Annotated in this window: 50 protein-coding genes and 2 tRNA genes (1 of these 52 running past the window's edge); 35 read left to right on the forward strand and 17 right to left on the reverse strand. The window is 40.9% G+C overall.

What is annotated here, in order from left to right; genetic code table 11:
- A protein-coding gene (yaaA, locus tag H5114_RS07115) for a peroxide stress protein YaaA (protein ID WP_124017141.1) crosses the window boundary here: on the forward strand, positions 1–550 show its 3' portion. The gene continues 227 nt to the left of window position 1, outside the view; only the last 550 of its 777 coding nucleotides appear in the window; its start codon lies off the left edge, out of view; the stop codon is at positions 548–550.
- A gap of 101 nt (positions 551–651) precedes the next feature.
- Here the strand turns inward: yaaA and H5114_RS07120 are convergent, their stop codons facing one another.
- Positions 652–2,097: a M28 family metallopeptidase gene (locus H5114_RS07120; protein WP_182722536.1), complete on the reverse strand. Its 1,446-nt coding sequence runs from the start codon at positions 2,095–2,097 to the stop codon at positions 652–654.
- A gap of 133 nt (positions 2,098–2,230) precedes the next feature.
- Here H5114_RS07120 and H5114_RS07125 point away from each other — a divergent pair, with 133 nt between their 5' ends.
- Positions 2,231–2,527, forward strand: coding sequence for a metalloregulator ArsR/SmtB family transcription factor (locus H5114_RS07125; RefSeq protein ID WP_124017143.1), 297 nt, complete (start codon positions 2,231–2,233; stop codon positions 2,525–2,527).
- A 508-nt stretch (positions 2,528–3,035) separates the two neighbouring features.
- On the opposite strand, the gene rpsT is transcribed toward H5114_RS07125, so the two are convergent.
- Positions 3,036–3,302: a 30S ribosomal protein S20 gene (rpsT, locus tag H5114_RS07130; protein ID WP_124017144.1), complete on the reverse strand. Its 267-nt coding sequence runs from the start codon at positions 3,300–3,302 to the stop codon at positions 3,036–3,038.
- Between the two features lie 258 nt (positions 3,303–3,560).
- Here rpsT and murJ point away from each other — a divergent pair, with 258 nt between their 5' ends.
- From murJ to H5114_RS07190, 12 genes are all read left to right on the forward strand, one after another.
- On the forward strand, positions 3,561–5,120 hold the full coding sequence (murJ, locus tag H5114_RS07135; RefSeq protein WP_124017145.1) for a murein biosynthesis integral membrane protein MurJ: 1,560 nt from the start codon (positions 3,561–3,563) through the stop codon (positions 5,118–5,120).
- A gap of 136 nt (positions 5,121–5,256) precedes the next feature.
- Positions 5,257–6,192, forward strand: a complete 936-nt coding sequence (ribF, locus tag H5114_RS07140; RefSeq protein ID WP_182722537.1) for a bifunctional riboflavin kinase/FAD synthetase — start codon at positions 5,257–5,259, stop codon at positions 6,190–6,192.
- A 33-nt stretch (positions 6,193–6,225) separates the two neighbouring features.
- Positions 6,226–9,048: an isoleucine--tRNA ligase gene (ileS, locus tag H5114_RS07145; protein ID WP_182722538.1), complete on the forward strand. Its 2,823-nt coding sequence runs from the start codon at positions 6,226–6,228 to the stop codon at positions 9,046–9,048.
- A 21-nt stretch (positions 9,049–9,069) separates the two neighbouring features.
- Entirely contained in the window at positions 9,070–9,573 is a 504-nt protein-coding gene (lspA, locus tag H5114_RS07150; protein ID WP_182722571.1) for a signal peptidase II, read from the forward strand.
- A gap of 2 nt (positions 9,574–9,575) precedes the next feature.
- Positions 9,576–10,019 carry an FKBP-type peptidyl-prolyl cis-trans isomerase gene (gene fkpB / locus H5114_RS07155; RefSeq protein WP_124017148.1) on the forward strand — a complete coding sequence of 148 codons (444 nt, stop codon included), beginning with the start codon at positions 9,576–9,578 and terminating at the stop codon, positions 10,017–10,019.
- Between the two features lie 41 nt (positions 10,020–10,060).
- On the forward strand, positions 10,061–10,990 hold the full coding sequence (gene ispH / locus H5114_RS07160) for a 4-hydroxy-3-methylbut-2-enyl diphosphate reductase (protein ID WP_182722572.1): 930 nt from the start codon (positions 10,061–10,063) through the stop codon (positions 10,988–10,990).
- Positions 10,991–11,273: 283 nt separating this feature from the next.
- Complete coding sequence (pilV, locus tag H5114_RS07165; protein WP_182722539.1) at positions 11,274–11,828, forward strand: type IV pilus modification protein PilV; 555 nt, start codon at positions 11,274–11,276, stop codon at positions 11,826–11,828.
- The gene (locus H5114_RS07170; protein ID WP_182722540.1) at positions 11,825–12,790 is read left to right on the forward strand and encodes a PilW family protein; all 966 of its coding nucleotides are present in this window, start codon (positions 11,825–11,827) and stop codon (positions 12,788–12,790) included. Before pilV ends, H5114_RS07170 begins: the two co-directional genes overlap by 4 nt.
- Before the next feature lie 88 nt (positions 12,791–12,878).
- Entirely contained in the window at positions 12,879–13,310 is a 432-nt protein-coding gene (locus tag H5114_RS07175; RefSeq protein ID WP_182722573.1) for a PilX N-terminal domain-containing pilus assembly protein, read from the forward strand.
- A 2-nt stretch (positions 13,311–13,312) separates the two neighbouring features.
- Positions 13,313–16,831 carry a pilus assembly protein gene (locus H5114_RS07180; RefSeq protein ID WP_182722541.1) on the forward strand — a complete coding sequence of 1,173 codons (3,519 nt, stop codon included), beginning with the start codon at positions 13,313–13,315 and terminating at the stop codon, positions 16,829–16,831.
- 2 nt (positions 16,832–16,833) lie between these two features.
- On the forward strand, positions 16,834–17,241 hold the full coding sequence (locus tag H5114_RS07185; protein ID WP_259395256.1) for a type IV pilin protein: 408 nt from the start codon (positions 16,834–16,836) through the stop codon (positions 17,239–17,241).
- Positions 17,238–17,543, forward strand: coding sequence for a TapY2 family type IVa secretion system protein (locus tag H5114_RS07190; RefSeq protein WP_182722542.1), 306 nt, complete (start codon positions 17,238–17,240; stop codon positions 17,541–17,543). The genes H5114_RS07185 and H5114_RS07190 overlap by 4 nt, the downstream gene beginning before the upstream one ends.
- 49 nt (positions 17,544–17,592) lie before the next feature.
- Here the strand turns inward: H5114_RS07190 and H5114_RS07195 are convergent, their stop codons facing one another.
- Positions 17,593–18,117, reverse strand: coding sequence for a GspH/FimT family pseudopilin (locus H5114_RS07195; protein WP_182722543.1), 525 nt, complete (start codon positions 18,115–18,117; stop codon positions 17,593–17,595).
- Positions 18,118–18,245: 128 nt separating this feature from the next.
- On the reverse strand, positions 18,246–18,767 hold the full coding sequence (locus tag H5114_RS07200; RefSeq protein WP_182722544.1) for a GspH/FimT family pseudopilin: 522 nt from the start codon (positions 18,765–18,767) through the stop codon (positions 18,246–18,248).
- Positions 18,768–19,146: 379 nt separating this feature from the next.
- On the opposite strand from H5114_RS07200, the gene glnB reads away from it, so the two are divergent.
- Complete coding sequence (gene glnB / locus H5114_RS07205; protein WP_124017158.1) at positions 19,147–19,485, forward strand: nitrogen regulatory protein P-II; 339 nt, start codon at positions 19,147–19,149, stop codon at positions 19,483–19,485.
- Between the two features lie 77 nt (positions 19,486–19,562).
- On the forward strand, positions 19,563–20,849 hold the full coding sequence (locus H5114_RS07210) for an NAD(P)/FAD-dependent oxidoreductase (protein WP_182698351.1): 1,287 nt from the start codon (positions 19,563–19,565) through the stop codon (positions 20,847–20,849).
- A gap of 55 nt (positions 20,850–20,904) precedes the next feature.
- Here the strand turns inward: H5114_RS07210 and H5114_RS07215 are convergent, their stop codons facing one another.
- Positions 20,905–21,918 (reverse strand): LacI family DNA-binding transcriptional regulator, encoded by a 1,014-nt coding sequence (locus H5114_RS07215; RefSeq protein WP_182698352.1) that lies wholly within the window; start codon positions 21,916–21,918, stop codon positions 20,905–20,907.
- A 393-nt stretch (positions 21,919–22,311) separates the two neighbouring features.
- Between H5114_RS07215 and H5114_RS07220 the strand changes: the two genes are divergently transcribed.
- The 9 genes from H5114_RS07220 to nagP all read left to right on the forward strand — a co-directional run bounded on the left by H5114_RS07220 (position 22,312) and on the right by nagP (position 37,313).
- On the forward strand, positions 22,312–24,924 hold the full coding sequence (locus H5114_RS07220) for a TonB-dependent receptor (RefSeq protein WP_124017161.1): 2,613 nt from the start codon (positions 22,312–22,314) through the stop codon (positions 24,922–24,924).
- Between the two features lie 77 nt (positions 24,925–25,001).
- A complete protein-coding gene (locus H5114_RS07225) occupies positions 25,002–26,525 on the forward strand; it encodes a tryptophan halogenase family protein (protein WP_182722545.1) in 1,524 nt (507 codons plus the stop codon).
- 194 nt (positions 26,526–26,719) lie between these two features.
- Complete coding sequence (locus tag H5114_RS07230) at positions 26,720–27,421, forward strand: SapC family protein (RefSeq protein ID WP_182722546.1); 702 nt, start codon at positions 26,720–26,722, stop codon at positions 27,419–27,421.
- Between the two features lie 1,105 nt (positions 27,422–28,526).
- A complete protein-coding gene (locus tag H5114_RS07235) occupies positions 28,527–31,217 on the forward strand; it encodes a family 20 glycosylhydrolase (RefSeq protein ID WP_182722547.1) in 2,691 nt (896 codons plus the stop codon).
- A 256-nt stretch (positions 31,218–31,473) separates the two neighbouring features.
- A complete protein-coding gene (gene nagK / locus H5114_RS07240; RefSeq protein WP_182722548.1) occupies positions 31,474–32,394 on the forward strand; it encodes an N-acetylglucosamine kinase in 921 nt (306 codons plus the stop codon).
- Between the two features lie 82 nt (positions 32,395–32,476).
- Positions 32,477–33,478, forward strand: a complete 1,002-nt coding sequence (nagB-II, locus tag H5114_RS07245) for a glucosamine-6-phosphate deaminase NagB-II (protein ID WP_182722549.1) — start codon at positions 32,477–32,479, stop codon at positions 33,476–33,478.
- A gap of 36 nt (positions 33,479–33,514) precedes the next feature.
- Positions 33,515–34,666, forward strand: a complete 1,152-nt coding sequence (gene nagA / locus H5114_RS07250; protein ID WP_182698356.1) for an N-acetylglucosamine-6-phosphate deacetylase — start codon at positions 33,515–33,517, stop codon at positions 34,664–34,666.
- A gap of 39 nt (positions 34,667–34,705) precedes the next feature.
- The gene (gene nagX, locus H5114_RS07255; protein WP_182722550.1) at positions 34,706–35,866 is read left to right on the forward strand and encodes a transmembrane glucosamine N-acetyltransferase NagX; all 1,161 of its coding nucleotides are present in this window, start codon (positions 34,706–34,708) and stop codon (positions 35,864–35,866) included.
- Between the two features lie 142 nt (positions 35,867–36,008).
- A complete protein-coding gene (gene nagP / locus H5114_RS07260) occupies positions 36,009–37,313 on the forward strand; it encodes an N-acetylglucosamine MFS transporter NagP (protein WP_404948343.1) in 1,305 nt (434 codons plus the stop codon).
- Between the two features lie 309 nt (positions 37,314–37,622).
- Here nagP and H5114_RS07265 read toward each other — a convergent pair.
- Both H5114_RS07265 and H5114_RS07270 read right to left on the reverse strand, forming a co-directional pair.
- Positions 37,623–37,698, reverse strand: a tRNA-Thr gene (locus H5114_RS07265).
- A gap of 6 nt (positions 37,699–37,704) precedes the next feature.
- Positions 37,705–37,780 (reverse strand) — tRNA-Phe (locus H5114_RS07270).
- Positions 37,781–38,711: 931 nt separating this feature from the next.
- On the opposite strand from H5114_RS07270, the gene H5114_RS07275 reads away from it, so the two are divergent.
- Entirely contained in the window at positions 38,712–39,269 is a 558-nt protein-coding gene (locus tag H5114_RS07275) for a cytochrome b (protein ID WP_182722552.1), read from the forward strand.
- 95 nt (positions 39,270–39,364) lie between these two features.
- Complete coding sequence (locus H5114_RS07280; protein ID WP_124017171.1) at positions 39,365–39,940, forward strand: YceI family protein; 576 nt, start codon at positions 39,365–39,367, stop codon at positions 39,938–39,940.
- 84 nt (positions 39,941–40,024) lie between these two features.
- On the opposite strand, the gene H5114_RS07285 is transcribed toward H5114_RS07280, so the two are convergent.
- The gene (locus tag H5114_RS07285; RefSeq protein ID WP_101086395.1) at positions 40,025–40,303 is read right to left on the reverse strand and encodes an oxidative damage protection protein; all 279 of its coding nucleotides are present in this window, start codon (positions 40,301–40,303) and stop codon (positions 40,025–40,027) included.
- 37 nt (positions 40,304–40,340) lie between these two features.
- A complete protein-coding gene (mutY, locus tag H5114_RS07290) occupies positions 40,341–41,414 on the reverse strand; it encodes an A/G-specific adenine glycosylase (RefSeq protein ID WP_182698361.1) in 1,074 nt (357 codons plus the stop codon).
- A 238-nt stretch (positions 41,415–41,652) separates the two neighbouring features.
- Between mutY and trmB the strand changes: the two genes are divergently transcribed.
- From trmB to H5114_RS07315, 5 genes are all read left to right on the forward strand, one after another.
- The gene (trmB, locus tag H5114_RS07295; RefSeq protein WP_182698362.1) at positions 41,653–42,369 is read left to right on the forward strand and encodes a tRNA (guanosine(46)-N7)-methyltransferase TrmB; all 717 of its coding nucleotides are present in this window, start codon (positions 41,653–41,655) and stop codon (positions 42,367–42,369) included.
- 35 nt (positions 42,370–42,404) lie between these two features.
- Positions 42,405–42,731, forward strand: a complete 327-nt coding sequence (locus tag H5114_RS07300) for a YggL family protein (protein ID WP_182698363.1) — start codon at positions 42,405–42,407, stop codon at positions 42,729–42,731.
- 6 nt (positions 42,732–42,737) lie between these two features.
- A complete protein-coding gene (gene glsB, locus H5114_RS07305) occupies positions 42,738–43,652 on the forward strand; it encodes a glutaminase B (protein ID WP_182698364.1) in 915 nt (304 codons plus the stop codon).
- A gap of 227 nt (positions 43,653–43,879) precedes the next feature.
- Positions 43,880–44,692 carry a YggN family protein gene (locus tag H5114_RS07310; protein ID WP_124017176.1) on the forward strand — a complete coding sequence of 271 codons (813 nt, stop codon included), beginning with the start codon at positions 43,880–43,882 and terminating at the stop codon, positions 44,690–44,692.
- Positions 44,693–45,098: 406 nt separating this feature from the next.
- Entirely contained in the window at positions 45,099–46,040 is a 942-nt protein-coding gene (locus H5114_RS07315; RefSeq protein WP_124017177.1) for a LysR family transcriptional regulator, read from the forward strand.
- Between the two features lie 647 nt (positions 46,041–46,687).
- Here the strand turns inward: H5114_RS07315 and H5114_RS07320 are convergent.
- From H5114_RS07320 to H5114_RS07355, 8 genes are all read right to left on the reverse strand, one after another.
- On the reverse strand, positions 46,688–48,544 hold the full coding sequence (locus H5114_RS07320) for a DUF885 family protein (protein WP_182722553.1): 1,857 nt from the start codon (positions 48,542–48,544) through the stop codon (positions 46,688–46,690).
- 176 nt (positions 48,545–48,720) lie between these two features.
- Positions 48,721–49,860 (reverse strand): radical SAM family heme chaperone HemW, encoded by a 1,140-nt coding sequence (gene hemW, locus H5114_RS07325; RefSeq protein WP_182722554.1) that lies wholly within the window; start codon positions 49,858–49,860, stop codon positions 48,721–48,723.
- On the reverse strand, positions 49,861–50,532 hold the full coding sequence (gene rdgB / locus H5114_RS07330; RefSeq protein WP_124017180.1) for an RdgB/HAM1 family non-canonical purine NTP pyrophosphatase: 672 nt from the start codon (positions 50,530–50,532) through the stop codon (positions 49,861–49,863).
- A gap of 265 nt (positions 50,533–50,797) precedes the next feature.
- Positions 50,798–51,196, reverse strand: a complete 399-nt coding sequence (locus H5114_RS07335) for a DUF4426 domain-containing protein (RefSeq protein ID WP_371697567.1) — start codon at positions 51,194–51,196, stop codon at positions 50,798–50,800.
- A 91-nt stretch (positions 51,197–51,287) separates the two neighbouring features.
- The gene (gene yggU / locus H5114_RS07340) at positions 51,288–51,602 is read right to left on the reverse strand and encodes a DUF167 family protein YggU (protein ID WP_124017181.1); all 315 of its coding nucleotides are present in this window, start codon (positions 51,600–51,602) and stop codon (positions 51,288–51,290) included.
- A 20-nt stretch (positions 51,603–51,622) separates the two neighbouring features.
- On the reverse strand, positions 51,623–52,171 hold the full coding sequence (locus H5114_RS07345; RefSeq protein WP_124017182.1) for a YggT family protein: 549 nt from the start codon (positions 52,169–52,171) through the stop codon (positions 51,623–51,625).
- Between the two features lie 235 nt (positions 52,172–52,406).
- Positions 52,407–53,225: a pyrroline-5-carboxylate reductase gene (proC, locus tag H5114_RS07350; protein ID WP_182722556.1), complete on the reverse strand. Its 819-nt coding sequence runs from the start codon at positions 53,223–53,225 to the stop codon at positions 52,407–52,409.
- Between the two features lie 188 nt (positions 53,226–53,413).
- Complete coding sequence (locus tag H5114_RS07355) at positions 53,414–54,100, reverse strand: YggS family pyridoxal phosphate-dependent enzyme (RefSeq protein ID WP_182722557.1); 687 nt, start codon at positions 54,098–54,100, stop codon at positions 53,414–53,416.
- A 27-nt stretch (positions 54,101–54,127) separates the two neighbouring features.
- Between H5114_RS07355 and H5114_RS07360 the strand changes: the two genes are divergently transcribed.
- The 3 genes from H5114_RS07360 (at position 54,128) to H5114_RS07370 (ending at position 57,654) form a co-directional block, all read left to right on the forward strand.
- Positions 54,128–55,165 carry a type IV pilus twitching motility protein PilT gene (locus H5114_RS07360; protein ID WP_011638307.1) on the forward strand — a complete coding sequence of 346 codons (1,038 nt, stop codon included), beginning with the start codon at positions 54,128–54,130 and terminating at the stop codon, positions 55,163–55,165.
- A gap of 12 nt (positions 55,166–55,177) precedes the next feature.
- Complete coding sequence (locus H5114_RS07365) at positions 55,178–56,290, forward strand: PilT/PilU family type 4a pilus ATPase (protein WP_124017185.1); 1,113 nt, start codon at positions 55,178–55,180, stop codon at positions 56,288–56,290.
- 260 nt (positions 56,291–56,550) lie between these two features.
- A complete protein-coding gene (locus H5114_RS07370) occupies positions 56,551–57,654 on the forward strand; it encodes a hypothetical protein (RefSeq protein WP_124017186.1) in 1,104 nt (367 codons plus the stop codon).
- The last annotated feature ends 17 nt before the right edge of the window (positions 57,655–57,671 follow it).

Genomic DNA, 57,671 nt, shown 5'->3' on the forward strand with positions numbered 1-57,671 from the left:
TAAGCAGGCCATTTTTGCCTTTAGAGGTGATGTGTATACAGGCTTTGATGCAGATAATTTATCTGAGTCACAAATGGCTTCTAGTCAAAAACATTTACGTATTTTATCTGGTTTGTATGGCTTACTTAAACCACTAGATTTAATCCAACCGTATCGCTTAGAAATGGGCACTAAGCTGGCAAACCCTGAAGGTAATAACTTGTATGCTTTCTGGGGAGAGACGATTACAGAAGCTGTTAATCAAGCATTGAAAGAGCAGGGCGATGATATCATTGTTAACTTAGCCTCTAATGAGTACTTTAAGTCTGTTAAAGTAAAACAACTTCAAGGTCAGCTAATTACCCCTGTGTTTAAAGACTGCAAAAAGGGCCAATTTAAAGTGATTAGTTTTTATGCAAAAAAAGCTCGTGGTTTGATGGCGCGCTATATTATTGATACTAATCCCACTTCTGTTAAGCAATTAACTGAGTTTGATCTTGAAGGCTATTACTACAGTGAAGCGCAGTCGACTGCCACAGAGCCTGTATTTTTACGCGCCGAACAAAAGTAAAACTTTAAGTCCATAGCCTTAGCCAATAAAAAAGCCCTTAAACAAGGGCTTTTTAGTCATCAAATTCTGAGTTCAATTGAACTTAATAGCGCTACAACTCGCTAGTGTTGGTCTTTTTGCTCGGTAACAGGTCTTAAATCAATTTCCGATTGTGCCATCATGTAGGCAAATTGGACATAAGCTGCTGCACTTTGTGCCAGTTTCTTAGGATCAATTTTATCTAATGTATCATTCGGCGTGTGGTGATAATCAAAGTAGTCTGTGCCATCTTGGTTCAATGAAGCAACCGGTACACCTAATGCGGGTAGCATCGACACATCTGGCCCGCCTGAAGCGTTATTATTGCCAAGCTCAACCCCATTGAGTGTTATGGCAGAGTGTTGTTGTTTCACTTGCTCGAATGTAGCGGGGTTAACATTAAAATCAATTTTATAAATAGGTCCTGCACCAAAATCAGATTCCGCCGCAATATAATGCTTGCCTAACTCATCAGCATGTTGCGCTGCATAGGCTTTACCACCAACTAAACCCACTTCTTCTGCTGCGTATAATACCACTCGAATAGTACGTGCAGGTTTTTGCGGTAAGTCTTGAATGAGTTTAGCTGCGGTGGTAACAATCGCCACACCTGCACCATCATCAATTGCACCTGTGCCTTCATCCCACGAATCAAGATGAGCACCGATAAGAACGATTTCATCTGGTTTACTGCTTCCAGTGACTTCGGCTATAACATTATAAGATGTCGCAATACCTAAATTTTCTGAGGTCATATTCAATGATAGAGTGATGTTAGGATTACGCTTTAACATGGCATTAATCAAATCTGCATCAGGGTTAGACATCGCTGCGGCAGGAATTTTAGGGGTTCCTTCTTCGTAACGCATCATTCCTGTGTGTGCCATTCTGTCATGATCTGTGCCAATGGAACGAATAACAATTGCTAAGGCTCCTTTTTGAGCCGCAACAATGGCTCCTCGAGAGCGGCCACCAACAGCGTCTCCATAACCTTTACCAGTAATGTGGCGTTCAGTTTTACGGTCAATAAACACTATTTTGCCTTCAATGCGCCCCGGTGATGCATTGGATAACTCTTCTAAACTGTCAAAGCGTACAATCTGTGCTTGAATTCCGTTAACTGGGGTTGCAACACTGCCACCTAAAGCTGTCACGACCAAAGGTTGCTCATAAGGCGCTACGATACTCGCGTGTGCGCTGCCTCTAGACCAAGCAGGAACTTGAACCGACTCTTTATATACTTTATCAAATCCGAGCGACCACAGTTTTTCCATCGCCCAATCAACGGCCATGATGTCTTTGTCTGTACCCGCTAATCGTGGACCAACTTCTACGGTAAGCGATTCAACAATGTCATAACTTAAACGTGATGATAAAGCTTGCTTAGCCAATTGTTGACTGATTTTGGCATCATCTGAATTATTGATAACTAAACTGGCATCACTCATTTTAGCGGGTACGGGGGTTTGACACCCGAGTAGAGTGGTACATATGGCTCCAACGAGTGTTGCTCTTTGATAGTTTTTCATGAGTTTCCTTTGATTATTTTAGCTAAGTCTCATTTTTTACAACAATCTACCAAAAAGTGTGCTTTATGTCCCGACTCTATTTGTAAGGGAACGCTATATTAGTGCGGGGTTAGATGAAGGAGAAGAGCGCGTGATGGATATAGATAAAATGCAACAGCAAGCAGATCATGCGGTCGTATTGCTAAAAGCATTAGCAAATGAACGTAGACTGTTTATTTTGTGTCATCTTCTTAATGAAGGTGAAATGTGTGTTGGTGAAATGAATAAGAAGTTGGGGTTAAGTCAATCAGCTTTATCTCAACATTTGGCATGGCTTCGTAAAGACAAATTAGTCTGTACTAGGAAAGAGGCGCAAACCGTTTTTTATTCGTTAAAAAGTGACGAGGTAAAAGAGTTAATTCAAGTATTAAATAATATGTATTGTTATTAAACTGACTCCGCAAACGTCTTAACGGGCACATCTTATTTATTGATGTCTTAGTTAAGACGTTTAGTTTTTGCTACTAATATGATGCTTTACTCTTTAACATCAATCGAATACTGCCTTTTCTTACAAGCCTTATATTCTATAGCATGATGATTACTACCATTGATTATCGTTATCAATGAGAGCAAATCAATTATCTCGTACTCCAATAATTCAATATCTTTGCAGTATTTAGCGTTGCTATTTACCATCTGTTATCCGTTCAATGAGCCTGTATATCATTCTTTTGAGAGCGCTTAGGTCTAGAACTGTTAGAAATGAGTAAATCAATTTACCGCTAAACAATGAGTGGTTATTTTTAGATAAGTGTTAAAGAGGCTGCATGATACTCATGGTGAGCGATTGTATTAATTGAGGAGTGTTAAATTATCATAAGGAAAAACAAGCGGGTAAAATGTAGATATAAAAAAACCGGCCTAAGCCGGTTTTTGGAAACTTAAACTACAAAAAACTAAGCTGCAATAGCTTTGATCTTTGCGTTTAAGCGTGCCTTCTGACGAGCGGCTTTATTCTTGTGAATAAGACCTTTAGTCGCCATACGGTCAACAATTGGTTGTGCAGTAGCGAATGCTTCTGTAGCCGCTTTATGGTCACCACTTTTGATAGCAGCGATGACTTTTTTAACGTATGTACGTAACATAGAGCGACGGCTAGCGTTATGCTGGCGACGCTTTTCAGACTGAAGCGCGCGCTTCTTTGCAGACTTGCTATTAGCCAAGGTGCAACTCCTAAAAACTGGATTTGATACTTTTAAGGCCGAGGAATATGCCTGCTTTTTGTCGCTTTGTCAACGACTACAGCTGAATAATCATCATAAAGATAAATTAATCCAACCTAGCATGCCAAACTTCAACCCAACTCGTGTAATATGTGGCGCAATTCTACCAGCTCTTTGGTCTGTGTGACAGGGTTAGAATAGAATATTTGTTATAAATCCCATTAATTTCTTAGAAGTAACCACGTTTCAGGGGGCTGTTTGAGCAAAAAATTATTTAAATCAGGTCTAATAGTTAGTGTTATGACATTGATTTCTCGAGTATTAGGCTTGGTCCGTGATGTGGTTATTGCGAATCTTATGGGAGCCGGTAGTAGTGCTGATGTGTTCTTTTTTGCTAATAAAATCCCTAATTTTTTAAGACGTTTATTTGCTGAAGGTGCTTTTGCACAGGCGTTCGTGCCGGTACTGACTGAGTATCAGGAAAAAATGACTCCAGAAGATACTCGTGAGTTGTTAAGTAAGGTTGCAGGTACATTAGGGGTACTGGTTACGATTGTAACCTTAGTTGGCGTAGTGTGTTCACCAGTGCTTGCAGCACTTTTTGGCGGTGGCTGGTTTGTCGATTGGCTAAATGATGGCCCCAATGCTGAAAAATTTGAACTTGCTTCAGTGATGTTAAAAATTACCTTTCCGTATTTATGGTTTATTACCTTCACTGCATTAGCCGGCTCAATTCTCAATACTCGCGGGCGCTTTGCAGTGTCAGCGTTTACGCCGGTTTTCTTAAATGTGGCCATCATTACCGTGGCTTTATGGTATGCACATACGTTAGAAAATCCTGAGATTGGCTTAGCTTGGGGGGTATTTTTTGGCGGCCTTATTCAATTTTTGTTCCAAATCCCATTTTTGATCCGCGAGAAAGCGCTCGTTAAACCTTCATGGGGATGGAATCATCCTGGCGTAGTGAAAATCAGAACTTTGATGATCCCTGCATTATTCGGGGTGTCGGTATCACAAATTAATTTATTGTTTGACACTTTTATTGCCAGTTTTTTGATGACAGGGTCGATAAGTTGGCTCTACTACGCCGATCGACTATTGGAGTTTCCTTTAGGCTTATTTGGCATTGCGATCGCGACTGTTATTCTCCCTGCACTGTCACAAAAACATGTGAATGCCGAAGGCAGTGGCTTTAATCACACTATGGATTGGGGGGTTAAAGCCATTTTGCTACTGGGGACTCCGGCTATGTTAGGATTAATCGTTCTGGCTAAACCCATGTTAATGGTGCTGTTTATGCGAGGTGCATTTAGCGTTAATGACGTTGAAATGGCATCGTACAGCTTGGTTGCATACGGTTGTGGTTTATTAAGTTTTATGATGATTAAAGTGTTAGCGCCGGGATACTATTCGCGCCAAGATACTAAAACACCGGTTAAATATGGCATCATTGCCATGGTGAGTAATATGGCCTTTAACCTTATTTTTGCGATTCCATTTGGTTATGTGGGGTTAGCTATTGCGACATCAATGTCTGCGTTATTGAATGCTGGCTTGTTATACAGAGGTTTGCATAAGGCGGGCGTTTATCAAATGAGCCGACAAACCTTGTTTTTTTCATTTAAAGTGATCATCTCTACAGCATTGATGACTATTGCACTTGTGTATTTTATGCCACAACAAAGCATATGGCTTGAATGGCACACTTTTGAGCGGATGTTTATGTTAATTGAGCTTATTGTTGGCGGCGCAGTTATTTATCTGTTGAGTTTGCTTGTGTTGGGTGTTCGACCTTGGAAAATTAAACGTCAGAGATAAATTATCCTATTCGAATGGCAGGGCGAGTATCGGCAGAATATCCTAAATCGGCTGTAATAATCTCAGGTTGAAACTCGCATCTGACATTGGTTTGGGTATATAATCTGCCGATTTGCAATAGGCAGTATTGAGCGTAATGGAATTAATCCGCGGTATACACAATATTTTACCTTCTCATCATGGTTGTGTTTTGACCATTGGGAATTTTGATGGTGTCCATCGTGGCCATGCGCAAGTGATCAGTAGCTTGGTGAGTAAAGCGCATCACTTTCAATTACCCGCAACGTTAATGACGTTTGAGCCTCAACCGCAAGAACGCTTCCGAGGTGCTGATGCGCCTGCTCGACTTAGCCTCCTTCGCGATAAAATGAGGTTACTAGACGAGCTGAAGATTGATCGACTACTTTGTATCAATTTTACTGAAGCTTTTGCTAATCAACCTGCTGAAGCCTTTATTGAAGAGTTATTAGTCAATAAGCTTGGCGTTAAATATTTAGTTGTTGGTGATGATTTTTGCTTTGGTAAAGGTCGCTTAGGTAATTTCGAAATGCTTGTTGCAGCGGGTAAGAAGTTTGGCTTTACCGTTGTCAGTACCCAAAGTTTTGTTGTTGGCTCGTCGCGAGTAAGCTCTACTGCGGTAAGAGAGCAACTGGCATTAGGGAACTTGGAGCAAGCAAGGCGTTTACTTGGCCATCCTTTCATTTTAAGTGGTAAGGTTGCTCACGGACAAAAATTAGGCCGTACGATCGGTTTTCCAACCGCTAACATCGCGTTAAAGCGACATGTGGTACCGATTCGAGGCGTCTTTGCCGTTCGTTTGTACTGGGATGGCAGTGATATATATGATGGAGTGGCTAATGTGGGGTTTAGACCCACTGTCAATGGTCAAACCTGCAGATTAGAAGTCCACTTGTTTGATTTTACCGGTGATTTATACGGTAAACGAGTGGAAGTAGAATTAGTAGCAAAGATCCGTGATGAACAACCTTTTGAGTCATTGGACGCGCTAAAAAAACAGATTTTAAATGATGCAAATGAAGCTCGCGCTTTATTTAGCAACGATGCTAGCTGAAATGAATCAGCTTTAAATAATGGTATGGGATCAATGAGCGACTATAAATTTACTTTGAATTTGCCGGAAACAGAGTTTCCGATGCGCGGTAATTTGGCAAATCGCGAGCCAGAAATGTTAAATAGCTGGACGCAAGATGGACTGTATCAACAGATCCGTGAAAGCCGTATCGGCCGTAAACCTTTCATTCTGCACGATGGCCCTCCATACGCCAATGGCAGCATTCATATTGGTCACTCTGTAAACAAAATTCTTAAAGACATCATTATTAAGTCAAAAACCATGTCTGGTTTTGACGCGCCTTATATTCCTGGGTGGGATTGTCATGGACTACCTATTGAGCTAAAAGTTGAGCAAAAAGTCGGTAAGCCTGGCGTCAAAATTTCTGCGGCAGAGTTTCGTGAAGAATGTCGTAAATATGCCGCTATTCAAGTTGAAGGTCAGCGTGATGACTTCATTCGTTTAGGTGTATTAGGTGATTGGCAAAACCCATATCTCACAATGGATTTTTCAACTGAAGCAAATATCGTTCGTTCATTGGCAAAAGTAATTGATAGCGGTCATTTGCACAAAGGTGTCAAACCTGTGCATTGGTGTACCGATTGTGGTTCAGCGCTAGCTGAAGCAGAAGTTGAATACGAAGATAAAACATCGCCAGCCATCGACGTGGCTTTTGTGGCTGTTGATAGCCAAGCAGTTGCAGCTAAATTTGGCGTTGAAAAGTATGCTAAACCAGTGGCAATGGCTATTTGGACTACAACTCCTTGGACGATTCCTGCTAACCGTGCGTTAGCATTAAGCCCTGAGCTAGATTATAGCTTGGTGGAATTTGTTAAAGACGGCAAAACCACCACATTGATTTTGGCCCAAGTTTTAGTCGAGTCTTGCCTTGAGCGTTACGCTGCAGAGTCACACATCATTTTAGGTGAAGTAAAGGGCGCAGTGCTTGAATTAATGCGTTTTAACCACCCATTTTATGCGTTCGATGTGCCAGCCATTTTAGGCGATCACGTTACGACTGACGCGGGTACCGGTATTGTCCATACCGCACCAGGGCATGGTCAGGACGATTTTATTGTTGGTCAAAAATACGGTTTAGAAGTGGCAAACCCCGTTGGCGATAATGGGGTTTATAAAGCTGATACTGAATTTTTTGCCGGTCAGCATGTCTTTAAAGCCAACGCCAATGTGGTTGCGCTGTTAGAAGAAAAAGACGCGTTATTGCTGCATGTTGCTTATCGTCATAGTTATCCACATTGCTGGCGCCACAAAACACCGATTATTTTCCGTGCTACGCCACAGTGGTTTATCTCTATGGATAACCATGGTTTACGCTCGCAAGCATTAAAAGAAATTGAGCAAACCAAGTGGATCCCTGATTGGGGTCAAAGCCGTATCGAAAAAATGGTTGAAAATCGTCCCGACTGGTGTATCTCTCGTCAGCGTACTTGGGGCGTACCGATCACCTTATTTGTTCACCGTGAAACCGATGAATTACATCCAGACAGTGTTTCACTAATGGAACGTGTCGCGCATCGCATTGAACAACAGGGTATTCAAGCTTGGTGGGATTTAGATGCCAGTGAGTTACTCGGGGATGAAGCAGATCAGTATCGTAAAGTAACTGACACATTAGATGTATGGTTTGACTCAGGTTCATCATTCTCATCTGTTGTTGCTGCACGCCCAGAGTTTCATGGTCATGGCGTTGATTTGTATTTAGAAGGGAGCGATCAGCATCGCGGTTGGTTTATGTCATCATTGATGATTTCAACGGCGATGAATGGTACTGCACCTTATAAGCAAGTGTTGACTCATGGTTTTACCGTTGATGGTAAAGGCCGTAAGATGTCAAAATCTGTTGGTAACGTGATAGCGCCACTACAAGTGATCAATAAGCTTGGGGCTGACATTTTACGCTTATGGGTTGCCGCGACTGATTACAGTGGCGAAATGACCGTATCTGATGAAATTTTAAATCGTAGTGCTGACGCATATCGTCGTATTCGTAATACTGCTCGTTTCTTGTTAGCGAATCTAAATGGTTTTAACCCAGAAACAGACATGATTGCCTCAGAAGATATGGTCGCATTAGATCGTTGGGTTGTTCGCCGTGCAGCGGTACTGCAACAAGAAATTATCGAAGCGTATGATCAATACAACTTCCACCAAGTGACCCAAAAATTGATGCAGTTCTGCTCTGTTGAGCTAGGCAGTTTTTATCTTGATATTATTAAAGATCGCCAGTACACCGCGAAGCAAGAAGGTCATGCTCGTCGTAGTTGTCAATCTGCGCTTTATCATATTGCCGAAGCTATGGTTCGTTGGATTACGCCAATCTTAAGCTTTACCGCCGACGAAGTTTGGCAGCAGCTACCAGGTAAGCGTGAAAAGTATGTGTTTACTCAAGAATGGTATCAAGGCCTAGAAGCGGTAACGCTTGACAGTGATTTAAGTGATGATTACTGGGAAAAACTATTAACTGTCCGTAACGAAGTCAACAAAGTGCTTGAACAAGCGCGTCGTGACAAGCGTATTGGTGGTTCATTAGAAGCTGAAGTTACATTGTTTGCTGATGCTGATTTAGCGGCTGAACTCGCCAAGGTGGGTGATGAGTTGCGTTTTATCCTTATTACTTCAAAAGCGGCCGTGGCGGATATGTCACAAGCCGGTGATGACGCCATCGAAACAGAATTAAGCTCACTTAAGCTAGTGGTAGCCAAAAGTTCGGCAGAGAAGTGCGAGCGTTGCTGGCACTATCGTGAAGAAGTTGGCACCATTGAATCTCACCCAACATTGTGTCAACGCTGTGTGACCAATATTGAAGGTGAAGGCGAACAACGCAATTTTGCTTAAGGAAGTAACACAATGAGTACTGTGCCATTAACATGGAAAGACAGTGGCTTGCGTTGGTATTGGGTAGCTGCATTGGTGTTTTTAGCCGATCAGCTATCTAAACAATGGGTTTTGGCCAATTTTGAATTGTATGAGTCTATCAAACTGCTGCCATTTTTTAATTTCACTTATGTGCGAAACTATGGCGCTGCGTTCAGTTTTTTAAGTGATGCTGGTGGCTGGCAACGTTGGTTCTTTACTATTATAGCTCTCGGCTTTAGTACTTTACTCACCGTATGGCTTCGTAAACAGTCACACACGATATGGCGGAGTAATTTAGCCTTTACCTTAGTTATTGGTGGCGCACTGGGCAATTTAGTTGATCGTTTAATGCATGGCTTTGTCGTTGATTTTATCGATTTCTACTGGCAAACCAGCCATTATCCAGCGTTTAACATTGCCGATTCAGGTATATTTGTGGGTGCAGTACTGATCATCTGGGAATCATTTAGACCAGATGCAAAGTCACCAAAGGAGCAAGATTAACTGTGACAGATTTAACTAAACAAGATGGTCGCTCATTGGTGTGCCATATGAATATTGTATTAGAAGACGGATCGACCGCTGACAGTACTAAAGCATCGGGCAAACCGGCGCGTTTTAATATTGGTGACGGTAGCTTAAGTCCGGCTTTTGAAGATGAACTTAAAGACTTGAGTGAAGGTGATAAGCACAAGTTTACCTTAGCGGCAAAAGATGCTTTTGGTGAGTCAAATCCAGATGCAATCCATTATATGGACAGAAGCCGTTTTCCAGCTGATATGAAGCTTGAAGACGGTGTCATCGTCAGTTTTGCAGGCCCAGGTGGTAGTGAAATACCGGGTATCGTTCGTGATACTGCTGGTGACTCAATTACTGTCGATTTAAACCATCCACTTGCTGGACGCACGCTTACGTTTGAGCTTGAAGTGGTCAGTGTTATAACTGATTAAAAAGGTATCACATGTTAAAAGTTGATCCGACGTCTCCTGAACTGAGTATTTTGTTGGCTAATCCTCGCGGTTTTTGTGCTGGGGTTGATCGTGCAATCAGTATTGTTGAGCGTGCTTTAGAATTATTTGAACCACCAATTTATGTTCGCCATGAAGTGGTACATAATCGCTATGTGGTTGAAAATCTAAAACAGCGTGGTGCGCTTTTTATCGATGAACTTGATCAGGTTCCAGATAACAGCATTGTTATTTTTAGTGCCCATGGTGTATCTCAGGCAGTAAGAAAAGAAGCCAAAGATCGCGGTTTAAAAGTATTTGATGCTACCTGTCCTTTAGTGACAAAGGTGCATTTGCAAGTCACTCGTGCAAGTCGTAAAGGTATCGAGTGCATTTTGATTGGCCATCAAGGGCACCCAGAAGTTGAAGGCACAATGGGACAATACGATAACCCTAAAGGTGGTGTTTATCTTATTGAATCACCTGAAGATGTTAATAATCTTCAGGTTAATAATCCTCAGAACTTATGTTTTGTTACTCAAACCACACTGTCTGTTGATGACACTTTAGATATCATCAGTGCATTACAGCAACGTTTTCCTTCAATTGAAGGGCCCCGTAAAGATGACATATGCTACGCAACTCAAAATCGTCAAGATGCAGTACGTAGTATGTCTGCAGAAGTGGACTTACTGATTGTTGTTGGTTCTAAAAACAGTTCTAATTCAAATCGTTTGCGTGAACTGGCTGAAAAAAACGGTACTCAATCTTATTTAGTTGATACCGCTGCTGATGTAGAAGCTGCATGGTTTAACGGCGTAAAGAAAGTCGCTGTCACAGCCGGTGCTTCAGCGCCTGAAGTGTTAGTTCAACAAGTTGTTAACGCGATAGCGACATTAGCACCGAGTGTGATAACTGAAGTTGAAGGCCGTAAAGAAGATACCGTTTTCGCCGTACCTGCAGAATTGCGTTAATTGTTACGTTCACAATAACGTTAGTTATTTGTTTAATTTCAATACGATAAAAATATTAACCCGCAACTTAATTTAGGTTGCGGGTTTTTTGTACTTAAAAAATGAACCGAGTATAATACCAATAAAATATTTCGAGCTATTAATCATGCTTAATATACAAAATTGATACTATCTGATTACATTTAACTCAGCTATCATCTATATATTAAGTAATACTAGCTTGGCGCAACAAAATTTAAGGTCGTATTCTCTAATATTGATCTTTGCAGGAGGTTTGACGCTTATGTCACCTAAAAGGAATGGATTTTCCTTGATTGAAGTTATGGTCTCACTGGTTATTCTGGTGATAGGCCTTATTGGCATTTTTAATCTTCATATTATTTCTAAACAAGGCAGTTTTGAGTCTTTCCAGCAAACTCAAGCTTCGTATTATGCCAATGATATTATTAATCGAATGCGCATCAATAGCAGTCAATTAGCCACTTACAATGGTACCTATACTGGCAGTACGATAGTATCGGCAAAATCTTGTGATGTTGCGGTTGGAGCAAACGTTATTTGCACTAATATTGAAACTAGAAATTGGGACTTATTTCAATGGGAGCGTGCATTTTTAGGCACAAGTGAAAAGTCGTCAGACAATACAAATGTCGGTGGCTTAGATTCACCAACAGCATGCATTAGTGTCAATGCTCCTAATGTTACCGTTGTTATTACATGGAAGGGGGTACGTACTTCATCTGATGGCGCTGAAGGCCAAGCCAATGTGGTTAAAGACTGTGGCAGCAGCAGTGATCGACGACGTACCTTGGCTATCAATACGGCGATAATAACATGATAAGAGTATTTAAATGTCAACAAGGCATGTCGCTTGTTGAATTAATGGTTGCGATGCTGATTAGTCTATTTTTAACGGCTGGTCTTTTTACCATGTTTAGTATGTCTTCTAGTAACGTCACAACCACAAGCCAATTTAATCAGCTACAAGAAAACGGTCGAATTGCTTTAGCTATTATGGAGCGAGATCTCAGTCAGCTAGGTTTTATGGGCGATATTACAGGCACTGACTTTATCATCGGCAGTAATACTACTATCTCATCTACCGCGGTAGCAGCAGATTGCGTGGGTGCGGGTCTTAATAATGCCAGCTTTCCTAATGCACAACCGTCACATTTCCGTCGGTTATGGGGTTATGAGCAGGGAGTGAGTGCAGAAACCTTAGCTTGTATTACGCCGAATAGTAACACTGATGTTATTCAAATTAAGCGTCTAATCGGGCCGCCTGCTACAGTATTAACTGCAACTCGCTATTATGCTGCGTCAACTTCTAATGAAATTGTTTTTTTTAACGGTAGTGCAGCGGCTCCTGGACTTGCGAATAGTCGGTTATGGGAATACCAACACCATGTCTACTTTATTCGAGATGATGGTAATATCCCAGTATTAAGACGCCGTACTTTATCTATCAATAATGGCATGAATAACGAAGAGCAGCTCGTTGAAGGCGTAGAAAATATGCGGATACTGTATGGCTTTGATAGTGATGGTGACGGTACTGCTGATAGCTATATGCCTGCACAAAATGTAACAACGTTAATGTGGGATAACGAATTATTTCAACGTTTAGTTTCTTTAAGGGTATTTTTACTGGTTCGCTCAAGCGAAGAGGACAGAAGCTATAAAAATAGTAATAAATATAAGCTTGGTGACAAGACGATTGGGCCACTTAATGATAGTTACCGCCGTAAGGTTGTTTCAAGTACGATTATTTTAGAAAATCCTATATTAATAAATACTTAGGTAATAGTTTTTATATTAGTCAACTTACAATCTTGGTTGTTAAGCCGACTATCAAATTAGTGTCAAGGTGAAGGCAATGATCAAATCTATAAAAAGGCAGCAAGGTATTGTGTTGTTTTTTTCATTAATCATATTAGTGTTAATGACCTTGATTGGTGTTGCATTAGCGGTCAATTCAACTCAGTCATTAAGAATGGCGGGGGCAGGCTCTGAACGCGTAGAAGCTATGGCATCAGCCAAAGGGGCACAAGATAAGGCCATCTTGGCTAATTCGGGTAGTACCATGGCCACAATGTCAGCTGTCTCTACAACAGTTGATAATGCTTTAGGTGTATCAAATACACTTACACCAATGACTGTTGGCGATGTGGGTTGCCAAAGAAGCACAAAAGCTAGTTCAGGTAATTTAGTTAGTTGTCGTCGTATTGAAATCTCCAGTGCAGCAACATTTGGCCGAAGTGATATGGGTCTAGTTACTGTCGTGGCAGGCATAGAACAAGAAGTGTTAACGGGGAGTTAGTCATGTTTTTTAAACAATTATTATCTACATTGCTATTTGCTATCTTGGCTTTCTCATCCATCAGTTTCGCCGATGATACTGAGTTGTATGTGCTTGAGTCTACCGCTCGTACTGGTTCTAAGCCGCAAGTACTGATTATTTTTGATACATCAGGCAGTATGAGTACTAGTTTTAAAACAGATGAGCCTTATGAACGAGGTAAAGAAAACACCTCAAATGGTTCATTAAAGGGCGATACTAAACTGTATTTTACTCGCAGTAGTTCTAGTATTCCTGCGGTAAGCAGCAACCAGTTTTTTTTACATAGTGTTAATGGCTGCGATGTGGGTGAAAAATACCTTGAGGATTATGGTATGTTCACTGGATATCTTCGCGAGCATAAGTATGTTGGTGAGAACGGCGTATGGTCTGAATTACCGTTAACGGATGGCCGCTCAATTAAGCAAGTAGATTGCTATGAAGATGTTGCTGAGCGTAACTATTATAATAATGGTACTAACTTTTATGGTTTTCCTGTTGATGGTTTAGGAACCAGCGCGGATCCTATTCGTTATGTGGCAGCAAATAATTCATCATCCACAGCTGAAATAGATGCCGCAATAGAAAAGTCTAAGTTGACCAATTTTGGTATAGGGCAACCAGTCACGTTATATACTGAAAAATATGTAAGCTGGTATCACAGCACTAAAAATCAAAAAAAATATTCAAGATTAGAGGTGGCACAACGTGTAATTGAAGACACTATTGTCACAACACCAGGTGTAGATTTTGGGTTATCTGTTTTTAACCGAAATTATGCAGATGGCTCAAAAAGTGGTGGCCGTATTGTGTATGGTATCACTACAAATAACGAATCGAATAAGTCGAACTTATTGACCACAATTGGCAAGTTTAAAGCTGATGGTTACACGCCATTATGTGAAAATTTATACGAAGCTTATCGTTACTTTGCTGGTTTAGGGGTTTTCTACGGTGATGACGATGATAGCCAAGATCCAGAACGAGATAAAACGATAGAAAAGGATAATAGCTATATTTCTCCATTTTTTGGCAAGCAATGTCAAGATAAAGCCTATGTTATTTATGTGACAGATGGTGAGCCAACCCGTGATAATAATGCTGATACTGAGATTAGAAAACTTTCTGGTATTACAAACGCTAACAAATATTCAGGGAACTTTTTGCCCGCCCTTGCTGGTTGGTTAAATAGCAATGACGTCAATACCACTATTGATGGTACTCAGACTGTATCGACTTACACTATCGGTTTTGGTTCTGATGCAAGTTCAGTAGCGGCTATTCTGAAAGAAACTGCTACTCGTGGTGGTGGTGCAACCTACACAGCTGCTGATGCTCAAAAATTACAAGAAGCATTACAGTCCATTTTCTCTAATATTTTAGAAACTAATTCCAGTTTTACCTCTCCATCTATTGCGAGTAATAACTTTGATAGAACCCAAACATTAGACTCAGTTTACTACGCGATGTTTTTACCTAATGAAGGTCCTCGGTGGGTCGGCAACTTAAAAAAGTTTAAGGTTACTGGATCGGGAGACATAGTTGATAAAAATGGTGATGATGCCATTGGTGATGATGGAAACTTAGCCTCATCTGCATGTTCTTACTGGACTGATAATTCCGTCTGTACTGCCACAAGTGGTGGCGGTGATGGTAATAACGTTGAAATTGGTGGTGCATTAACCAAGCTTCAATCAACCCCTACTCGAACGTTATATGGTAATTTTGGTGCTGGTGGCGCTATTAAGGCCTTTACCAAATCAAACGCTGCAACCAGTCCTGGTATTAGTAGCGAAGCGGCTTTAGCTTCCTTTATGGGGGTCGATAAAACTGAACTTACCAAATTATTTGATTGGGCTAAAGGTGTCGACGTTGATGATGAAGACAAAGATGGTTCAACAACTGATAAGCGTTCAGATATTATGGGCGACCCACTGCACTCTAAACCGTTAGCCATTAACTATGGTACTGCCGGATCCCCAGATATACGTATTTTACTTGGCACCAATGCTGGCTTTTTACACATGTTTAAAGACAGTGGTTCGAGTGTTGAAGAGTCATGGGCATTTATGCCCCAGGAATTATTACCTAACCTTCGTGAGTTAAGGGCAAACGTACCAACAGGCGTTCATTCTGTTTACGGTATGGATAGCCCGCCTGTTGCATATGTAAAAAGAAATGCATCAGGTGCAATTGATAAAGCTTGGTTATTTGTGGGTATGCGTCGCGGGGGGAAATCTTATTATGCCCTTAACATTACAAATCCTGATTCACCACAATTTATGTGGAAAGTTGACCCTAGCTCCACTGGGATGAGTGATATGGGCGAGTCTTGGGCTGAACCAGTGGTCACGTTCATCCCTGGCGTACCTGCAGGCAATACCTCTGCGGATACAGCCTCTCCAGTGGTTATTATTGGCGGTGGATATAACCCTTCAACAAAAGATAGTGCTGGAGTTGGTACTGATGACACTACCGGCCGCAGTGTTTATATTTTAAACGCTGAAACTGGAGCCCTAGTTTATCGATTTGGTACAGGTTCTAGTGGAACACAATTACCTGGTATTGTTGACAGCATTCCAAATAGCATCGCAATATTAGACAGTAACAGTGATAAATTAACTGACAGATTATATGCAACTGATACAGGGGCTAATATTTGGCGTATGGATTTACCTAGTGCTTCACCGACTAGCTCTACCAGTCCGTGGACTGCGTTTAAGTTTGCGAGTTTAGGAGGTTCCACACAAGCTACTGATAGACGATTTTTTGCAGAGCCTGCAGTGGCGCAAACGGTATTTACTAATATCTCTGAAGTATCAGTCACTGACTCGTCTAATAATACAACCACGAACCTGACGTATCAAAATATCCCTTATGATGCTGTGACCGTTGGCAGTGGCCACAGACCGCATCCTTTAGATACAACGCGCTCAGATAAGTTTTTTGTTTTACAAGACCGTAATGTTGTTACTAAATCGTTTACTGGTGCGGCAGGTAAAGAGATACCTGCTCCGTTGGAGTTAGCAAATCTTTATAATGTATCTTCTACGCCTCCGAAAACTGAACAGCAAAATATTGAGTTTGGTGCAAAACGAGGTTGGTATTATAACTTCGCCGCTAAAGGAGAAAAAAGTTTATCGGCCTCTACAATCATCCAAGGAAAAGTGTTCTTTACCTCTTATGTTCCTGGGGATAATACATCTGCAAACCAATGTTTAGCCATTGGTCAAGGTCGATTATACGGTTTTGATTTACACAAAGGTACTCGTTCATATACTCAAGAGTATTTAGAAATGGGCGCTCGAGTTCCTGATACTCCTCAGTTAGTTATACCGCCTAATGGAACATCAGATAGTTATATGTATTTAATTGGTATTGGTTCTGCTGGTGATGACATGGATAAAGTGGATGATGAGGGGGATGGGTGTGCTGCTGGTGATGATAAATGTATCGGTGGTGGTTTAGGTATTAATAAAATTTATTATCATATTGATGAGTAGGAATGAGTAAAAAAATGAAGCAGCTACAGTTCGGATTTACATTAATTGAAGTGATGATCACTGTCGTGATAGTGGGCATTTTAGCTTCAATAGCATATCCTAATTATACTCAGTTTGTTGCTAAAGGTGCTCGTGGTGACGGTTTGGCTGGGGTGATGCATGTCGCCAATTTACAAGAACAGTATTATTTAGATCATCGAAGCTTTGCAACTGATATGACTAAACTTGGGTTGAATGCAGATCCTTGGATTGTTGAAAATACCTATTATAAGGTTGATACAACGCTGAGTGGTGATGATTATACCGTGACAGCTACTGCTGTAGGAGTACAAGCGACTCGTGATACGGCTTGTGCAACGATATCTTTAACCTCAACGGGCGCTAAGTCACCTTCGGAGTGTTGGAAATGAGAACAAACATAATATTCACAGCAATTTTATATTTCTTGAGTACTTCCTCTGCTTTTGCTGAAGATAAAACTGATTATATTCCGTATAAATGTCATATAGAAACACCCAACGGTCCAAATATTGCCGTTTTTGTATGGGAAAAAAAATCAGTTGTACAAGAGCAAAGTGCTCTACTCGCGGAATACGTGCCAACAATATCTAACGAACGTTTATTGGTTAAACGAGTTGTTGAATGCATTGCAGAAGATAAAAAATTTAAAGATGCACACTTGCGAGAATTAGATGAACAAAGAACTTATTAATTCATTTCATCACTAACATAAAGAAGGCTTACCTAGGTAAGCCTTTTTACTAACTGCAAGCAATGGTGGTACTAACTTTAGACATTCTGCCTGACGAATTAATATTTACGGCCTCAGATGAACTACTGTCCGCGCTGCCTGGGCAATAACGCAAAGTGCCGCTGTTGCCATTCGCCACCATACCATCAGGGTTAAAACTGTATCGTGATAAATCTGATTTAATAATATCGTTACTGTTAAATGCATCTACCTTGCGTAATACTACATCAGCAATACCATTGGTTGTATCCATAGTGCCAATAGTGCCATTATCAATGAATATGCTAAAACCCTTGGTCCAGTCACTGCCACATGATGTCGATGCCATTGGGCAGACTGAGACTCTACTGCCATAACTAACTGCTTGGCTACGCGCAAATACAAATGATGATTCAATTGTACTGATAGCGCTTCTTGCTCGAATACCTTCATAAAGGCTGGTCAGCGAAGGCACTCCAATTGCTAACAGTATTGCAGCAACTGCAACAGTGACCATCAATTCTACTAGGGTAAATCCAGATTGTATTTTTTTCATGCAAGAGTCCTCCGCCATATAAGCAAGAGTATAACCAAGCACAACCTGAATAACAGTGTTTTATTGACTATTTGCGGACATCTGTCGCAATCAATTTCTTACGTGTAAATTTGTCATTTTACGATTCGCTAAAGTTTGCATGTTATATTTTTCTTCTTTGATATCCTTACCCTCCCAGCTTGATTAACAATAACCGCTTTTGCATATTCACTATCAACCTTTCCAGGGCAATAAGTTAATGTGCCATTAGTGCCAGAGGCAAGTCCATCAGGTTGAAAGCGGATCGCCGGGCGGTTATATCTAATATAATCATTTTCATTAAACGGTGATGTCTGTTGGAGTAGTTGGTCATTCGCATCAAGTTGATTTTTTTCACCTTGGTCAATAAAAACACTTAGCCCAAGACTCCAATCCTCAGAACACACGTTTTCAACTAAAGGGCAAACCGTTACCCTTGCACCGTAACTTATGGCCATATTTCGGCCTAATTGAATAGTTTGTTGAATAACTTGAATATTACTTCTGGCTCTGATTTGTTCAATCACGTCATTTAATGGGGGGATAGCTATCAATGACATAATTGAAGCGACTAGCGTGGTGATAATAACTTCAATCAAACTGAAGCCATTTTCTTGAATAGAAAATCTCATCGTTGTTCATCCTTAAACGTTGTCAGCTGCGTCCTGCAGCAAGATTAGGTTAGTATAGAAAATGAACAGTGGATTTGCTGCGAAATATCTTTTCATAAATACGTAAAATAGCCGCGACAATTGGCAGCGCTTTCAAGTAAGATATTTGAATGACGTTAGCAAGCATATAAACTGTAATTAGGACATATGCTTAATCATCCTCTGCAAAGGATAACAATAATTTTCAAACAGTCTTTGCCATGTATTAGCGTGCAAATACCTGTTGTAACACAAATGGTGAGTTTTATATTGCAGACGTGAAGCGATCTTTATATCGATTTATCTCATCTCTTATACCGAGTAGGGTTAATCAACAAATTAGCGATGACAGGAGTATTTAATGAAAAAAGTCGAAGCGATTATTAAACCGTTTAAACTTGATGATGTGCGTGAGTCACTTGCTGAAATTGGCATTACGGGTATGACAGTATCTGAAGTTAAAGGTTTTGGCCGTCAAAAAGGTCATACAGAGCTCTATCGTGGTGCAGAATACATGGTGGATTTTTTACCTAAAGTAAAAATCGAGCTCGTTATTCAAGATGAGCTTTTAGAGCGTGCAATCGATGTCATCGTTGATACTGCTAGAACCGGAAAGATTGGTGATGGTAAAATTTTTGTAACCGATGTAGAGCGTGTTATTCGTATTCGTACCGGCGAAGAAAATGAAGAAGCAGTTTAAGGCCCATAAGGGCCTTTTTTTATACGTGTATATTTTTGTAGTTAAGTTGTTGGAATAAGGTATCTCTGAGGTAATGTATGGTTCAGCGAATTGTTATCGTAGGTGGTGGGGCTGCAGGGTTAGCGTTGGCTTCAAAATTGGGACGAAAATTTGGTAAAAACCCGTTAGTTGATATTAGTTTAATAGATAAAAATACCGTTCACATTTGGAAGCCCAAATTGCACGAAGTGGCAGTTGGTGTCATTGATCAATCAATTGAAGGGCTACAGTATCGAGATCACGGTTTAAAGAACGGTTACCGATATATTCGTGGCGCTATTGATCAATGTGATCCGAATACCAAACAAATCCAGCTGGCTCCAGTGTACAACGATGAAGGTGAGATCATTATTGCTGCGCGCAATATTGAATATGATACGCTTGTTTTAGCATTGGGAGGCGTTTCAAATAGCTTTAATACACCAGGCGCTGAAAAACATTGTATTTTCTTAGACAGCTTAGATAGTGCTAATCTGTTTCATCATAAGCTCATGGATGCACTATTACAGCTTAATGAAACCCAAGACCAGTTAGGTATAGGTATTGTAGGAGCTGGCGCCACAGGCGTTGAGCTTGCAGCTGAACTTCATCATGTTATTGAATCAGTAAGAGAGTATGGCTACCAAAATATTTCTAAAGATCATTTAGACATAAACTTAATTGAAGCATCAAGCAAAATCCTCCCGCAATTACCAGAGCAAGTCAGTACAAGAGCACAAACTGTACTGTCAAAGTTAGGCGTTAAATTGCATTTAGGTGTGCAGGTTAAAGAAGTCACTAAAGAAGGTTTCGTTACAGCGACTGGCGAGACTATCAAAGCCAACATTAAAGTATGGGCAGCAGGCGTAAAAGGTCCGAAAGTTTTTGAACACTTTACTCAACTTCCGATCACTCCCCGTAATCAAATTGATGTAGATGATTGTATGCATGTTAAAGGCATTGATGATATTTACGCCTTAGGTGACTGTGCGCAACTTATTTTACCATCAGGTAAACCTGTGCCACCAAGAGCCCAGGCGGCAGCCCAAATGGCCGATTGCCTTTATGCCAATATTTGCTTGAAGATGAAACAACAACCAGAAAAGCCTTTCGTGTATAAGGACTATGGCTCATTGGTTTCACTTAGTCGTTTTTCAGCAGTGGGTAATTTAATGGGCAGTCTACGTTCAGGAGACTTTTTTGTTGAAGGTCATATCGCGCGTTTGATGTATATTTCGCTTTATCAGCGTCATTTAGCCAGTTTATATGGCTGGTTCTCGGCCTCAGTATATCGTATTGCGCAAAAACTACTGCGCTGGCAACGTCCTAAACTTAAGTTGCATTAAACGAGTTTATGTTGATAAACATCAGAAAGCCTCTATTGATAGAGGCTTTCTGGTGTTATGTAGGCGAGGTTGTTGAGTTACGAATAACCGGTGTTGGAGTAAAGCATCTGAACGTTTCAGTTGTTTGATTTTTGCGTTTATCAATTAACAGTTGCGTCGCAATTTGAGCAATTTCGATATTGGGTTGATGGACTGTGGTTAATTTAGGCCATGTTTGACGAGAGAATGGGCTATCTTCAAAACCGACAATAGATAGTTCTGTTGGAATATCGAGTCCAGCTAAGCGCGCTGCAAATAATGCTCCAGCGGCGATCTCATCGTTACAGGCAACAATGGCAGTCGGCCGTTTAGCCATAGCAATGAGTTTATTTGCACCAGCTAAACCGGACTCGAATGAGTATTCCCCTTCAAGCACCCAATCAGTATTTAGAATTAGAGAGTTGTTTTTTAACGCTTTCTTAAATCCAAGTAATCGCTCTTTTGTTGATTCATGTTGTAAATCACCACTAAGAAATGCAATGTGTTTATGGCCCAAATCAATAAGATGTTGAGTAATTTCAACCGCACCTCTTTGGTCATTAACCAATACCGTCAATCCGTTACTATTGATGATCTTTTCACCAGCAATAATTTTAACGTAATTAGCACCTATTTGGTCTAAGGCTGCCAAAATATTAGGGTCTTCGGACATCGGTGGTGTAAGTACCAACCCTGCCAATCTAGCATGCTTAACCATAGTGGTCAGCTCATCACAAATGGTCTCGGATTTTGCATTACATGGATGAATAAGTAATTCAAATCCTCTGTCTTTACAGGCAGATAAAATACCGTTTTGCATATCAATGACATAATACGCATTGGGGTTATCGTAAATAAAACCAATAACATACGAGCTAGTGCTCGCTAAATTTCTTGCTGCTAAATTAGGTTGGTAATTTAATGCTGTTATCGCTTGGTTTACTTTATCAATGGTGGCTTGTTTTACTGAGGGTTCTTTATTTGTCACCCGTGAAACAGTTTTTATCGATACGCCGGCATATTTTGCGACGTCGTTAATCGTTACTTTCATGTCAGAAATGACTCTTCATTCAGGCGAAACACCACTCAACAAGGCAAATTGCCGCAACATTAAATGGGTTATTTGTCTGCTAATAGTGCGAGTTTTTGTATAAATTGGCAATCCTCAATTTCATTTCTACTCATATTACGCCATTTATTACAATTAAAAATACATACTGTCTAAAATCATTTTCCTATCTATATAAATGTTTTTTAATGATTTGTTATTTTTTTTAGGTTGTTTATCAAGCAAAAAAATTAATGAATTAGCAGGATCGGTTATTTTTTTGTGGCGTCATTGTTAATTTTTGTGTAATGTTTGCTCCAGACATGACAGCGTTGTCATTCCTAAGGAATGGTTATGAACTCAAAAACGATAATAAAGTTATGGAAGGGGAAAAAGATGCGACCATCTATCTTTAAAAAAAATGTACTTGCTACTCAAATTGCGATTCTGTTTGGCAGTATAGTGTCAGTGGGTGCTATTGCAGCAGAAGAAATTACTGTTGATGATAACATTGAAAAAATTGAAGTTCGTGGGATGCGTGCCTCCATGAAAGCTTCAATTAACGAAAAACGTTTTGCTAATTCTGTAGTGGATTCAGTAACGGCAGAAGATATTGGTAAGTTTCCTGATGGCGATGTCGGTGAGTCATTAGGTCGTATCCCTGGGGTTGCAGTAAACCGCCAGTTTGGTCAAGGTCAGCAGGTGTCTATTCGTGGTGCCTCGAGCCAATTGACTAGCACATTGTTAAACGGACATTCAGTTGCATCTACTGGTTGGTTTGATCAGCAAGCCATTGACCGTAGTTTTAACTATTCGTTACTACCACCGCAAATGATCAGTGGTATCGAAGTGTATAAATCTTCGCAAGCTGATTTACCTGAAGGTGGTATCGGTGGCACGGTAATCGTTAAGACTCGTAAGCCATTAGACTTAGAGTCAAACACAGTATTTTTAAGTGCCAAAGGTGACTATGGCACGATTTCAGAAGAAACTGATCCTGAATTATCTGGCCTATATAGCTGGAAAAATGAAAACGAAAACTTCGGTTTCTTAATCTCTGGTGCTGGTGCGAACACCCAGTATCAGCGTAATGGTATTGAAACCTTGCTAGGTTGGGGTGAAATTGTTCCTTCTACCTTCCAACAAGACCGTGAACGCACTGCGTTAAACGTCGCCGCGCAATACCGTGCTAATGATGCATTAGAGTTTGGCTTAACCTACACAGGTTTAAGTCTAAAGGCTGATAATGCCAACACATCCATTTTCTTATTCCCAACTCAGCAAGGTGTTAGCACTTGTAATCAAACTAACGCTGCGGGTGTGTGTACAGATATTACTCATACTGGTGTGGATGCTTTCGCTTGGAACCAAACTTGGGCTCGAGAAGCTGAAATGACTTCTGATACCCTTGATTTCAATTTCGCTTATGATAATGAAAATTTCAAAATTGAAGGTAGTATCGGTAATACCAAGGCAGATGGTGGTACCAGTTTAACCTCTAACTACGGTAACTCAATCGGTAAGCCTTCAGATTTTGCTGGCCACTATGATGCAACGGGCAATATCATTGACATCGATATTGCTAATAAAAACTTTAGTGCTGAAGACTATAATGGCCAATTATCTGGCGCGGGTTGGGCATTAAAGAAACAGCCTAATACCGACGAAGAAACCTATGCCCAGTTTGATGTGACAGTGCCAACAGATTTAGGGGCCATTTCGTCAATCAAAACAGGTATTCGTTATGCTGACCACGATGTGACTCAACAAACTGATGCTGCAATCGTTGGTGATATCGCCGTTCATGATGCCTCTTATTATTTTGACGGCACAATGAGCTCGGGTGCTGGTTTTACTTTGCCTAAGCCAAACTTTGATAACATGATTAACGATGCTAAAGCGGCAATTAACGGTTTTACTCGTGACAAGTCTGGTTACGGTACATTGAACGAGAAAAACCTATCAGTGTATGCAATGGCTAACTTCGAGTCTGAAGGCATTCGTGGTAACTTTGGTTTACGTTATATCTCTACCGACATAGAATCTGACTACTATGCACTCAGTTCTACAGGTCAGTTTGCTGATGCAACATCAACAGATTCTGCTAGTTACAGTGATGTGTTACCAAGCTTAAACGTCGCGTTTGATTTAGCTCCAGATCTGATTTTACGTACTTCTGCATCACAGGTAATGTCTCGCCCTAACTATGCAGAGCTATTTGCTACGTCAACATTACCGGGTTTAAACGATGGTACTCCTGGTAACGAGAAGCTTAACCGTGGTTCTGTTTCATTAGACCCATTTAAAGCAACTCAAGCCGACTTAAGTTTAGAGTGGTATTTCAGCGATTCAGGTTTAGCTGCAGCAACTTACTTTATTAAAGATGTAAGTTCATTCATTTCAACTCGTCAAAAGTTAAACCAACAAATCGGTATTAACGATAATGACCTTGCTGCTCAAGGCCAAAGCGCTTGTGGAGTCGGTGTATATGATTGCTGGACGGTAAGTGAGAAATACAATGCTACCGGTGGTCGTATTGAAGGTCTTGAATTGCAACTTCAAGATTCATATGAAAACGGTTTAGGTTACTCTATTAACTATACTTATGCAGATGCAGGTTCTCCTGCAGAAAACTATCCTGATCAAGTGGGTGTATTCTCTGATTCGTCTAAGCATACAGTTAACTTAGTCGGTTACTATGAGATGGATGCATTTTCAGCCCGCTTGGCCTATAACTGGCGCAGTGAATACATGATGCGTGAATTACCTGGCTTCTATGGTAACCGTCAACATGAAGACTATGGCACACTTGATTTAAGCACAACATATAGCGTGACAGATTGGATGGATATAACGTTTGAAGCAGTTAACTTAACCGAAGAAGACAGCATCCAGACAGGTGTAGCACCACTAGACTCTGAAGTGATTGCTGAGTTTAAAGCAGACTACCCAGTGTGGAGCTTTGAAGGTGAAGCTCGCTATAAAGTGGGTGTCGCATTCCGTTTCTAATCTAATCTAATAGATTAATTGAGTCATATACTAAAAGCCCTGCATTTGCCGGGCTTTTTATTGGATTAAGAGGTGATATGAAAATTCAATCAGTTGCGATTGTTGGTGGCGGAACTGCGGGATGGTTGGCGGCCAATCATCTTGCAAAAGCGCTATTTAATCAAAATATTACTATTACTTTGATCGAGTCCCCTGATATTCCAACTATTGGTGTTGGTGAAGGAACCGTACCGACGATCCGTAAAACATTACAAAGTTTTGGCATCAGTGAAACCGAGTTTATTACCCGTTGTGATGTGACATTTAAGCAGTCGATTAAGTTTCAAAATTGGCTTGATCGTCATCGTCATGGCAGAGATAATTTTTATCATCACCTTTTTGACCCTCCGAGTCCAATGGGAGATGATCTATCTTCGTTATGGCTACAAAATCCCAGTGATGCTTACAGCCAGTTAGTCTCCAGTCAATTTGACGTTTGCGAAGCAAACCTTGCCCCTAAGTTAATTACAACTCCTGAATATCAGGCCGTACAAGGTTATGCTTATCATCTAAATGCAGCAAAGTTTGCTTTGTTGTTAGCTGAAAATGCTAAACAGAAATTTGCGGTTAATCATGTTAAAGCCAATGTGATCGATACCCGTTTGCACCCCGATGGTAGTATTGCATCATTGGTTTTAGATAAATGTGGAGAGCAGGAATTTGATTTTTATATCGACTGCAGTGGTTTTGATTCAATCTTATTAGCAAAAGCACTGAAGGTTCCGTTTGTGGATAAATCTCAGGAGCTGTTTGTTAACAAAGCCGTTGTTGTGCAAGTGCCAACTGAACCTGATGCCATTATTCCCCCTTATACTAAGGCAACGGCTCATCAAGCTGGTTGGATATGGGATATCGCTTTATCAAATCGCCGTGGGGTTGGGTTAGTGTATTCAAGTGCTCATCTCGATGATGAGCAAGCCGAACAAAAGCTCAATCGGTATCTCAGTGGCCAATTAGATCAATACTCGTATCGCACTATTCCAATGAAAGTGGGTTACCGTAAACAGTTTTGGGCTAAGAACTGTGTCGCTTTAGGATTGGCTCAAGGATTTTTAGAGCCCATAGAGGCAACATCAATCATGCTAACGGATTTTTCAGCAGGTTACTTGGCAAGTCGTTTTCCTAGTGATAGTAGCCAATGTGAAAGTTTATCCGAGCGATTTAATCAGACTATGTCGTATGCATGGGAACGGGTCGTTGAGTTTGCCAAAATGCATTATTGTCTTTCTGATCGTAATGATTCAGATTTTTGGATAGATAATCGCGACCCACAGACTATCCCGGCAGGATTAAGTAACAAACTGGCGTTATGGCAAGAGTATGTGCCCTTGAGTGAAGACCTATTTTCTAAGTTTGAAGTGTTCAATGTAGAAAATTACCTGTATGTATTGTATGGCATGAAATTTTTGACATACAAGAAAATAATGTCTGAGTCCTCATTAGTGCTCGCTAAACAGCATGCCGCAAGGATTCGACGGCACAGCGAACAGTTATGCCAACATTTACCTGCTCACCGAGAGTTACTCAGTAAAATACATCAATATGGTCTGCAGAAAATATGATGACAAATCTATTTGCTGGTGGATATTTAAGCAAGTGGTAAGTTAAAGCGCAAAATCGTTATATTCGTGCTTGTAAAAATTGGTTAACTTGGTAGTTTCAATACTAATTTATTGTAAACAGGTTATAACCAACCTGTGATCGTTTTATCTATCGTCGCGATTACCTGCACAGAGCCGCACCCAAAGGAGCCAAGATGTCCAACCAAATTACTCTACTCGACCCAGCTAAACACAGTGATCTCAAAATAGTTTCTAGTGATTACACACATATAGCAGAACAACATATTGTGCCTGTGACCTTACATGAAATTGGCCGTGCTGCGACAGAGTACCCCATTGTATTTGTTAAAAATAGTGACACCGGTGAGTTTCAATCGGTGGCAATGCTCGGTCTTAAACCCGGCCAAAACCTAAGTGTAAAAGACGGTAAGTGGTTAGGGTTATATATTCCTGCCGTAATCCGTGACTATCCGCTTGGCTTAGTGTTGAATCCAGACGTAAAAGACAAAGTGTGGATTGGTATTCGTGAGCAGTCTAAAGATGTCAGCACTACTGAAGGCCAAGCGCTATTTGAAGCGGAAAAAGAGACCCCATTCTTAGAGGCTCGTAAGCAAGAGTTAATTAGCCATTATGAGCAAGACCAAGCGACAAGAGGCATTTTAGGCTTTTTAGCGGAGCAGGGATTACTCGTAAGTCAAACATTAACCGTAGATGTTGCAGGCGAGAAACGTAATATTAACGGCTTATATCTCATTGACGAGCAAAAATTAAATCAGCTATCCGATGAGGCATTTTTAGAACTAAAAAAACGTGGCATTTTAGGGCCTATTTATGGCCATCTAGGCTCGTTAAATCAAGTTAATCGACTTGCGCGCATGGAAGTATTAGGCCGCTAGTCAACTGATTATAAAAATGGCGCCTAAATGGCGCCATTTTTAGATAACATACTTAGTTAAGTTAGCATGATAATGCCTGTTAATATCATTCTAAACGAAATAGTTACTTCAGCTTAACGGATTAAAAAAACACCTCAATATCAACCATTGTTGCGGGTTCTAAAATCACTGACGATACGGTGCACATACTCACGATCATGCAGTTACAATGGATAACTTAGTCCAACATTCCGCCTCAATAACAGATAAATAGCCACTATTCATTAATGCCAACAAATAACAAAGCAGTCACTAGACTGCGATAAAATTCAGTACCATTAACATAGTATTGCTCAATAATGGGCTTTACTGAATGTTGTAACAGTCATTTATTATAATTTTTTGAGTACTGTTATAAATAATAAAACTGCTGCATAAAATAGAAAACTCAATAAAACTTGCCATTTTGGTTTTATCTGTGCCGCTGAGCATAATGAACCCCTATCGAACTACACTAACCGACATTCAAAAACATTAGTAAAAAATAATATTCAGCAGGAGTAAAGGCCAAATCTACAAATTCGGCGGGGGATAACTTTAGTTTGATTATGAGTTTATGGGGATTTTACGATGTACAGAGCCTTATCTTATTTGTAACAAGTATGTTTGTCATAAATCGAAGTTGAATTTTGTATATCAAGGCGCTCAGGTTTTTTGTTAAAGCATTGATATATATGGTTGTTAATATAGTTATGTTTGTTTTTGTCGGCTAATGTAAAAAAGCTGGATCTCATTGGTTAAAATTGGTAACTTATGCATGACAGCGTTGTCATTGGCGATTGTAACGTTGTTTCAGTTTAACGTGATGAGGAGTAGCTCTCCCATTCATGTTTAATAGTGGCACTTCAGGTTGAATCATCACTATCCCTTAAGATACTTTTTACTTTCTCCCAAGAAAAAAGTATGGGCTGGTGCATATCTTAAGCGATTTATGTTCCAGCTTTTTTACTGGTAATAAGCAAGTAACCTGATATTAAATAAAGGCTAATTGACACTAAACATTATGTCAGTTAGCTAAACCGATAATGGTAAATTAGCTGTACTTCTTCATGATAACGAGGACGCAATGAAAACAACTTGGACGTTTAGTGCCATAATTATGGCTTTCTACTTAGTCGCATGCACACCATCACAATCATCAGCGCCTATGTCGGAAATGGCTTTGCAGTCTTGGAGTCAAGATGATTTAGCCAAATTTGCAGATGACGTGAGCGTGACATATCGCTTAGTGTCTAATTTAACCGACGAAGCCTGTGCTGAAGGTGCCAAAGCGACTGAGCGTTGTTTTATTGCTGAGATTGATTTCACCAGTTCATACGATATGTTGCTAGCTGATTGGGCTATTTACTTTAGCCAAATGCGACCTGTACAAGCAGTATTAAGTGATGAGTTTACGATTGAGCAAATTAAAGGTGATCTTCATCGAATAACTCCGACCGCCGCTTTTACTGGTTTTCATGCAAGACAAGCCAACACACTGCGTTTTCGTGGCGAATTGTGGCAACTCTCTGAAACTGATGCCATGCCCAATTACTATATTGTGGCTAACGATGCTCAAGGTGTTGAGCTGACCCCGCAAGTGATTAATAGTACTCGTGTACAGCAAGACCCTGAAACCAATATGGAAGTTCGACCTTATGATCAAGCATTTACCGATGCTAAAAGACAGTATCAGCGCAGCCCAACAGACAAGTTAGTCTGGGCTAAGCCGGAAATACTGTTTACCCAAAATAATACGGTATCTGCCGATGCCAGTTTAACCGTTGATTCATTACTACCGACTCCTAAATCGCAAGTTATTATTGCTAATGGCAAGGCGATATCCTTGCATCAAGGTATTAATGTTAGTCGCCAAAACCTGGTCGATGTGCAGCTTGAACTGCACGATATTCAAGCCGCATTAGCTCGCCTGGAGCGCATTGGTGTCAGGCAATCGAGTGCAGGCGTCCCGTTAGTATTCGAGCGATTATCTCAGGACAATAACCAAAGCACAGATCGCTATGAGTTAATTATTAATCAACAAAACATGATCATTAAAGCCGCTAATGCTAGTGGATTTAGTTATGGTATTTCATCGTTAAGTTCATTACTTAATATTGACTCGTTAACCGTTAACCCTATGCAGATAAAAGATAGTCCTCGATACGTTTATCGAGGGATGCACGTTGATGTGTCTCGTAATTTTCACAGTAAGCAGTTTATTTTAGATTTGCTAGATCAAATGGCAGCTTATAAATTAAACAAACTGCATTTACATATGGGCGATGATGAAGGATGGCGATTAGAAATTGACGGTTTACCGGAACTTACCGATGTTGGTAGTAAACGTTGTCACGACTTGTCTGAAACTCGTTGTATTTTACCACAGCTAGGCAGTGGGCCTTTTTCGGATACTAAGGTGAATGGTTTCTATAGCAAAGAGGATTATATTGATATTATTAAGTACGCCAATGCTCGACAAATTCAAGTGATCCCTTCAATGGACATGCCTGGTCATTCACGCGCAGCGATCAAATCGATGGAGGTTCGTTATCGAAATATGATGGCAAAAGCGGATAAAAAGGCGGCAAATGAGTTCATATTAGCGGACTCAAACGATACAACACAGTATTCATCGGTACAGTATTACAACGACAACACATTAAACGTCTGTATGGAGTCAACTTACCGTTTTATAGATAAAGTGATTACTGAAATCGCTAAATTACATGAACAAGCGGGGCAGCCGTTAGAGACCTATCATATAGGTGCAGATGAAACCGCAGGCGCTTGGCTTGAGTCGCCTATTTGCCAAGCGTTTATAGCGAGCAACCAATACGGTGTCACTGATATCAATCATGTTGGCGCTTATTTCATTGAACGTGTCGCTAATATGTTAGCCGACAAAGGTATTCAACCAGCAGGTTGGAGTGATGGCATGAGCCACACTAATCCAGCCCGCATGCCTGCTCATTCTCAAAGTAATGTCTGGGATCTCGTATCACATAAAGGCTATCAACGCGCTCACCAACAAGCTAATAACGGTTGGACGACGGTATTGTCCAACCCTGAAGTGCTTTACTTTGATTTTCCCTATGAAGCTGACCCAAAGGAACATGGTTACTATTGGGGAACTCGAGCCTTGAATAGCCATCATGTTTTTAGCTTCATGCCAGGTAACTTACCCGCTAATGCCGAACAATGGTTCGATATAGAAGGGCAACCTTTTGAAGCCGATGACCGTCCTCAATTAGACGATACAGGCAAGCAAACTGCTGGCCCAATGAAGGCTGGTGAAACTGTTGACGGTATACAAGGGCAAATATGGAGTGAAACGTTACGCAGTGATCAAACCGTTGAGTATATGATTTATCCGCGACTATTAATGTTAGCAGAGCGAGCATGGTATAAACCTGAATGGGAAGTGCCATACCAATACGCAGGGGCTGTGTATAACCAAACAACAGATCATTTCACTACTACAATGCGTCAACAGCAAGCACGTCAATGGCAAAAAATCGCCAACCACCTAGGCAATAAAGAACTGGCAAAGCTAGATCATGCAGGTATTAATTATCGTGTTCCCACCGTTGGTGCAGTAATTAACGACGGCATATTAAGTGCGAATATTGCTTTTCCTGGCTTACAGATAGAATATCGGGAAGGTGATAAGCCTTGGCAAGTATATACCTCGGCGGTGGCGGTGAAACGCCCTGTTGATGTTAGAGCAGTAGCCGCTAATGGTAAGCGAAAAGGCCGAACTCTGCGTGTAGACTAATTGTTAAACCAGTAGACACCCGCGTCGTCAGTATCATATGCGCTGGCGACGTGTTACCCCTAATATCAGCAGACAATTTAGTTATACAACCTCCTGTTAAATATGATGTAAATATCATTTCTGTTGATTATTAGTGTTTTTTGTTAAAAATTAAATGACAGCGTTGTCATTTTTGGTGTAACATGGCGTTAACTTATTAACAGGCTTGATGACTATCAAAAATAGTAGCGTTAAACAGAATACCAAGAGGACAGTCATGGGTAACAAACAGCCTAACGAACAGCAACTTTATATCGGTATTGATGGCGGTGGCAGTAAATGTCGTGCCACGATTTACTCCGATGACGGTCAACAACTTGGCACCGCAGTGGCTGGTCGTGCCAATCCACTACATGGTTTAGAGCAAACGTTTCAATCAATGATTGAGTCATCACAGTTGGCTTTAGTCGATGCCGGTTTTTCACCTGACACTTGCCATCAGTTAGTCGCTGGTATTGGTTTAGCAGGAGTTAATGTTGGCCAGTTTTATCAGCAAATTATTCAGTGGCAACATCCATTTAAAGCCATGTATCTTACGACTGACTTGCATACAGCCTGTATTGGTGCTCATCACGGTGAAGATGGTGCGGTTATTATTACTGGTACTGGTTCATGTGGTTATGCGCATGTTGGTCAGCAAAGTATTATTTTAGGCGGGCATGGATTTGCATTAGGTGACAAAGGCAGTGGTGCATGGCTTGGTTTAAAAGCGGTTGAGCACGTGTTACTTGCTCTGGACGGTTTTGCATGTTCAAGCAAGCTGACCGAGAGCTTACTGAATTATTTTAACGCTAAAAATGCCATCGATATTGTTGAACAGCTCGCCGGTCAATCATCTAGCGCTTATGCAAAGCTAGCTCGTATCGTATTGATGTGCGCACAGGATGGTGATGCTGTTGCAATCGCTATTGTACAAGATGGAGCAAATTACATAAGCGAGCTTGCTCGAAAACTATTTGTTCTTAAACCAAGTCGTTTTTCTATTATTGGTGGATTAGCAGAACCACTAACACCTTGGTTAGACAATGAGATAGCAAGCAAGATTTCACCCTCTATTTCGCCACCAGAATATGGGGCGTATTTGTTCGGCAAAAAGCAATTTTTAACTCAACCAATAGCTAATGTAAATCATCAGTAGAGTGTTTGTTGACGTTAATTGACGTCAACTCAATACCTACAAGGTTACTGGTTAATTCAACATTATTTTATCAAGGTTTATTATGACAATTCTTACAGTTATGGAACAAGAAGCTCGTACCGCACCTCAGAAAATTGCCGAGCAATTGATTGCCAACCAGACTATTACTGACACATTGGGTCAGACCTTACGTGAACTTAAGCCTAAATTTGTCATGATTGTAGGTCGTGGATCTTCTGATCATGCAGGTGTATTTGCTAAATACTTATTTGAAATCGAAGCGGGTGTTCCCACGTTTGCTGCTGCTCCTTCTGTTGCCAGCGTATACGGTAAGTCATTACAACTTGAGGGAGCGTTAGTCATCGTGATTTCACAGTCTGGCCGAAGCCCTGACATTCTTGCACAAGCAAGAATGGCTAAAGCGGCGGGCGGATTTTGTGTGGCATTGGTCAATGATGAGTCAGCGCCTATTAAAGACATTGTTGATGTTGTTGTGCCATTACGTGCAGGTGAAGAAAAAGCCGTTGCTGCAACAAAAAGCTACCTAGCCACTTTATCTGCTATTTTACAAGTTGCCGCTAAGTGGACTCAAAGTGAATCATTAGCGCAAGCGGTAAATACGTTACCCCAAGCTTTACAAACCGCAGTTGATGCTGAACCGCAACTCACTGCTGAGTCATTGGACGGCGTTAAAAACTTAGTGGTTCTTGGTCGCGGCTTAGGTTATGCAGTTTCAAAAGAAATTGCATTAAAAATGAAAGAGGTCTGTTCAATACACGCTGAAGCATTTAGTAGCGCAGAATTTTTACATGGCCCAGTGACATTAGTTGAAAATAAATTAGCGATTGTTGATGTATGTATTAACGACGAGTCGTATGCCAGCCATGTAGAACAAATTGCTAATGTTAGGCAGCGAGGTGCTGATTTAGTGCATCTAAATCAAACGTCTGCAGATATTCATCCACGAGTTGCGCCTTTAGCATTACTGCAGCGTTTTTACATTGATGTTGCCACAGTCGCAATTGCCCGTGGCATTAATCCTGATCAACCCGCGGGCTTAAAGAAGGTCACTCAAACACTATAGTTGCTTCATTAAAATCGATATAGAGCAGAGAGTATTATGAAACAAATCCTGATTGTTGAGCGATTATTTGATGGTGAGTCATTTCATAAAAATATGGCCGTAACCATAGATGCAGGCAAGATCACTGCTGTCATACGTGCTGAAGATGTAATTGATGTCGAACACCATACCGTCACAAAATTAGCGGGTACGCTCACACCAGGGTTTGTCGATGTGCAAGTGAACGGTGGTGGCGGGGCGTTATTTAATGCTGAGCCTAGTACCGAGTGTATTGAAATTATTGGCCGTGCTCATGCACGATTTGGGACCACAGGTTTCTTACCCACATTAATTACTGATGATGTAAGTATTATGACAAAAGCAGCCGATACGGTTGCGGTGGCTATTGCAAATCAACAAGCTGGTGTTTTAGGTATTCATTTTGAAGGTCCACATTTAAGTGTGCCTAAAAAAGGTGTACATCCACAGTGCTATATTCGGCAAATTAGTGAAAAAGAACTGAGTATTTTTAGTCGTCAAGACTTAGGCATTAAAGTGGTCACGCTGGCGCCTGAAAATGTGTCAACTCAGGTTATTAAGGCACTGGTGTCAGCAGGCGTCAAAGTCTGTTTAGGGCACTCAAATGCTGACTATGACACAGTGAATGCAGCATTAGAGGCTGGAGCTACAGGATTTACCCACTTATATAATGCGATGTCTGCTTTAGGTTCACGCGAACCTGGCATGGTCGGTGCTGCGCTTGAAAGTCAAGATGCCTGGTGTGGCTTAATTGTCGATGGACATCATGTTCATCCTGCGGCAGCAAAAATAGCCATAAATGCTAAGCCTAAAGGTAAAGTCATGCTGGTAACCGATGCTATGCCGCCTGTTGGTATGAGTGATGATGCCAGTTTCAAATTATTTGGTACTCAGGTTACTCGTCAGGGGGACAGACTTAATGCAGCCACGGGAGAATTAGCCGGTTGTGTTTTAGACATGGTTGGGGCGGTGAATAATAGCGTGGCTATGCTTGGGTTATGTCATGAAGAAGCTTTACGAATGGCATCGTTATATCCAGCAACATTTCTCGGTTTAGAGCAACAACTAGGTTTAATTAAACCAGGTTATAGAGCTGATCTAGTGTTATTAAATCCGGCCAATAAAGTCAGTCGCACCTATATTGCTGGCAACGTCGTTTTTGCGCAGTAAAGCTTGCTGTCTAATTGTGTAAATATGAAAGAGACTATGATGTCAGTTAATCGCAAAATTGAGTCTAATACTCAACGTGATAAGCCCAGCAAACCCAGACTTATGTCACTTGATGCATTACGTGGCTTTGACATGTTTTGGATTATCGGTGGCGAAGGCATTTTTGCCGCGTTATTTGCTTTAACGGGGTGGGCGGGATGGCGTGTTGCTGAAGCTCAGACCCAACATAGTCAATGGTACGGCTTTACCTTTTATGACTTAATTTTTCCTTTGTTTATTTTCTTATCGGGTGTGGCGCTCGGTCTATCACCTAAGCGTATCGACTTATTGGCTTTTCGTGAGCGAATTCCGCTATACCGTTATGCATTAACACGTTTACTGTTACTGATTGCATTGGGAGTGTTATATAACCATGGATGGGGGACTGGGATCCCTATTGACCCAGAACACATTAGATTTTCAAGTGTACTAGCGCGTATTGGTTTTGCATGGTTTTTTGCGGCAATGGTGGTGTGGCACACCTCGCTGCGAGTTCAAATATTAATCACCATATCGATGTTCATTTTTTATATTTTATTACAGTGTTTTGTTGGTTTTCCTGGCGGCCAAGCAGGAGTATTTACTGCAGATGGAAGTCTTAATACTTATATAGACAGTATATTACGACCGGGTATGGCTTATCAGCATCGCGCACTTGATCCTGAAGGCGTGCTATCGACATTCCCCGCTACCATTAACGCATTATGTGGTGTGTTTGTGGGCCAATACATTGTTAAGCCACACCCCAAAGGCGATTGGGCTAAAGTGAGCATTATGATGCTCTGTGCGCTACTTCTGTGGTCCGGCGGGTGGTTACTCGACTTTATTATTCCTGTAAATAAAGATCTGTGGAGCAGTAGCTTTGTACTCGTGACATTAGGGTGGAGCTTACTATTTTTTAACATATTTTATGCCATTATCGATGTACTAAAATGGCAGAAATGGTCTTATGTATTTGTTATTATTGGTGTTAACTCCATTATTGTTTATTTAGGAACAAGTATCCTTGATTGGTCTTATATCACTCAAAGCTTGTTAGGTGGAGTGATTCGTTCAGCACCAGCTTCCAGTCAGTTAATGATCAGTGTCATAGGTTTAGTCACAGTGCAATGGCTCGTACTGTGGTGGATGTACCGTCGAAAAATATTCATAAGAGTATAAGGTTAACTCAGCTATTAAAGTGAGTTGTTAGTTATGGATGACAAGGCTGTCTTAGTGGTGAGTGTGTATTAATATTCCTCAATTAATATTGATATTTCTAAACCACTAAGTCCTCCCTATAAATATAATAATGAGCAGGTTTATGGAAATGACAACAACAAAAACATCGGCAGAAAATAGTGTTGTACCAATGACAATTGTGGCAATTTTATTTTTTATTCTTGGCTTTGCTACCTGGTTAAATGGCTCCTTAATGCCTTACTTAAAGCAAATATTACAGCTAAGCCCTTTTCAAGCTTCGTTAATCCTCTTTTCATTTTATATTGCGGTAACGTTTACCGCATTACCCTCAGCCTGGGTTATTCGTAAAGTGGGTTATAAAAATGGTATGGCATTAGGCATGGGAATAATGATGTTGGCTGGTTTATTATTTATCCCAGCAGCCCAAACCCAAGTATTTATATTATTTCTAGTGGCTCAGCTTGTCATGGGGACAGGGCAGACACTATTACAAACAGCGGTTAATCCTTACGTGGTTCGCTTAGGTCCTGAAGAGTCAGCCGCAGCACGTGTAAGCGTAATGGGTATTTTGAATAAAGGCGCCGGCGTGATTGCACCTATGGTATTCACAGCACTTATTTTAGATAGTTTTAAAGAGCGAGTCGGTACTGAATTAACCTCTATTCAAATTGATGAAATGGCCAATAGCTTAATTTATCCTTATCTTGGCATGGCTATCTTTATTGGTGTTCTTGCTTTTGCAGTGAAAAAATCACCTCTGCCTGAATTGGAACAAGAGCAAGCAGAAATCGATTCAGAAAAAGGCCAGATCAAACAGGCTTTGTCTCATCCAAGTTTGGCATTAGGTGTTATTGCTTTATTTGTTTATGTGGCTGTTGAGGTTATTGCTGGCGACACGATTGGAACATTTGCATTGACGCTAGGTGTTGAGAATTACGGGGTAATGACATCCTATACCATGCTGTGCATGGTACTAGGGTATACCTTAGGCATTATTTGTATTCCCCGTTTTATTTCCCAACCCAATGCATTAATGCTCAGTGCTATTTTAGGATTGATATTAACTGCCGGTATCGTGTTTGGTGATAGCCAGTCTTATGTCATAGCTAACGTTTTATTAGTTCCTTTTGGTGGTGCCCAACTTCCCGATACATTATTGATGATTGCATTTTTAGGCTTAGCCAATGCCATAGTGTGGCCAGCTGTGTGGCCATTGGCGCTTTCAGGTATGGGTAAACTGACCAGCACAGGTTCTGCATTGTTAATAATGGGGATTGCCGGTGGCGCTTTTGGACCACTATTTTGGGGACTAACCAGTTCAGCGACATCCTTAGGTATGCAGGGCGGGTATATGGTGATGTTTCCATGCTACTTATTCATTCTATTTTATGCCGTTAAAGGTCATAAGATGAGACGTTGGAAATAACGTTTACCGTTTAAAGCGATCTTATCAACCGAAAAAGGGAGCCTAGGCTCTCTTTTTGCTTATAGTATGTCTCTGAAACACTGTAGTGGATGCGAGTTAATCTAAGCTGGATATATCTTTGATTGTTTATTTGAGGTTAAGTTAATCTGATAAGGCGAACTTTTAATCATTTATCCAGTAATATTGATATAGCTGAATTCGTTGTGCTTTATGGGCGAATACTGGGCTTAATGTGAGCTTGTATTATTTAGTAGGTGGGGATAATTAGATACAAAAAAGCCACTCATTGAGTGGCTTTTTTGTTTTTTATGGTGCCGGCACCAAGAGTCGAACTCGGGACCTACTGATTACAAGTCAGTTGCTCTACCAACTGAGCTATGCCGGCTAATTGTGGTGCCCGAACCCGGAATCGAACCAGGGACACGAGGATTTTCAATCCTCTGCTCTACCAACTGAGCTATTCGGGCAACTAACTAAGTGTTAGTTATCTACTGCAAACTAGGTATTAACTTGGTAATCAATGCCTGTCTCGTCTGGAGTGCGCACATAGTATAGTGATGGATTTTATCGTGCAAGTGGTTTTTTAAATGTTTTCACTCGTTCGGCTAGTTAATGTGCAAAATGATGCTTTTTTATCGATTTTAACCCCAGAAAGTGGTTTATCAGCATTAATCACCAAGAATAAAGTCATAGATGCTTGCTGACGATTAAATAAAAAGTAATCAGAAAATTGAATTTGTCGTTTCTTGATCTGCATTAGACCGATTTTTAACTAATAGTTAGAGTTTTGGCTTTAACGGCCAGCTCGAGTCGTTGATAGTTCACTTCTTTACATGTAAAGAAGTGAACTTTTTATAGGGCATTTTATCTTAATTTAGGTTCACTGAAATGCGAGGACATTTACTCAACGGGAGAGAAGTGATTCAGATAGGTCTGAATTATGCCAGCTAATCTAACAACATTAATTGTGCAGCTATGTATAGCCGTTTAATTCAAGGCAGAGTTTATGACATGTCGTTAAGCTACATCAGTAAGCGATAACGCAGTTTAAACTCACCACAAACGCTGCTCGAAGCTCTTTTAATCTTATAAATTTTTTACCAGACATTAGCGCAGCTAGAGACAGAGTCTTTAACACTTGTGTCGCTTTGTTTCATAAAAATCAAACCGGTTAGTTTGAAGAATGTTAACGACGGACGAACAACCGGGCTTGATGATATTTGATTAGTAGTGACTACAATTGATATATGTTTAATTAGAGTTTGCTTAATTATGCGGTCATTCTTTATCTTAAAATCTATTAATTCTATTTTATAGAACGATTTTGGCTATTTTTACTGATTTTCTTTCCCAAAATTAACGTTAAAATGTTGTGACTTGTTTAGAGGAAAGTAAGACATGTTAAAAAACACTCCGACTGGCTATGGTTTAGTGACCATTATGATTCATTGGTTGTCCGCCATCGCTGTTATTGGTCTATTTAGCGTAGGCTATTGGATGGTAGATCTTACCTACTATAGTAGTTGGTACCAAACGGCACCACATCTTCATAAAAGTGTCGGTCTGCTTTTACTTGGATTAACACTATTGAGGTTTGTTTGGCGGACCATATCACATGCTCCTAGTCCATTATCGAACCATCAGCCATGGGAAAAACGTGCGGCTAAGTGGGCGCATACTGCTCTTTATACGTTAATGTTACTCATTATGTGTTCAGGAATTATGATTTCGACAGCTGATGGTCGAGATATTTGGATTTTTGATTGGTTTGCCGTGCTATTTCCTGACGCTTTTATTGATGATCAAGCCGATACCGCTGGAGTGATACATCAATACCTTGCTTATAGCTTAATGGGGGTGGTTGTGTTGCATGCCGCAGGTGCGATTAAGCATCATGTTATTGATAAAGACAACACGCTTAAAAGAATGTTGCTGCCAAGTCGTATCAGCAAATAATCGAATGGTTTAACCGTCGAACCGATTAACCGTTATGTTCGATGTATATCACTACCTATTTATCTACTTGTTATTAACTTAAAGGAATAAAAGTCATGAAAAAACACCTTATAGCAGCACTCATGGGTGCAACGTTTATGTTACCTGTTGCTGTTAACGCTGCCGACTATGTTATCGACACTCAAGGTGCACATGCATCAATTCAATTTAGTGTAAGCCATTTGGGTTATAGCTTTGTGGTGGGACGCTTTAATGAGTTCTCTGGTGACTTCAGTTTCGATGCTGCCAAAGTAGCAGACGGCAAAGTGAATGTTAAAATTAATACAAACAGTGTTGATTCTAATCATGCTGAACGTGACAAGCATTTGCGCAGCGCAGACTTTTTAAATACCAGCAAATTCCCAGAGGCTTCTTTCACATCAACATCGATTGTCGATAAAGGTAATAACCAGTTTGTGATTAATGGTGACTTTACCTTAAATGGTGTAACCAAACCGTTAACTATTGATGCTGTTGCTATCGGTGAAGGTAAAGATCCATGGGGTGGTTACCGTGCAGGTTTTACCGGTACAACCAGTTTTGCGATGAAAGATTTCGGTGTCAAAATGGATTTAGGTCCAGCTTCCGCTAATGTTGAATTAGCCTTGGTAGTGGAAGGCGTTAAACAATAACCTGTCGGATTAGTGATGAATAAAACAAAGCCGCTAAGTTAAGCGGCTTTGTTGTTTAATACTGTTATCAATTATATTGCTAGGTTATTCATCTTCCGCTGGTGGAACATAACCTTCGATTTCAACGTCTTTACCTTCAAATAAAAAGTGAGTCATTTGCTCTTCAAGAAACTTGCGGTCATCAACATTCATCATATTGAGTTTTTTCTCGTTAATGAGCATGGTTTGCTTCTTTTGCCATAAGCCCCAAGCTTCTTTACTGATATTGTCAAAAATGCGCTTACCCAATTCGCCTGGGTAAAGCTGAAAATCTAAGCCATCAGCTGATTTATTGAGATGTTGACAGTGAACTGTGCGAGCCATGATGATTCCTTACTAACTTTATTAATTACTGTAAACACTAATGTGTCGCGAAAAGTACGGCTAAATTAGCCAAAATGCGTTCTGTGGCTGCTGCTAAGCCGACTTTCGCAGGTTGCTCTATGTTATACCAGAGAGCCGAGGTTTGTTCCATGATGCCAGTAGCTTGAGCAACAGATAGTTCAACTAATACGGGTTGAATATCAAGATGGAAATGACTAAAGGTATGCCTAAACCCTGCAAGCCCTTGTTCAGATTGTGTCAAATTATGCAGGGTTAAATAGTCATTTAATTCTGCTTGATGCTCAAATTGTGGAAAACACCATAACCCTCCCCATATACCTGCTGGTGGGCGCTGGATTAATTGAACTTTTATAGAATCTTCGCTGTTATCAACTAAAACCACCATAAAGGCTGATTTTTCGGGCGTCACTTTTTTAGGCTTTTTACCTGGATATAGGCTTTGATGGCCACTTTGTTGCGCTACACAATCAATTGCCACAGGACAGGCTGCGCAATTAGGTTTGCTGCGAGTACAAACACTTGAACCAATATCCATCATAGCTTGGTTAAACTTTTCAACATTTTTGGCAGGTGTTAACGCATCCGTTAATTGCCATAATTGCTGCTCAACGTTTTTTTGTCCTGGCCAACCTGCAATAGCACCATGTCTGGCCAATACTCGTTTAACATTTCCATCTAAAATAGGGTGGTGTTGACCAAGTGATAATGACAGTATCGCCCCAGCGGTAGATTTACCTATTCCAGATAAAGCCACAACATCTTCAAACTGAGTGGGAAACTTGCCATCAAAGGCATCACGTATATGCTGTGCTGCTTTATGTAGATTACGGGCTCTGGCGTAATAACCTAAGCCGGTCCACAAATGCAGCACTTCATCTTGATGCGCATTAGCAAGATCGACAACGCTTGGGAAGCGCGCCATAAATTTTTCATAATAGGGAATCACCGTCGCAACTTGAGTTTGCTGGAGCATGATCTCCGACACCCAAACACGGTAAGGCGTTTTATTGAGCTGCCAAGGCAGTGATTTGCGACCATGCAGGTCGTACCAAGCGATAATACGCTCAGAAAATGGGCTTAGATTTTTCATGGGCGCAGTGTAGCCATAGGCATTTTATTACACAAGTAGCCGCGCTATTTAAAAACATAAATTAGCATAAACATGTGCGATCAGTTTAGGTATAATGCGCAACTGACTTTATAAATGATCTATTACAGATAGCAATTGCGTAACGTGCTAGTTAAAAGTGGCTTAATGGCATATAGCCACTAGCTGATTTTATCACTAGTTACACAGCACAACAGAATACGCAGACAACGAGGCAAAAATGAGCGACGTTACCACAGCTGAATTTAACGAAGAAGGTAAGTATATTCGTAAAATCAGAAGTTTTGTTTTACGCGAGGGCCGTTTAACTAAAGGTCAATCTCAAGCAATTGAAGCATATTGGCCAACAATGGGGCTTGATTACACTCCACAAGCGTTGGAGTTAACTCAAGTGTTCGGTCGCGATGCTGATACCGTGTTAGAAATCGGTTTTGGTATGGGCGCATCATTAGTGCAAATGGCAAAAGCTGCCCCAGAGCAAAACTTTATTGGCATAGAAGTTCATAAGCCAGGTATTGGTACGTGTCTTGCTGATGCTGGTGCTGCTGAAGTCACTAACTTACGTGTATATCATCACGATGCAATGGAAGTGTTAGAGCACAGCATTGTTGATGGTTCACTTGAGCGCGTTCAATTATTTTTCCCAGATCCTTGGCATAAAAAGCGCCATCATAAGCGCCGCATTGTGCAAGCTGAGTTTGTACAGCTTATCCGCCGTAAGCTTAAGATTGGTGGCGTGTTTCACATGGCAACCGATTGGGAAAATTACAGCGAGCATATGTTAGAGATAATGAGTGCAGCAGAAGGTTATAAAAATCAATCAACAACTGGTACAGTTGTCGAACGTCCAGACCATCGTCCGCTAACAAAGTTTGAAGCAAGGGGCCACAGACTTGGTCACGGCGTATGGGATATCATGTTTGAGCGTATCGCTTAATCACAACTACACTTTCAGCAATCGGAGAATATACCATGGCGCAAAATCGTAGTCGTCGTTTACGTAAAAAATTACGAGTTGATGAGTTTCAAGAGCTAGGTTTTGAAATTAACTGGACCTTTGATGAGTCAGTTTCTGAGCAAGATATTGATAACTTAGTCGATCAGTTTCTTATTGAAGTTATTGAACCTCGTCAATTAGGTTTCCACGGTGGTGGACACAAGCAATGGGAAGGTATTATTGCTACCCAAGCTATTGGTAAATGTACTGATGAAGATACTGCAGCAGTCAAAACATTCTGGAAAGATAAGCCTGTTTCTAACCTTGAAGTCAGTGATTTATATGATATTTGGTGGGGTTAAGCTAAATTGCCAGAGCAATTATTACTTCAGCAAGCTGTCGATAAAGTAAAATCGCTTTTGGGTAAAGGCAAGGTGGCAGGATATATTCCTGCTCTTGCCTGTGTTGACCCTAATAAAATAGGTATTGCAGTCACCACCATTGATGGTCAAACAATTGGTGCCGGTGATTACCTCGAACCTTTTTCAATTCAAAGTATTTCTAAAGTTTTTAGCTTAACTCTGGCACTGAATTTATATACCGAAGATGAAATCTGGAGTCGGGTAGGCAAAGAACCCTCAGGACACTCGTTCAATTCCCTCGTGCAGGTTGAATTAGAGCGCGGTAAACCTCGCAACCCTTTTATTAATGCCGGTGCACTGGTAATAGCCGACTTGCTGCAAGCGCGTCTTGGGGCACCTAAGCATCGTATGTTGGAAGTGGTCCGCCAATTAAGCCAAAACCCAATACTCACTTACGATAAAGTCGTCGCGGACTCTGAGTTCCAGTTCAGCGCCCGCAATGCATCTATTGCTTATTTGATGAAGTCATTTGGTAATTTTGACGGCGACGTTAATACCGTGCTTAAAAGTTATTTTCATTATTGTGCATTAAGAATGAATTGCGCTGATTTGTCTCGGGCTATGTTCTATTTAGCTAATCGTGGTAAAACGCTCGATGGCGACAGTTTAGTATCGCCTGTGCAAACTCGGCAACTTAATGCATTACTGGCAACATCGGGACTATACGATGGTGCAGGTGAGTTTGCTTACCGCGTGGGTATGCCGGGTAAAAGTGGTGTGGGCGGCGGGATTATTGCGGTTATCCCTGGTGACATGTCAATTTGTGTCTGGTCACCTGAGCTTGATGTTAATGGCAACTCACTTGCCGGCACTGCGATGCTTGAGCACTTCAGTCAGCAACTCGGTCGATCTATTTTTTAGTTTGGTGCAGATAAATTAATTATTATTGAGATTCGTAAAATAGACTACTTTTTGGTTTATTTTACGAATACACTTCCGCTATTGTTTCTCTACTCGCCCATCTTTTTTGTTTCTAAGCTTTTAATTCAATATAAATCATAATCTTATAGTTTTTGGCATAACTTATGCTATATACCTTTCATATCCGACCTAATTATTGATATTCGTATACCAAAAGGATTTTTATCATGACTAAGCAAAAGTTGATTTGTGGTTTAGCGTTAACGAGTGTGTTATTCACCGCTGGGGCGTTAACACCTGCAATGGCAAAAATGTCATTGAATGATGAGAAGTGTAACGTAACCCTAAACTACGACGTAACGGTTGAGCCGACTACGCTACAAATTAGCGATAATGGAATCGAAAAGTATCGTGTTGAGTTAGGTCAGCTTTATGTTGAGGGTAAAAAAGTGACTCTTAATGACAAACAACAAAAATTACTCACCCAGTACTCTGAAGAACTTTCTCGCCAAGTGCCAGATGTGATAGACCTTGTTGGAGATGTTGTTTCTGTGGCTACTCAAGCGGTTAATATGGCGTTAACACCTATTTTTGGTGATGCAGCTAATGTTCATATCGATAAATTAATGGTCGGTATTCAAAAGCGTGTTGATACCATGGCATATCAACAAGGCGATAAATTTTATTTAGGCTCAACAGAAGCATCAATTGAGCAAGCTTTTAACAAAGAGTTTGAGCAAGAAATGGAACAAATGGTTACCAGTTCAATGGGTTCATTAATGATGACACTGGGTAGCCAAATAATGTCTTCAGAAGGGGGTTCATTTGAAGAGAAAATGAATGCTTTTTCACAAAAGATGGACAACGTCGGTGCCGACATCGAAAAGCAACTTGAGTCGCAATCGCAAGGTCTTGAAGATCGTGCCGATAAGGTATGTGATAACTTTGCCACTTTATTAGTGCTTGAAAATCAAACCCGTCAGGCTATTCCTGAATTAGCTCCTTATACCTTAGCTAAGTTAGGTGAAGCAGCAAAGTAACCTATATCGATTTACCGTCAATATGTCTCCCCGACACCTGACCTTCCCCTGTGCTCTTATTAAGACACAGGGGCTTTTTTTTGCGCCTATTTTAACGATTATGCCGCTATAGCTGGTGTTGCTTTGTTCTGATAAAGAGATTGTCAATTATAAATATAGAACCATATAGGCTTTTTTTGCTATACTGGTGCCAATTATAACAAAGTTACACTCTACTTTAGATGTGGTTATATTTTAGAATCTTCAATTGTTGATGTTGATTGACAGTATTCATGTGTTTTGGTGCTTATTTAGCAGTAAAAAAACATAACAAGTGAATATTGATTTTGATGCTTGGCAAGGTTTAGTTACTAGAACAGATATCTGAAATTATTATTAATGTCGTAACCAGCTTAAGGCGACTTTCATGTTAGAACTGTTAGAACCTATCGCAATTTTTACTCACGTTGCACGAGCAGGAAGTTTTAGTGCTGCAGCCAGACGTCTTGGCATTTCTAAATCTAAAGTGAGCACTCAAGTTGCAGATCTTGAACATAAACTTGGTGTCCAGCTGATCCAGCGTACAACACGTAGTTTAAGTCTTACTGAAGCCGGTAATTTATTGTATCTTCAGGGTGAAGAATTACTTCGCGATGCAGAGCAGGCCGTATCGAGTGTGCACAACTTGAATGATGCAACTCGTGGAGTATTGAAGGTCGGGATCTCGCAATCATTTGGTACTATGCATATTATCCCCGCTTTACCAGAGTTTATGGCAAGACATCCTGATCTTGAGCTGCAAGTCAGTTTACTTGATCATAAAGTTGATGTTGTCAGCGAAGGCTTAGATTTATTGTTAACCATGTCTGAGCAATTGCCGCTAGGTATGGTGGCAAGACCGCTAATGAAGTGTCAATTTTTGTTAGTCGCATCACCGGGGTATATTGCCCAACATGGTAACATTAGCCGCCCTGAGCAATTAGTCGAACACAATTGTTTGGTGTACCAAGGCGAGTGGCATGAACACAGCATGTGGCAATTTAGAAAAGGTGAAGATTATTGCGAAATTGGCGTGTCAGGCAATTTCCGTGTTGATAATGCTCCAGCATTAAAATCGGCAGCGGTGAGTGGTTTAGGCATTGTGTATTTAGCCAGTTATTTGATGGAAGATGAGATTGCTCAAGGGACTTTAGTACCTTTATTACCCGATTGGCAGTTGACACATAACCTTCCATTACAAGCTGTATATCCTCGTCGTAAACACTTGGCTCCTAAAGTCAGTGCATTTATTGATTTTATTAAAACGCATATTAGCAGCCCGCCATATTGGGACGCTAAGTTCGATCACCTGTATAAACTGCGTAAATAACATCAACGCCGGATAATAAGGGCTTATCAAATAGCCATTTTTCCGCGAGCAGGATGATATCTACTCACAATAGGCGTATTGATTTTTCAATAAGCCTATTGTGAAAAAGATATGACAAGTTTGATGCTGCAAACTTAAAACAAATCGCTTTATTCATATTTACTCCCTCTCTTATTTAGCGTTAATGTTAAGCAAAGTGGAAACATTGTTTTATTTTTAAAACAAAGCTTTGCTTGTAGGTTCTGTTCTATTTTTATCCCTTTTATATCAAATATTTAAGCTATGTCTTTATTAGTTGATCCGTAACCTGCTAATCAAGGGGTTAGTGATTTACGCTGCTTTAGTGGTTGAAGTCTGTTCTGATATCAATACAATGGTTGTGTGTTGATTCGAAATGATTTGAAGCATGCGTTTGGTTGAGAAATGACCCCTTTTCAATTAAGCGTACAAATCTGCAAGGTAGCAAATTTTGGATCAGAGTTGGCAATGCTTTTCGAACTAAAACAATGCCGGCCTTAAAACCATCATCCTAGTTTATTTGGTTTACCCCAGACTTTGTTCTGGGGTTATTTTTTTGTGGTAATGGTGACATGAAAACGGCAACCTTAGGTTGCCGTTTTACGTTGGTGCAGATGACCCATTGTCAGTTACAGTGAGTTCACTTGTTTAATCCATTTGTTGACTTGCTCTTCAAGTATGTCTAATGGCAATGGACCATTTTTCAAAATTAAAGTGTGGAACTCGCGAATATCAAACTTTGAGCCTAACTCTTTTTTGGCTTGTTCACGTAGCTGTAATATTTTAATCATACCGACTTTATATGCGGTAGCTTGTGATGGCATTACAATATGGCGCTCGACCATTTTAATCGCATCGGATTCAGCATTTGGCGTATTTTCAACATAATAGGCAATGCCTTGTTCACGAGTCCACTTTTTAGCGTGGATCCCTGTATCAACCACTAAACGGCATGCACGCCATAACTCCATCGATAGACGACCAAAGTCAGAGTATGGGTCAGCATATAAGCCCATTTCCTTAGGGAAATATTCTGAATAAAGTCCCCAACCTTCAATATAAGCAGTATAACCACCAAACTTGCGGAATTTTGGAATACCTTGCAGTTCTTGTGCTATAGCAATTTGCATATGATGACCAGGGATCCCTTCATGATAAGCCAGCGCTTCCATTTGGTACTTTGGCATCGCATCCATTTTGTATAAGTTAGCGTAATAAGTCCCTGGACGAGAGCCATCTGGTGCAGGTTGATCGTAAAATGCTTTACCTGCGGATTTTTCTCTAAATGCTTCAACTTTTTTAACAACTAAATCGGCTTTAGGTTGAATGGTAAACACTTCGTCTAGTCGAGTCTTCATATTATCTATGATTGACTTAGCTTGAGCTAGATACTCTGCTTTACCGGCATCAGAATCAGGATAATAAAACTGTTTGTCATCACGCATGAATGCAAAAAATTCTTTTAAGCTACCCGCAAATTGAACCTTTTTCATAATGACACGCATTTCGTCATGAATACGCTTAACTTCAGTTAGACCGAGATCATGAATGGTGTCTGCACTCATGTTCGTGGTGGTAGTGCGGGCGAGGGCGTTATTATAAAACGCTTCTCCATTAGGTAGCTTCCATACTCCGTCTTTAGTATCGGCACGTGCTTCGAGCGTCTTGGTATAAGTGATTAACTTTTCATAAGCCGGTTTGACGTTAGTGAGCAGGGCTTGTTTTACTTCATTTAATAAGAGGTCTTTTTTATCATCAGTGATATCGAGTTTATTGATTTTGCGTTTAGCGTCAGCCCATAACGCACTGTCTTTACCTGTATCGCTAAAAGGAGCACCACTAATAATATTTTTGCTGTCGGAAATCACATAAGGGAAAACAAACTTTGGCGCTATGATGTGTTTTTGCGCTCGCGTTTCTAATGATGTTTCTAATTGCGAGAATAGGGTCGGTACCGCGTTTAATCGGCTGATATAGGCTTTAGCATCACTTTCATCTGTTATTTGGTGTTGATTGATAAGAAATGATGCCACCATTGAATGAACACCGTACATTTGGTTCATCGGATAGTTGTAATAACGCCACTGATCGTCGCTTATGGTGTTTTCTAAATCGGCCTTTAATAGTTCATAACTTAGCAGTGCTTGCTCATCCAGTTTTGCTGTATCAAGCTGGGTTAGTCTGGTGAGTTGCTCTTTGTTGCGAGCGATGTCGGCATCGGCAGCAGCATCTGATAGGTCATTCCATTTACCGTAATCTTGTTTGATACCAAGGTAAGTTTGATTAATCGGATTTGCCATGACGTTTTCCATAAAAATGGCTTCAAACAATGCATTGGCTTTTTCAGATTCACTATGTTGTGTGGCTACAGCTGTACTTTCTTGTGGGCTAGACAGCGGCGCATTTTGTAATTGTGCAAGGGCCGATGTACTTAATAAGCTTGATAAAGCAACAGCAACCAGAGTTGTTTTTGTTTTTATAGACATGGATATCTTCCCAAAGTACCTAAATGTAGGAGCACATCCTAATAAAGCTTTGCCTAAAAGTGTGAATAGAAATGTTAGAGGATGTGTATTTGCGGTCGAAGATTTATACATTAATGGATAAAGATTAACTCGCAGTTAACTGTTTATTAAAGTAAACCGCGAGTTATATTGTGCAGTTAAATAAATTGAGACAGTAAATCATTTACAAACATATGCCCTTTAGGCGTCAGCTGCCAGTGTGTTGCGGTTTCGGTTAGTAAGCCTCGTTCAATGGATTTTTGCATGCCTTGCTGTACCACTTCTGCCGCTTGCCCGGTACGCTGTTCAAACTCAGCTTTAGGAATTGGGATCATCAATCTAAGGCGATTCATTAAATACTCTAATGGGCGGTCCTCTTCTACGACATCTGTGGTTTCAAAGGTATATTTATCCGCAGCAAGATAACCTTTTGGATGCTTTATTTTAACGGTACGCACAATCTGATTTGATTCGGGCAAGGTGATTTTGCCGTGAGCTCCACAGCCAATACCAAGGTAGTCGCCAAATTGCCAATAGTTAAGGTTATGACGGCATTGGTAACCAGGCTTTGCATAGGCCGATATTTCGTACTGCTCATAACCTAATGCCGCTAAGCGCTGTTGGCCTTGTTCATAAATTTGCCACAGGTTCTCATCGTCCGGTAATTGAGGCGGCTTTGAATGAAATAAGGTATTAGGTTCAATGGTAAGTTGATACCACGAAAGATGTGGCGGAGCTAATGCCGTGGCGGTATCGATATCATGCATGGCTTCATCAAAGCTTTGATTCGGTAAACCATGCATTAAGTCGAGATTAAAACTCAAATAATCTGCTTGCTTAGCTTTTTGTGCCGCAACTTTAGCTTCATCTTCATTATGGATCCGACCAAGCAAGTTAAGTTTTTCTTTAGAGAAGCTTTGCACCCCAATGGAAAGCCGCGTCACACCCGCTGCACGATAAGCACTAAAGTCATCATGCTCTAATGTGCCAGGATTAGCTTCCATAGTGATTTCTATATCATCTTCAAAAGGGATTAATGCTTGTGCACCATCAAGTATGCGTTGAATTTGGCTAGCATCAAATAACGATGGTGTGCCACCACCGATAAAAATAGTATGGATTTTTCGACCTTGAACATAAGCCAAGTCTTGTGTTAAGTCGTTTAATAACGCATCAACATATTGCTGCTGTGGCAACTCACCATTTTGGCCATGGGAGTTAAAATCACAATAAGGGCACTTTTGAACGCACCAAGGTATATGAATATATAAACTCAGTGGCGGTAATTGCAATGTCATTTATGATTGCTCATCCATTGTTATTGTATTGCTCGACGAACTGTTCGATGTGTTAGTCGATAAGATTATGCCTTGGGCTTGCATGGCGCTCACTAACAGTTTCAGTGCTTTACCTCGATGACTGTGAGCATTTTTCTGATCGCCAGTGAGTTCAGCTGCAGAGCAGTCAAAGCCTTGAGGAATAAAAACGGGGTCATATCCATGGCCTTGTTCACCTTGCGGGGCATGGTTTATGGTGCCTTCCCATGATGCTTGGCAAATAATGGGGGTCGGATCTTTTGCATGGCGCATGTATACCAGCACACATTGAAACCGAGCGCTGCGAAGCGTTTCACCCTGGAGTGCATCAAGTAATTTAAGGTAATTGCTGGTTTCAGTAGCCCCTTCACCCGAATAACGCGCGGAATATATGCCTGGTTGACCTTGTAGTGCATCAACTTCAATGCCTGAATCATCTGCAATAGCGGCTTTTCCGGTAATTTCAGCCGCATGACGCGCTTTAATAATGGCATTCTCAACAAACGTTGTGCCTGTTTCAGCCACCTCAGAAACATTAAATTGGTTCTGCGGTAGTACTTCAATGTTAAATGCCGCAAGCATTTGATCAAATTCGGCAAGTTTGCCTTTGTTGCCACTGGCAAGAACAATTTGTTGTTTGATTGGAGTCTGCATAGGTTTGCTTTTGAAATGAAGAAAAATTTGTCGTTATTATACGCTAACAAAGCCGCGATGCGCTACGGCGCTAGGAACTCTCGGGCTCGCCAGAGGGCCGACTGCGTCCTGCGAGGTCGTAACTCGGTCACAGCTAGGCACAGCTTCGCTGCTAAGATTGAGTTGCTGGGCGACTAGGCTGTTGATTTTATAGCCTCTAGCCGCCAAGCGTCATAGCAGCGAAGTGCTCTATGCTTTTTATCGCTTGCTATCGAGATTTTAGGCCTTAATCGACATAAAACTTTTGTTTAAACTTCAATGAGGTGTTTAGTTGTTTGCCGTACTTAATGGTAATCGTAAAATTAACTTCTTGGTCGTCACGATAAGGCACTTCTGCTATGTAATAGATTGAGTTTCCTTCACGGATTTCTTTAAAATCAAGCGTTATGCGTGCATCAAGTAGGTTATTGGCGATACCCGATATTTCAACTGGCACTGCTGGGTGTCCATCTTGGCTGGTATTGAGAACGGTAATATTAACTAGACCATTATAACTACTGCGTTCAATACCATAGGTTTTGGCTATTTCTGGTGTAATAAAGGTGCTATTGAGCGCCATGTAGTGAATATCGAAATTACCGACTTGCTGTTTTTGTTCTGCCTGAGCTGTACTCGTCATTGCCATCAATGACAATAATAATATCGGTAAAAGTGAGCGAGATAAACGCAATGATTGAAACATGATCTTGTCCTTAGCGAGCTGAGCAATAGGGTTATTATAGATGAGTGAGCTTTAAAAGTGCGGCTATTTCTGCTGGAATAACTTGCGGCTGGCATATTTGTATTTGCTTATGACGGCTATGTTCACCTTTGAGGATATGCACCTGACTTTTTGCCACTTTACAGGCTTTTGCAAGATACTTAGATAAATGAGCATTGGCTTTACCGTCAATTGGAGGTGCAGTTATGGCTATTTTTAATTCGTTACCGTGTAAGCCGATAATTTGATCGCGGCTTGCTTTGGGTTGTAGATAAACAAAAAGCAGCAAGTCACCTTGCTGCTCATCGTTGGAATAGCTTATAGCCGTCATTATTTAGTGATGTCCAACAACTAAATAATCGCCCAAAAAGGGATGTACTGTGCACACAACATATTAATGAAGTTCATGGCAATAAATACTACCAACACAGATAAATCTAAGCCGCCAATTGCAGGTAGTACTTTGCGTACTGGGGCTAAAATTGGTTCTGTTAACTGAGTCATTACCATCACAATTGGGTTGTAACCTTGATTAAACCAACTCAACACCGCTCGAACAAGTAGCATCCAAAAAAGTAATACTCCGGCTTGTTTTACCACAGAAATCACTGAGAACAATACCAAGGTAAGAATATCTACCGCAGCGCCTGCCATGAAAGTAAGTACTAACATTTTTACCATTACGACGATAAAGGCCAGTAACATCGATGAAGTATCAATACGTCCTATCGAAGGCAATAGTCGGCGCATTGGGGCGATAATCGGTTGTGTCGCCTTAACCACAAATTGGCTAAATGGATTGTAAAAATCCGCTCTTGCAAGTTGTAGCCAAAAACGAAGAATGACGATCATTAGGTATAAGTCAAACAGGGTGTTGACTAAAAAACTCATTGCATTCATGGATATTGCCTTACGTTTATGTAATTTAGTGCTTATGTTTATGCTATCTAGTATTTAACACATGCTAGGATCAATGCTTCAATTAACTGAGCTTATGTATGTTTAGCAATACAGTACTAAGCTGCAAATATAATCACTCACCGCTCAGATCCGCGCTATTAAAGCTTAGTTTTACCTAAGCTATTTTACACCAAAGAGGTTAACTTTAAGTTAAATATTAGTTCATCTCATCGCGTTAAAATGTTTTAGCCATTTCTTGGGCGCGGGCAACACAGTTTGTCATTGCTTTATCGACTAATTCCACTAAACCGCCTTGCTGAAAAGTTTCAACGGCTCTGGCTGTAGTGCCGCCTTTTGACATCACATTTTGACGCAATTCTGTCACCGATAATTGCTGGTTTTGAATCACCATCTGCGCGGCGCCTAAGGCTGCTTGTTCTGCCAATAATCTTGCTTTGTCTTCTGCCATGCCCATGTTGACCCCAGAAGCGATCATTGACTCAATAAACAAGAAGAAATACGCAGGAGAACTGCCCGCGAGCGCGATAACTTGATCTAATTCAGCTTCATTATCAACCCAGGTCACTTTGCCGCCACTTTGCATCAAGGTTTCGCAAATCGCTTTGTGCTCGGCAGAAATACTGTCATCGGCATAAATACCCGTCATGCCGTAACCAATTTGTGTCGGAGTATTAGGCATGGTGCGGATAAGTTTTATTGGCTGTTTAAAATAAACAGCATAACGCGATGCAGGAATACCAGCCGCGATAGTAATGATTAACTTATTGGTTAAATCCAGTGAGCTGAGGCCTTCGCAAACGGTGGCCATTAACTGCGGCTTTACGCTGAGTACAATGACATCAGCAGCTTGTGCTGTTGCATTATTATCATGAGAAACATGAATCGACAAATCTTGCTGCAAAGCATCCAATTTACCTTTACTTGGATTGGTTGCATGAATAAGGTCACTAGGATAGCCATGTTTAACTAAGCCACTAATAATGCTGCGAGTCATATTGCCCGCACCGATAAAACATACTTTTGCTTGAGTCATTGAGTCTGTATCCAATAAATGAGTGAATTTATGTCCAGTTCGTGTGTATGTTACCTAATTCAGTCCTAGGACGCCACGCTTCTGGATTCTAGGGGCGCTACGCTTCTAGGGCGGACTGCTTCCTGCTAGGCCGCTGCGCGGAAAGAGCACTTCGCTTCTAGGGACAGCTTCGCTCTAGGCTATTAGCTTTATCTTTCGCCAAAGATCGCACTACCGATACGCACCATGGTCGAACCGTTGGCAATGGCGATGTCCATGTCGTTGCTCATGCCCATGGAAAGGGTATCAACGCTAGGATACTGTTGCTTGAGCAGATCAAATAGCTGCTTTAACTGCGCAAATTCTTGTTGTTGGACCTGCTCGTCATTAGTGGCGGTAGGAATCGCCATTAATCCACGTAATGTCAGCTGAGATAAAGAGTTGATAGTAAGCGCTAACGTGGCAACGTCTTCAGCATTGACGCCCGATTTAGACTCTTCTTGGCTAATATTAACTTGAATACACACGTTTAATGGCGGTTTGTTACTCGGGCGTTGCTCATCTAAACGCTGGGCAATTTTATCGCGACTTAAGGTGTGCATCCAATCAAAATGCTCGGCAACAATTTTGCTTTTGTTTGATTGCAATGGGCCGATAAAATGCCATTCGATATCTGGGTAATCTGCCTGTAAGGCGGTAATTTTAGTTTCGCCTTCTTGAACATAATTTTCACCAAATAGACGCTGTCCAGCTTGATAAGCGGCAATGATGTCACTGATAGGTTTAGTTTTACTCACCGCCAGCAGGCTTATTTCAGCTGATGATCGTGAACAATTTTGCGCCGCTTGATTAATTCTACTCTGGGCGATTGATATTCTGTCTGCTATTGTTGTCATAATGTTGGTTAAATGGATGTCTCTACAATGGAAATCACTGAATTACTCGCCTTTAGTGTAAAACACAAAGCATCAGATCTACATCTTTCAGCAGGCGTATCTCCTATGATCCGCGTTGACGGTGAGGTAAGGAAAATCAATTTACCTGCGTTAGATCATCAAGGCGTCCATAGTCTTGTCTATGACATCATGAATGATAAACAACGTAAAGACTATGAAGAACATCTAGAAATCGATTTTTCATTTGAAGTGCCTAATTTAGCGCGTTTTCGTGTTAACGCATTTAATCAGTCCCGTGGCGCTGGCGCAGTATTTCGTACCATTCCCTCTGAAATTTTATCCCTTGAGCAACTTGGCGCCCCAGAAATATTTAAAAAAATTGCCAGTTACCCACGTGGATTAGTATTAGTTACAGGGCCTACCGGTTCGGGTAAATCAACGACACTTGCTGCGATGGTCGATTACGTTAATGAAAATCGCCATGACCATATCTTAACCATCGAAGACCCAATAGAATTCGTCCATCAAAATAAGCAATGCTTAATCAATCAGCGTGAAGTTCACAAACATACCCATAGCTTTAATGCCGCATTAAGAAGTGCATTACGTGAAGATCCCGATGTGATTCTTGTGGGCGAGATGCGCGACCTTGAAACGATCCGCTTAGCTATGACAGCAGCCGAAACCGGTCACTTAGTGTTTGGTACTTTGCATACCACCTCAGCCGCCAAAACCATTGACCGTGTGGTCGACGTGTTTCCCGAAGGTGAAAAAAGTATGGTGCGCACCATGTTGTCTGAATCGCTTCAGGCGGTTATTTCGCAAACATTAATCAAGAAGATTGGCGGTGGCCGAGTTGCTGCTCACGAAATTATGATGGGTACTCCAGCAATTCGAAACCTGATTCGTGAAGACAAAGTGGCGCAAATGTACTCCGCTATTCAAACGGGTATGTCTCATGGCATGCAAACCCTTGATCAATGTCTGCAAAACTTGGTCAATAGAGGCTTAATTACCCGTGAAGATGCAATGCAGAAGAGCTCGAATAAACAAGCTAATTTCTAAGGAGCTGGGATCATGGATGTTCGTCCATTTTTAAATTTGATGGTGGAAAAAAAAGCGTCTGATTTATTCATCACTGCCGGTTTTCCACCCAGCGCCAAAATTGATGGTGAGTTACGTCAGTTATCCGAAGATAAATTAACCCCAGAACAGTCGCTGGTGTTTGTTGAATCTTTAATGAGTGATGTACAAAAGAAAGAGTTTCACGATACTAGCGAGTGTAACTTTGCTTTTGCGGCAAAAGATTTAGGCCGTTTTCGTGTCAGTGCCTTTTGGCAACGCGAATCAGCCGGTTGCGTTATGCGCCGTATCGAAACCCAAATTCCTGAAGTTGACGACTTAAAACTGCCTGCGATTTTAAAAGATTTGGTGATGAGTAAGCGTGGTCTTATCATCATGGTAGGTGGCACCGGTACTGGTAAATCAACATCGTTAGCTGCATTGGTGGGGTACCGCAATGCACATGCTCGCGGACATATTCTGACCATTGAAGATCCTGTTGAGTTTGTCCATAACCACCGTAAAAGCATTATTACGCAACGTGAAGTGGGCATTGATACCGAATCATTCGATGCCGCGCTTAAAAGCTCATTGCGCCAAGCACCTGATGTGATTTTAATTGGTGAAATTCGTACTCAAGAAACCATGGAGTTTGCATTGTCATTTGCTGAAACTGGCCACTTATGTATGGCAACTTTGCATGCCAACAATGCTAACCAAGCACTTGATCGTATTATGCATTTAGTACCAGAAAGTAAGCACAACCAACTACTATTTGATTTGTCATTAAATTTACGCGGTATTGTCGCGCAGCAGCTTATCCCTAAATCAGATGGAACCGGGCGTCGTGCAGCCATTGAAGTGTTAATCAATACTCCTCGAGTGGCCAGCTTGATCGCCAAAAACGAGTTACATTTACTTAAAGAAACTATGGGTAAGTCACGCGAACAAGGCATGCAAACATTTGACCAAGCCTTGCTCGATTTGTATGTAGAAGGCGAAATCAGTTATGCCGACGCATTACATCATGCCGATTCACCGAATGATTTACGCTTAATGATTAAATTACAAAATAATGAAGCCGCGTCGTCAGGGACAATGGAAGGCATTACTCTAGACATGGATTAGTGATTATCTTAGTCAGTCAATAAGCTGATAATTCATCAAGCTGTTTATTATTAAAGGCCGTAAGTCACATCTTACGGCCTTTTTTGTTACCATGGTCACCATTATTGTTATCATTACTGTGGTTATCATGACTATTGTTGTGAAAGTTGCGATAACAAAAATACATTAAAAATCTTTTTTTCAGTAACCTTATTCGTATTTTTACGTTGTCTGTTACACATTTTTTCACGTTATATAAAATTGTTTTTCAAGGATGTTTCATGCAGTTATGGCAAAAAGTCACCGTCTTATCTTCGCTAATCTTGTTTCCATTCGCGGCCTCAGCAGTACCAGTCACAGATGAAGTCGATATCGGCGGTGCAGTGCGCGTGAACTACGGTTGGAAAGATTACGACAATAACTCCAAACTTGAGTTTGAACTGTTCCGTGCAGATGTTAACTACAAGAGTAAAGATGGCTTATTCGCCTCTGCTCAGTATCGTTGGTATGAAAATATGGACGTAGTGCATCATGCATACATGGGTTATCAATTTGATGAAGCCCAATCAGTACAAGTGGGTGTAACCCAAGTGCCATTTGGCTTATTACCTTATGCCGCCCATTCATTTTGGTTCGGCGCAACCTATTATCTTGGTTTTGAAGATGATTATGATGCCGGTATCCATTACAAAAATGAACAAGATGGTTGGCGCTATGACTTGGCGTATTTTGCTAATGACGAAATTGGCGACGGTTCTAATTATGATCGTTACTCATTTGATGCGGCCACAACAGCCGATTCACCATATGAAGAGGCTGGACAAATCAACGCCCGAGTTGAACGAGAATTTACCTCTGGTGAAGTGACTCATAAGTTAGGTGGTTCATTACAATACAGCCAATTAGATTTTATGGCTGATGCCGCTACCGTAGTAGGAGAAGACACCAATGGTCTTGCCGCTGCAGCGCATTGGCAACTTGACTGGAAACAATGGCAATTACAATTACAGTATATTCATTATGACTATGATATCGACAACAGTGAACGTATTGCGCTGAGTGCATTTCAATATCCATTTGAAATTGCTGCACAAGCCGATGTCGCTACCGTTAACATTGCTAAATCGATTGACGTTGATTGGGGTCCAATCTCTAATGTAAATTTTTACAACGATTACAGTCAGGTAATGGCATCGGGTCAAGGGCTTGATGATTCTATCCAGAATGTGACTGGTGTTGCCATCACGGCAGGTAAATTTTATTCTTATGTAGATTGGATTGCCGGTAAAAATATGTGGTTTGTTGATGGTCCAGGCGTTGGAATCAATAATGGTGATACATCATGGCATTCTCGCTTAAACATCAATATTGGTTTCTATTTCTAAAAGGTTTTGATCTCAAT

Origin of the sequence: Shewanella sp. SR43-8 (assembly GCF_014163775.1) — a bacterium.
In the GTDB taxonomy this organism is placed as follows: Bacteria; Pseudomonadota; Gammaproteobacteria; order Enterobacterales; family Shewanellaceae; genus Shewanella; species Shewanella vesiculosa.

Excerpts from the sequence above, each read along its gene's own strand:
- H5114_RS07120 (WP_182722536.1), bottom strand. The coding sequence starts at position 2,097 with ATGAAAAACTATCAAAGAGCAACACTCGTTGGAGCCATATGTACCACT.
- H5114_RS07125 (WP_124017143.1), top strand. The coding sequence starts at position 2,231 with ATGGATATAGATAAAATGCAACAGCAAGCAGATCATGCGGTCGTATTG.
- ribF (WP_182722537.1), top strand. The coding sequence starts at position 5,257 with ATGGAATTAATCCGCGGTATACACAATATTTTACCTTCTCATCATGGT.
- ileS (WP_182722538.1), top strand. The coding sequence starts at position 6,226 with ATGAGCGACTATAAATTTACTTTGAATTTGCCGGAAACAGAGTTTCCG.
- pilV (WP_182722539.1), top strand. The coding sequence starts at position 11,274 with ATGTCACCTAAAAGGAATGGATTTTCCTTGATTGAAGTTATGGTCTCA.
- H5114_RS07170 (WP_182722540.1), top strand. The coding sequence starts at position 11,825 with ATGATAAGAGTATTTAAATGTCAACAAGGCATGTCGCTTGTTGAATTA.
- H5114_RS07180 (WP_182722541.1), top strand. The coding sequence starts at position 13,313 with ATGTTTTTTAAACAATTATTATCTACATTGCTATTTGCTATCTTGGCT.
- H5114_RS07185 (WP_259395256.1), top strand. The coding sequence starts at position 16,834 with ATGAGTAAAAAAATGAAGCAGCTACAGTTCGGATTTACATTAATTGAA.
- H5114_RS07190 (WP_182722542.1), top strand. The coding sequence starts at position 17,238 with ATGAGAACAAACATAATATTCACAGCAATTTTATATTTCTTGAGTACT.
- H5114_RS07195 (WP_182722543.1), bottom strand. The coding sequence starts at position 18,117 with ATGAAAAAAATACAATCTGGATTTACCCTAGTAGAATTGATGGTCACT.
- H5114_RS07200 (WP_182722544.1), bottom strand. The coding sequence starts at position 18,767 with ATGAGATTTTCTATTCAAGAAAATGGCTTCAGTTTGATTGAAGTTATT.
- glnB (WP_124017158.1), top strand. The coding sequence starts at position 19,147 with ATGAAAAAAGTCGAAGCGATTATTAAACCGTTTAAACTTGATGATGTG.
- H5114_RS07210 (WP_182698351.1), top strand. The coding sequence starts at position 19,563 with ATGGTTCAGCGAATTGTTATCGTAGGTGGTGGGGCTGCAGGGTTAGCG.
- H5114_RS07215 (WP_182698352.1), bottom strand. The coding sequence starts at position 21,918 with ATGAAAGTAACGATTAACGACGTCGCAAAATATGCCGGCGTATCGATA.
- H5114_RS07220 (WP_124017161.1), top strand. The coding sequence starts at position 22,312 with ATGCGACCATCTATCTTTAAAAAAAATGTACTTGCTACTCAAATTGCG.
- H5114_RS07225 (WP_182722545.1), top strand. The coding sequence starts at position 25,002 with ATGAAAATTCAATCAGTTGCGATTGTTGGTGGCGGAACTGCGGGATGG.
- H5114_RS07230 (WP_182722546.1), top strand. The coding sequence starts at position 26,720 with ATGTCCAACCAAATTACTCTACTCGACCCAGCTAAACACAGTGATCTC.
- H5114_RS07235 (WP_182722547.1), top strand. The coding sequence starts at position 28,527 with ATGAAAACAACTTGGACGTTTAGTGCCATAATTATGGCTTTCTACTTA.
- nagK (WP_182722548.1), top strand. The coding sequence starts at position 31,474 with ATGGGTAACAAACAGCCTAACGAACAGCAACTTTATATCGGTATTGAT.
- nagB-II (WP_182722549.1), top strand. The coding sequence starts at position 32,477 with ATGACAATTCTTACAGTTATGGAACAAGAAGCTCGTACCGCACCTCAG.
- nagA (WP_182698356.1), top strand. The coding sequence starts at position 33,515 with ATGAAACAAATCCTGATTGTTGAGCGATTATTTGATGGTGAGTCATTT.
- nagX (WP_182722550.1), top strand. The coding sequence starts at position 34,706 with ATGTCAGTTAATCGCAAAATTGAGTCTAATACTCAACGTGATAAGCCC.
- nagP (WP_404948343.1), top strand. The coding sequence starts at position 36,009 with ATGGAAATGACAACAACAAAAACATCGGCAGAAAATAGTGTTGTACCA.
- H5114_RS07275 (WP_182722552.1), top strand. The coding sequence starts at position 38,712 with ATGTTAAAAAACACTCCGACTGGCTATGGTTTAGTGACCATTATGATT.
- H5114_RS07280 (WP_124017171.1), top strand. The coding sequence starts at position 39,365 with ATGAAAAAACACCTTATAGCAGCACTCATGGGTGCAACGTTTATGTTA.
- H5114_RS07285 (WP_101086395.1), bottom strand. The coding sequence starts at position 40,303 with ATGGCTCGCACAGTTCACTGTCAACATCTCAATAAATCAGCTGATGGC.
- mutY (WP_182698361.1), bottom strand. The coding sequence starts at position 41,414 with ATGAAAAATCTAAGCCCATTTTCTGAGCGTATTATCGCTTGGTACGAC.
- trmB (WP_182698362.1), top strand. The coding sequence starts at position 41,653 with ATGAGCGACGTTACCACAGCTGAATTTAACGAAGAAGGTAAGTATATT.
- H5114_RS07300 (WP_182698363.1), top strand. The coding sequence starts at position 42,405 with ATGGCGCAAAATCGTAGTCGTCGTTTACGTAAAAAATTACGAGTTGAT.
- H5114_RS07310 (WP_124017176.1), top strand. The coding sequence starts at position 43,880 with ATGACTAAGCAAAAGTTGATTTGTGGTTTAGCGTTAACGAGTGTGTTA.
- H5114_RS07315 (WP_124017177.1), top strand. The coding sequence starts at position 45,099 with ATGTTAGAACTGTTAGAACCTATCGCAATTTTTACTCACGTTGCACGA.
- H5114_RS07320 (WP_182722553.1), bottom strand. The coding sequence starts at position 48,544 with ATGTCTATAAAAACAAAAACAACTCTGGTTGCTGTTGCTTTATCAAGC.
- hemW (WP_182722554.1), bottom strand. The coding sequence starts at position 49,860 with ATGACATTGCAATTACCGCCACTGAGTTTATATATTCATATACCTTGG.
- rdgB (WP_124017180.1), bottom strand. The coding sequence starts at position 50,532 with ATGCAGACTCCAATCAAACAACAAATTGTTCTTGCCAGTGGCAACAAA.
- H5114_RS07335 (WP_371697567.1), bottom strand. The coding sequence starts at position 51,196 with ATGGCAATGACGAGTACAGCTCAGGCAGAACAAAAACAGCAAGTCGGT.
- yggU (WP_124017181.1), bottom strand. The coding sequence starts at position 51,602 with ATGACGGCTATAAGCTATTCCAACGATGAGCAGCAAGGTGACTTGCTG.
- H5114_RS07345 (WP_124017182.1), bottom strand. The coding sequence starts at position 52,171 with ATGAATGCAATGAGTTTTTTAGTCAACACCCTGTTTGACTTATACCTA.
- proC (WP_182722556.1), bottom strand. The coding sequence starts at position 53,225 with ATGACTCAAGCAAAAGTATGTTTTATCGGTGCGGGCAATATGACTCGC.
- H5114_RS07355 (WP_182722557.1), bottom strand. The coding sequence starts at position 54,100 with ATGACAACAATAGCAGACAGAATATCAATCGCCCAGAGTAGAATTAAT.
- H5114_RS07360 (WP_011638307.1), top strand. The coding sequence starts at position 54,128 with ATGGAAATCACTGAATTACTCGCCTTTAGTGTAAAACACAAAGCATCA.
- H5114_RS07365 (WP_124017185.1), top strand. The coding sequence starts at position 55,178 with ATGGATGTTCGTCCATTTTTAAATTTGATGGTGGAAAAAAAAGCGTCT.
- H5114_RS07370 (WP_124017186.1), top strand. The coding sequence starts at position 56,551 with ATGCAGTTATGGCAAAAAGTCACCGTCTTATCTTCGCTAATCTTGTTT.